This is a genomic window from Clostridium sp. UBA5712 (assembly GCF_002419845.1).
GTDB lineage: Bacteria > Bacillota > Clostridia > Clostridiales > Clostridiaceae > Clostridium_J > Clostridium_J sulfidigenes.
The window spans coordinates 1-57671 of the sequence record NZ_DIGW01000017.1 but is presented as its reverse complement, the minus strand read 5'-3'; the positions used below and the strand labels follow the sequence as shown (position 1 = coordinate 57671).

Here is a 57671-nt window from a genome sequence, read left to right as displayed (position 1 = left end):
TAATAAGTTACTTAAGTTTGATATTCTGTTTTCAGAGCATTTTCCTAAAGCATCTGGAATAATTGAGAAAGTATTAGAAATACCATCTTGAGAATATTCATATGGTAATTTAGCTACAGAGTTTAGAGATGCTAAAGAACCGCTACTATCTCTTCCGTGCATAGGATTAGCACCAGGAGCAAATGGCTCACCAGCTTTTCGTCCGCAAGGTGTTGAACCAGTTTTTTTACCATAAACTACGTTTGAAGTTATAGTAAGCACTGATTGAGTGTGATATGCATTTCTGTATGTTTTGTTCTTTTTAACCTTATTCATCATAGTTTCAACTAAGTATACTGCGATATCATCAACTCTATCATCATCATTTCCGTATTTAGGGAAGTCACCTTGGATTTCGAAGTCTACTGCTATTCCTTGTTCATTTCTAATAGGCTTAACTTTAGCATATTTAATTGCAGATAAAGAGTCTGCACATACTGAAAGTCCAGCTATACCACATGCCATTGTTCTAAATACATCTCTATCATGTAAAGCCATTTGTAAAGATTCATAAGAGTATTTATCATGCATATAGTGAATAACATTCAATGTGTTAACATAAAGTTTAGCTAACCATTCTACCATAACATCGAATTTTTCTATAACTTCATCATAGCTTAAGTATTCAGAAGTGATTTTTTCCATCTTAGGAGCAACTTGTACTCCAGATTTTTCATCTACACCACCATTTATAGTGTATAATAAAGTCTTAGCTAAGTTTACTCTAGCTCCAAAGAATTGCATTTGTTTACCAACTTTCATAGCTGATACACAACAAGCTATAGCGTAGTCATCACCCCAATAAGTTGTCATTAAATCGTCATTTTCATACTGAACAGAGCTTGTATCAATAGATACTTTTGAACAGAAATCTTTAAATCCTTGAGGTAATCTTGTTGACCATAGTACAGTTAAGTTTGGCTCAGGTGATGCTCCTAATGTATATAATGTATTAAGCATTCTGAAAGAGTTTTTAGTTACTAATGTTCTTCCATCTAATCCCATACCACCTATTACTTCAGTAACCCAAGTTGGATCTCCGGAGAATAGGTTGTTATAATCAGAAGTTCTTAAAAACTTTACTAATCTTAACTTCATTACAAAGTGATCTACCATTTCTTGAGCATCTTCTTCAGTAAGAATGCCATTATCGATATCTCTTTGAATATATATATCAATGAAAGTAGAAGTTCTACCAAGAGACATAGCAGCACCATTTTGTTGTTTTATTGCACCAAGATACCCAAAATATAACCATTGAATAGCTTCTTGAGCATTTTTAGCAGGAACTGATATATCAAATCCATAACTAGCTGCCATTGTTTTTAACTCGTTAAGAGCCACTATCTGATCAGATAATTCTTCTCTTAATTGAATAACATCAGCATCTATAGTGCTAACTTCTAAACTTTTCTTTTGTTGAATTTTATCTTCTATTAATCTATCTATACCATATAAAGCAACTCTTCTATAGTCACCTATGATTCTACCTCTTCCATAAGCATCTGGTAAACCTGTTACTATACCATACTTTCTAGCTAATTTCATTTCATCTGTATAAGCATCAAAAACTCCTTGATTATGAGTTTTACGATGTTTTGAGAATATTTCAGAAATCAAAGGGTCAATTTCGTATCCATAAGATTTAGCTGCGGTTTCAGCCATTCTTATTCCACCTTGAGGCATAACAGCTCTTTTAAGTGGAGCGTCAGTTTGAACACCAACAATTTTTTCAAGATTCTTATCTATATACCCTGGGTTATATGCATCTATCTTAGATATGGTTTTAGTATCAACATCTAAAACGCCACCGTTTTCTATTTCTTTTTTAAATAATTCGCTTACTTCATTCCACAATTTGTTTGTAGCTTCTGTAGCATCTGTTAAAAATGATGCATCACCTTCATATGGAGTATAGTTAGTTTGAATGAAGTCTCTTACATTAACTTCCTTTTTCCAAGTTTTGCCCTTAAAGCCATTCCATTGAGTAAACATATATAATCCTCCTAAAAAATAATTTTTAATAAAATTAAAGTATAAAACATTTGTTTTATGTACTAAAATTATTAAATAATAATTTAAATTTAAATTTAATTTTATCTCCATCTGTTATAATTGTACAACTATAACAGATGAAAAACAACAGTTTTTTTAATAGGGATAAAAGATTAAAAATTCAGAAAATTCAAACAAGTAAAGGATTAAATTTGCGAAATTTAGTAAAAAAAATAATTGCAAGAAGACATTTAACAATTTTCATTAAAGGTTAATTTGAAGATGAATATAACAGTTTAAATGAAATTTTGAAACAGAGAGAAGTTAATTTGTTGTAAAATGCAATTTCATATATTAAAGTAATAAAGCAATAATAAATGGAAACATAAAACAAAAAATAAAGTTGGTTAATATAATTAAATAAATTAATTGTAAATTTAAATTGATTTGGTATAAAAAAATGTTAATTTATAATAAGTTGAGTTATAATAAGTTATGAGAATATAATTATTAATCAAAATGTATAGTGAAATAATAAAGTTAACTATGGAGGTAAAAGCTGTGAGGAAAAAGCCAAGTATGTTTAGTAAGGATTATCGCAGACAGTTAAAGCTGAGGCGTATAAAATATATGATTATATTTTTAATTATAATAATGGTTATTGGGATAACTGGATTAGTTTTTACTAATAGAGAAGGAATAGTGACTATAAAAAATTTTTTTATTAAAGAAAGTACAGAGGAAAATAACTATAAATCAGAAGAAAATAAGAATAAAACTGAAGAAAATTTTGAAGAGGAAAGTGTTGTAGAGGAAAAGTCTACTAAAACCTATTCAGATGTAGTTCTTAAATCAGGAAAAAAAGTTACTATTAATTATGAAGAAAAAGATCAAGTTAAGAAAATCAACACAATTGATTCAGATTCACAAGTTAAATGTAGTATAGCCCCATCACAAGAAATGATTTTAATTTTAGACAAAGAAGCTCAAGATATGTATATTTTAAATAGTAACGAGAAACTAATAAATATTACCAATGAACAGTACGTATCAACTACTAATGAAGTATTTAACAAGGAAAACGTATTAAAATATAATCCTTCTTATAAATGGGTTGAAAGTGCACAATTTATTGACAATACACATATTGCATATTCTAGTAGCTTGCCTTGGATAAATAACAGTGATGATAAGTATTTGTGGATATATAATATGGAGAGTAATACCCATAGAGGATTTTATAATGTAAAAGGAAAAACTTTTGAAGTGGGACAAATAACAGATAAGGGTCTTACTATATCTTTAGACAATAAGGAAATAGTTGTGGATAAAGATGGTAAAATAGTTGAATAAATATATCATGGGAAAAAGTATTGTACATAATAATAGTATTATTGTATAATTTATTAGGTAATATTTAATTTATTATCATAAATTTAGAGAATGATGATGTATCTGACTAACAGTTAAATAATTAAATGTACTATTTACTTTACTAAATTTATGTTATAATTTTAAGAAATACAGAGTTGGGAATATTAGGAGGAAGAAATAATGAACGTTAAAATGGAGAAGCTAGAAAAAAACGTTGTTAAATTTGAAGTAACAATAGGAGCAGATAAATTTGCAGAAGCTGTTAAAAAATCTTATGCAAAAAATGCGAAAAAATTCAATGTGCCTGGATTTAGAAAAGGTAAGGCTCCAATGAATATAATTAAACAATACTATGGTGAAGGTGCATTATATGAGGATGCTATAAACTACATATATGAAACTACTTATCCAGAAGTATTAGCAGAAAATAATATAAATCCAGTAGATTATCCATCAATTGATATTGTTCAAATTGGTGAAGGTAAGGAATTTATATATACTGCATCAGTACCAGTAGTACCAGAAGTTGAATTAGGTGCTTATAAAGGAATAGAAGCAAAGAAAGAAGTAGTAGAAGTTACAGATGAGGATGTAGAAAATAAATTAAAAGAATTACAAGCTCAAAATACAAGAGTAGAAGTTAAAGAGGGAGCTGTTGAAAAAGGTGATATAGCTGTTATAGACTTCAAAGGTTATGTAGATGAAGTTGCTTTTGAAGGCGGAGAAGCTAAAGATTACGAATTAGAAATTGGTTCAGGTAGCTTTATTGATAACTTTGAAGATCAATTAGTTGGATTAACAGCTGGAGAGTCTAAAGACGTAAAGGTTAATTTCCCAGAACAATATGGAAAAGAAGATTTAAATGGAAAACCAGCTAAATTTGAGGTAACAGTTAAATCAGTTAAGAAAAAAGAATTACCAGAAATAACTGATGAATTTGCTAGTGAGGTTTCAGAATTTGAAACTTTAGAGGAACTTAGAAATAATATAAGAGAAGAATTAGTAAAAGCTAACGAGTTGAAAGCAATAAATGAATATGAAATGGCTGTTATAGAAACTGTAGTAGCTAATGCTAATGTGGAAATTCCAGATGCTATGGTAAATAGAGAATTAGATGGAATGCTACAAGATTTAGAAAATAGATTAAAGTATCAAGGTTTAGATATAGAAAGTTACTTCAAGTTTACAAATACTTCAGAAGCTGACTTTAGAGAACAAATGAAAGATATAGCAACTAAAAATGTTAAAAATGAATTAGTATTAGGTGAAATTGCTAAAGCTGAGAAAATTGAAGCATCAGAAGATGAGATAAGAGAAAAAGCTACAGAGATTGCTAGTAAGTATGGTGAAGCTGAGAAAATGGAAGAAACTGTTGATAGATTAGTTCAAGTTCAAAGAGAATACCTTGGAACTCAAATAGTAAATGAAAAAATTAAGAACATGATAATGGAAAATAGCAAAACTATTTAAGTTAATTAATAATTGCCAGTATATACTGGCAATTATTTTAAATAAAATAGGTTAAAATAATTTTAATGAGGATATAATAGTAAATATTCTAATATATTTACAATAGTAAGGAGGTTGTAATTATGAGTTATATACCAATGGTTGTAGAGCAAACTGGTAAGGGCGAGCGATCTTATGATATATATTCTAGATTATTAAAAGAAAGAATTATTTTTTTATCTGATGAAGTAAATGATGTTACTGCTAGTTTAATTGTAGCACAACTTTTATTTTTAGAGTCAGAGGATCCAGATAAGGATATATATCTATATATAAATAGCCCTGGTGGTTCAATAACTTCTGGAATGGCAATTTATGATACGATGAACTATATAAAGCCAGAGGTTTCTACAATTTGTGTAGGAATGGCTGCATCTATGGGAGCTTTTCTACTTGCAGCAGGACAAAAGGGAAAAAGATATGCGCTTCCTAACAGTGAGATAATGATACATCAGCCGTTAGGTGGATTTAAAGGTCAAGCAACTGACATTGATATTCATGCTAAAAGAATATTAAAGATAAAAGAAACTCTTAATGAAATATTAAGTGAAAGAACAGGCAAGCCTTTAGATAAAATAAAACAAGATGTTGAAAGAGATTATTTTATGTCCGCGGATGAAGCTAAGGAATATGGATTAGTAGATGAAGTAATTGTTAAAAAGAAATAGCTTTAAAGGGGTGTCAACATGCCAAGAAATGAAGAAAAGAAAAAATTTAAATGTTCTTTTTGTGGAAAAAGTGAAGAGCAAGTAAGAAGACTTATTGCAGGTCCAGGTGTATATATTTGTGATGAATGCATCGAGCTTTGTTCTGAAATCATAGTAGACGAAAGAGAAGAGGATGTCCAAATTGACATGGGCACATTACCTAAACCTAAAGAAATTAGAAAGTATTTAGATCAATATGTGGTAGGGCAAGATGATGCTAAAAAGGCTTTGTCTGTAGCAGTGTATAATCATTATAAAAGAATAAATTCTAATGTTATGGATAATGATATAGAACTACAAAAAAGTAATATACTTCTTTTAGGACCAACTGGTTCAGGTAAAACTTTATTAGCTCAAACACTAGCAAAAATGTTAAATGTACCTTTTGCAATAGCAGATGCTACAACACTTACAGAAGCTGGATATGTAGGTGAGGACGTAGAAAATATATTATTAAAATTAATTCAAAACTCTGATTATGATATAGAAAGAGCTGAAAGAGGCATTATATATATCGACGAAATTGATAAGATTGCACGTAAGTCCGAAAATCCATCTATAACTAGAGATGTTTCTGGTGAAGGGGTTCAGCAAGCTTTACTTAAAATTCTTGAGGGAACTGTATCTTCAGTACCACCACAAGGAGGAAGAAAACATCCACATCAAGAGTTTATCCAAATAAATACATCTAATATATTATTTATTTGTGGTGGAGCTTTTGATGGGTTAGAAAAAATTATAACAAAGAGAACTCAAAAATCAGCCATGGGATTTGGTGCAGAAGTGGTTTCTAAGGAAAAACAAGACTTAGGAGAATTATTTAAGCAAATAATGCCTGGTGATTTACTGAAGTTTGGATTAATTCCAGAGTTTGTAGGAAGAATTCCTGTAATAGTAACTTTAGATAATTTAGATGAAGATGCTCTTGTAAAAATATTAAGTGAACCTAAAAATGCATTAGTGAAGCAGTATCAAAAGTTATTAGAAATTGATGATGTTAGACTTGAATTCGATGAAAATGCTCTTATAGCTATAGCTAAAGAAGCAATAAAGAGAAGCACAGGAGCAAGGGGATTAAGAGCAATAATAGAAGATATAATGCAGGAAATAATGTATGAGATTCCTTCACGTGAAGAAATAGAAAAAGTTATAATTCATGAAGAAACTTTAAATACAAAGATTCCTGAATATATCATTGCAGACAATGGAAAGAGAGAACCTTTAAAAATAGATAGTAAAAAGGGTGTAAAGAGAACACCTGAACTTGCATAATATAAAAACTGCTGAAATTCAGCAGTTTTTTCTTGTTATAGAATATTAATCCAATATATTGTGAATAATACTATTGTGACTTAAATAATTAGTAAAGGGAGGGAAGATTAGTTTGCTTATAAAGTAGGCTAATATTGATATGGAACCAGTAGCGATTTTGATTATGCTAATACAACTATTAGTTACAATAGTAATGGGAATTTACTTCTTTAATGCATTAAAGGGACAAAAATCATCTAAGATTACAATTAATAAAGAGAACACTAAAGAAATTGAAAAGCTGAGAAAGTTAAAAAGTATATGTTTGACTGAGCCTTTAACAGAAAAGAGTAGACCTAGAAATTTTGAAAATATAATTGGTCAAGAAAAGGGTATTAAGGCTTTAAAAGCAGCCATATGTGGTCCAAATCCTCAACATGTTATAATATATGGACCTCCAGGAATAGGAAAAACAGCAGCAGCAAGACTTGTATTAGAAGAGGCAAAACTAATTCCAGCTTCACCATTTAAGGCAGCTTCTTCTTTTGTAGAAATTGATGCTACAACTATAAGATTTGATGAAAGAGGAATAGCGGATCCATTAATAGGATCAGTTCATGATCCAATATATCAGGGGGCGGGTCCATTAGGTGTTATAGGAGTACCACAACCAAAACCTGGAGCAGTTACAAAAGCACATGGAGGAGTCCTATTTATTGATGAGATAGGTGAATTACATCCTATAGAAATGAATAAGTTATTGAAAGTTTTAGAAGATAGAAAAGTATTTTTAGATAGTGCATATTATAATAGTGAAGATCCTAATATGCCATCTTATATTAAAGAGATATTTGAAGAAGGATTGCCTGCTGACTTTAGATTAATAGGTGCAACAACTAGAAGTCCAGAAGAAATTGTTCCAGCTATTAGGTCTAGATGTGTAGAAATATTTTTTAGAGCTCTAGATGGAGATGAAATAGAAATAATTGCAAAGAATGCAGCAGAAAAAATTGGAATATCAATAGACGAAGAAGCAGCAAAACTGGTTGGGATATTTGCTAATAATGGCCGTGATGCTGTAAATTTGGTTCAATTAGCTTGTGGAATTGTAATTAATGAAAATAGAAATACTGTTAGTATAAATGAAATACAATGGGTTATTGAGAACGGACAATACTCACCAAAGCCTAATAAAAAGATATGTGCGAAACCAAAGGTTGGTTATGTAAATGGCCTTGCGGTATATGGTTCAAATGTTGGATCTGTAATGGAAATAGAGGCGACAGCAACAAAGGCAAGAGATAGAGAAGGAATAGTAAAAATAACAGGTATTGTTGAGGAAGAGGAATTAGGAGATAAGGGTAGAAAATTAAAACGAAAAAGCACAGCAAGAAATTCTATTGATAATGTAATTACAGTGTTGGAGAGAATGTACAACATAGATACAAAAAAATACGATATACATGTTAATTTTCCTGGGGGAATACCTGTAGATGGTCCTTCTGCTGGAATAAGTATGACTACTGCAATTTATAGTGCAATAACAGGTAGGAGTGTAGATAATAATATAGCTATGACAGGAGAAATATCTATTCATGGTGAAGTAAAGCCAGTTGGTGGTGTTACAGCTAAGATTACTGGTGCTATAAAAGCTGGTGCAAAAAAGGTTTTAATTCCAAAAGAAAATTGGCAAGAGGTATATAAAGATTATAAAGATATAAAAGTAATACCGGTAAATACTATAAAGGAAGTAATAGATGAAGCAATAATAAAAGAACAAATTCTTCATATAAGCGTAGAAAAAAAAGATCAAGGGTTTGAATTGAATATGTTACCACAATTAGATGCTTAAAGCTAATCCCTATAGAAGTTCAATGGATAAAACTTTTATAGGGATTATTTAATTGAAAAATTATATTTTTATAGGTATAATATACTAGTCTAATTATAATTAATACAATAAACACATATCATTTAGATGTTTTATTAAAGTAGGATTTTCTTTTAAATGTTATACTTTACAATAAAAAAGAAAATACTGCTCTGCCCTGAAAGATTCCTGTATAAATACTTTAGGTTGAATTATTAGTTTGAGTAAACTAGATAAGATTTTATAATATGAAATTAAGTAAGATTAAATAATAGATTAGATAGAAATGAGGAGATGTTATGGAGAATCAAATAATGAAACTTCCATTAATTCCCCTTAGGGGATTAAGTATCTTTCCACATATGGCTTTAAACTTTGATATAGGTAGAAAGAAATCTATAGAAGCAATTAATAGAGCCATGGATGAAGATCAGAAGATATTTATAATAAGTCAAAGAGAAGCAACTACTGAAAATCCAACTGAAAAAGATATATATAATGTTGGATGTGTATGTACAATAAAGCAATTTATGAAGTTGCCGGGGAATCACTTGCGAGTATTAGTAGAGGGAGAATATAGGGCTAAGCTTGTAAAATATTTAGATGAAGATGATTGTATAAGTGCAGAGGTTGAAGCTGTTGAAGAGTTGGATATAGAAGATAAAACAGAATCTGAAGGATATAAAAACTCACTAAATGATATGTTTATTAATTACTTAGAATTAGCAGGTGAAGAATTTAAAGATTTAATAGTGGAATTAGAAGCAGAAGAAGATAATAGTGTATACTGCGATGTAATAAGTGCATTTCTACCGGTAAAGGCTGATGTAAAGCAGGAGTTATTAGAAATTATTTCAATAAAAGAAAGAATGGAAAAATTATTAGTTATTCTTAAAAAAGAGATTGAAGTTGTAAAAGTAGAGAAGCTTATAAGTAATAAGGTTAAAGCTAGAGTAAGTGCATCTCAAAAGGAGTATTATCTTAGAGAACAACTTAAGGTAATTCAAGAAGAGCTAGGAGAAGAAGATGAGTTTGGAAGAGAAATAGCTAATTATGAAAAAAAATTAGGGCAAATTAAATTACCTAAAGATGTTAAAACTAAGATAGAATTTGAAATTAATAGACTTAAAAATATTGGGCCTTCATCCCAAGAGGGATCAGTTATAAAAACTTATTTAGACACTATTTTAGGTATGCCATGGAATAAGCTAACAAAAGATAATTTAGACTTAACTAATGCTAGAAAAGTTTTAGATGAGGAACATTACGGACTAGAAGACGTAAAAGAAAGAATTATAGAATATTTAGCAGTTAGAAAAATGAGTAAATCATTAAAGTCACCTATAGTATGCTTAGTTGGACCTCCAGGGGTTGGTAAAACATCTATTGCAAAATCAGTGGCTAATTCACTAGGACGAAAATTTGTAAGAATGAGTTTAGGTGGAGTAAAAGATGAGGCTGAAATTCGAGGCCACAGAAAAACGTATGTAGGAGCAATTCCAGGACGAATTGTATCTGCATTAAAGGAAGTTGGTTACAAAAATCCAGTATGCCTTTTAGATGAAATAGATAAAGTATCAAAGGATTATAAAGGAAATGTAGAAGATGCTCTTCTTGAGGTGCTAGATTCAGAACAGAATAAGACCTTTAGGGATCATTATATAGATGTAGAGTTTGATTTGTCAAAGGTATTATTTATAACTACAGCAAATACTTTAGATACTATATCTAGACCACTATTAGATAGAATGGAAGTAATAGAGGTTTCAGGCTATACTACAGAGGAAAAATATGAAATAGCAAAGAAATATTTAGTACCTAAAGTTATGAAGGAATATTCTGTGGAAGATGGTCAGATTATAGTTAATGAAAGTGCTTTAAGAACTATAATAGATAGATATACAAGAGAATCAGGAGTTAGAAATCTAGAAAGAAAGATAGCTTCAGTAATAAGAAAATCTATAACAGAAATAATGGAAAGTAATAAGAAAAAAATAACTATAAATTCTTTAACTGTTAAGAAGTATCTAGGTTCTGAATTATATAGCTATGATGATTTAGATAAAGAAGATAAAATTGGAGTAGTCACAGGTCTTGCATGGACTGGATATGGTGGTGATACGCTTCCCGTTGAAGTAGCAGTAATGGATGGTGATGGTAAGCTTCAACTTACAGGTCAACTAGGAGATGTAATGAAGGAATCAGCTAAGGCAGGGTACAGTTATGTAAGGGCTCATTGTGACATGCATGTTATAGATAAAGAATTTTATAAAAATAAAGATATACACATTCATATACCAGAAGGAGCTATTCCAAAGGATGGTCCATCAGCTGGAGTTACTATGGTTACAGCTATGGTTTCTGCTTTAAGTAACAGAAAAATAAAATATTCAGTAGCTATGACAGGAGAAGTTACTTTAACTGGTAGAGTATTACCTATAGGGGGACTAAAAGAAAAAAGTCTAGCTGCTTACAGAATGGGAATAAAAACTATAATTATTCCTAAAGCTAATGAAAAAGACTTAAAGGATATACCAAAAGTTATAAAAAATAAAATAAAGTTTATACCAGTAGAAAAAATTGAAGATGTATTGAAGAATGCACTAGTTGGAGAAGATAAAAATGGAAATTAAACAAGCGGAATTTAAAACTTCGGCTGTAAAGCCCACCCAATATCCAGAAGATGGAATGTGTGAAATTGCCTTTGTTGGTAGATCTAATGTAGGAAAGTCTTCACTTATTAATACTTTAACAAACAGAAGAAAGTTAGTAAAGGTAAGTGGTACACCTGGCAAAACAAGACTTATAAATTTCTTTACTATAAATAATAAGCTATACTTTGTGGATTTACCTGGATATGGATATGCTAAAGTGTCAAAAAGCGAGAAGGCTACTTGGGGAAAAATGATGGAACAATATTTAATAAATAGGCCAGAATTGAAAAAAGTAGTTATTTTAGTGGACTGTAGGCATAAACCAACTGGTGATGATATAATGATGTATGAGTGGATTAAGCATTATGGTTATGAAGTTATAGTTGTAGCAACTAAAAAAGATAAGTTAACTAAAAGTGAATTACAGAGGAGTGCTAAGGTAATAAAAGAAACCTTAAAGCTTGGAAAAGAAGATAAATTATTGTTCTTCTCTTCTTTAAAAAAGGAAGGAAAAGAAGAATTACTTGAGGAAATATTTAAAGACTTAGGACTTGAATAAAATAAAGGGTTATTGATTAGAGAAATCAATGACCCTTTATTTATGATATAATAATATTGATTTACTTTTAAACATATAAGTATATATGTGATTAAAGAGGGGTGTTTATTTGAAGATATTAGGAAATTTATTTATTATATTTATGCTTTATATTTTACCACTAATATTTTATCTAAGAATAGTGGTAATAAAAAGAAATTCTAAGTTAATTAAAACTATGGTGAGTATAGGATATATATCATTGTATTTCTTATTACCGGAACTTTATAATAATATATTACCTTTTGTTTTAATAATTTTTATTTTAGTTAATTGGGTTAGTTCAAAATGTAAGAATGATGATTATATAAAATACAGGTTTTCTTTAGGTGATTTTAAAATAGGTAAAGCATTGATATATGTGTTATTAGTTTATGGATTTATAATAATGTGTGGTTTGTTTTGGCTTTTATTACTATTATTGTTTAAAATACCTATTGAACGACAACAAGTTATAACTATGCTAAGTAATTATGATTTAGTTTCTTTTATAATAACTATTCCGTTTACAGTTATTTTTGCACCAGTGGTTGAAGAATTCGTTTTTAGGTACTTATTTTATGGTAAGTTTTTAAGAAGTAGACTTAAGGGTGAGTTTGGATTTATAATATCTGCATCTATTGTTAGTATATTATTTGCATCTATTCACTTTAGTATTAGTGCTTTTGCTTCGTTATTTGTAGTAAGTTTTTTCAACTGTTATCTAATTGAAAAGGAAGGATTTTGGTATTCAGTATTTACCCACTTATTTGTTAATGGAGTTTCTACTGTTATATTACTTCTAAGCAAGATAATTTTATAGTAATAACATAATAAGAAGTCATCTTATAATTTTCTTTATTGAAAATTATGAGATGACTTTTTTATCACCGATTTTATGGAAAAACATATATTGTAGTAAAGAGGCTTAGGAAAAACACACTAAAAATACTATAGATTAAATATATAAAAAAACTTCAAAAATATAATTATCAGTGTCAAAACTTAAGCAAAATCATATAGTGTATTATACAAATGATGATATAAAAATGTAAATATAATAGGAGGATAAAAACTATGAGTGACTATTCAAATCTATATCAGATGTTTGGCGGAGCATGTACAGATGGAAACCCTTCTCAAAACTTTGGATTTGGAAGTGGAAAAATACTAATTTGGATAATAATAATACTAATTTTCTGTAGAGGTGGATTCGGCGGAAACCGTGGATGCGGCGGATTCGGAGAAAACTGTGGATGTGGTGGATTCGGAGGAAACTGTGGATGCGGTGGATTCGGCGGAAACTGTGGATGCGGTGGAAATAATTGCTGTTGCGATCCATGTGATTGCTCATGCTGTTGCTGTGAGCCGTGCTGTTGCAAATGCAAAGAATATTGCTGCTGCTGTGGTGGAGTAAGAAAAGATCGTAAAAAACAAAAGCATTATATTATAGAAACTGCTTCATGCAACCCATGCCAATGTTGTAACCCATGTTGTGACCCATGTTGCAATCAAAATCAATGTAGTGGCAATACTGGTTGTTTTGGAAATAGTGGTTTTGGTGGCTTTGGCGGATGTAATATATGCCAAATAATTCTTATAATAGCAATTTTTCTTATAAGAAGAACACCTCAACAAGTATGTAAACCATGCTAAAGAATAAAGAGTAGATAAGCCTATAGATAAGAAAACGATAAATAAAGATTGGAGGAATGAATAAATGTGTGGAAATTCAAATAATAGATGTAACTCACAAGCATGTACAATTCTTTTAATAATAGTTATTCTTGCAAATCAAGGATTACTAGATGGCTCATCAAAGTCTAAAAATGCATTAACATTACTTTTCTTATATTGGTTATGTGGATTCAATGGTGGATGTGGAAGTAATAATATGTTAGGAAACTGCAACTTTGGATCAATGTGTGGAAACCAATGTTCATGTAGATGTGGATGTCAATGCAAGTGTAAATGCTGTAAATGTAAATGCAAAGAAAGAAAATGTAAATGTAAAAGAATAAAAGTTTGTTGTGCATAATACAATAAATATCAAACTAACTAATGGATTATTAATTATCAAGAGAAAAAGTTAATAAGTATCAACAAATGGTTTTAAGTGATTAATCTATGATAATTAGAAAGTACACTTCACAAGAAGGAGGAATTTATGATGTGTGGATGCGGAAATATAGGAAATTCAGGTTGTGGCTTTCAACCATGTACAATTCTACTATTAATCGTAATTCTAAAAAATCAGTGCTTGCTAGACACAGAATGTAATTCAAGTGCTAGAAATGCATTAACTTTAATATTCTTATATTGGTTATGTTGCTCTGGTGGATTTGGTGGATTTGGATTTAATAGAGGAAATGCTGGATTTGGCCATAATAATTTTAATAATGGATGTTGCTGCAGAAAACAATGCTGCTGTAAATGTTGCTAAACTATAAGATGTTTAAACAAAAGTAAGGACTGCTTATAAAAGTAGAAATAACAATGGATAAAGAATGATGTAAACCATGGCCCAGTATAGGGGGGTTTCTAGAAAAGTAAGAAAATTAGCAGTCCATGTTATTCATGGATTGCTTTTTTAAAATTTTATAATAAGTAAAGAGGTGAGTAGATGGGAAAGCATAAGCATAGAAAAAGAGATAGAGAAGAAAACTATGTGCAAGAGCAAAATAATAATGGATACTTTGGAGGATATAATGGTAATAATCCAATGAATAATAATATGGGCATGAATGCAATGAATATGGCTGCTAACTTAGGTGCAATGGGAATGAATAATCCAGCTGGAATGAACAATCCAATGGGAATGAATAATCCTATGGAAATGAATCCTATGGGCATGATGAATCCAATGGGAATGAATAATCCTATGAATAATATGGGAGGAAATAATCCGTTGGCTAGCATGTTAGGAGGTATGGGCGGAAACTTTAATGGTATTCTGGACTTGCTTAGCAATTTAGGCATAGGCGGGGGAGGTAACACAGGAGATAGTGGTGATTTAATTAGCATGATATCTTCTTTATTAGGGGGAGGAAATACACAAGCACCTTCTAATAATGTAAACAATGGTAATAGTTCAGTAAATAATCATAGTTCTATAGAACAAATTTTATCTCAGATTAAACCAGAGGATATAGAACAATTAAAAACATTGCTACAGAATATGAATTCTAATAATTATAGTGATGGTAATAATGTCAATAATGAAAATGTTGAAGAGTATACAGAGATAAAAAAAAAAGATAAAGAATCAGTAGATGAAATATTAGCTAATCTTGACTTTAATGCCATATTGAATAACATGAATAACTTGGAGTTTTCACGAATAGATTTTTCCAATGTAGATTTAAATAATTTAGACATAAATGACATTATAAAAAGTGATGAGTTTTCAGAAGAAAATATTACTACAGTAGATGAAGCAGATATAATTGAAGAGAACATATTTAGAGATGAAAAAGGGTTAACGGAGGAAGAGTATAATAAGATTATAAATATATTGATTAGACTCATTGATCCAAATAAGATTAAATTATTACAAAAAATTTTTGAATATAATAATTTAGAAAAAGATTAAAATATTTAAAAAAGATGTATATAAAATATAATTTAGTCAATAATAAAAATGTAATGGAAGTTAAAATCTCCATAAACCTCTAGAAGTAATTTTAGAGGCCCCCCCCATCCCCCTGGGACCATTAGGTCCCATTTTTATTTTTTGAATATAATAATTCTAATAATGGGAGGCGAAGATTAAAAAGGTAAAATAACTTAATATATATTAACAGAGGTAATTTTAAATGGAAAATCATTATCATTATATTTATTTATCATTAAATTTATAGTTAAATTACTTACTTTTTTACTATCAGATGCGCTTATTACTCTAAAGTTTAATATCCAATTTTCACAGGTTATATTTCCTGTATTATCCCAAGCTAAATCTGTAAAATAACCATCTTGAAATTTATAATAATTTGATCCATTAGCAAGTCTAAAAATACTCTCTAAATCTGAACCGCTTATTTGAGAGTAAAAATAGTTGGGAACAGACAAGTAAGGGTCAGGCAAACTTTCTATTAGGCATATAAAGTTAGTTATAGTATCCTTGCCTGGTAAAGATGTAGTCAGATTATCATTAAATTCTTTAAGGGAGCCTTTATTATATAAATATCCCTTTAAATTAATATTATTATCTTGAAAATTACCTGATATAATTTTAGGAGTTCTACTATTAGCACTATCTATAAATCCTAATAAATTATTAGTAGAACAAAATATGTCATCATATCCATTTCCATTCCAAGAAAAAATATGTTGAACAGCTTTATTATGAAAAGAGCTTTGAATAAATATTTCTTTAGAATTATCTCTAGAAATATCTAAGGTAGAAACCCTTACAGGCCAATATGTGCAATATTCTCCAAGGGTCTGCAAGTTTTTATCATAGTTTAAACTATAGGTTTCATTACTATTTAAATTTACCTGAGCTAATAAGTCAGAGTCAGATTTTTTAATAAATATGGAGTCTTTTTTATTATCATTATTTAAATCTTCATTAATTACAATGTTTTCTTCAGATAAGTTGAAAACATTTTTTCCTTTTAAGTTATTTTCTTCAAAAAATAGTTTAAAAAAACATAAAGTAGCTAATACAAATAAGAATATATTAAATAATTTAGTATGCAAATTATTTTTCTTATACACTATAATCACCCCTCCATAAATTATATGTGTAAAGAGAGATAATAATTATTAAAAATTAGACAAATAAAAAAGAGATTAGATGATCTAATCTCTTATTTTGATTTCTTGCACATAGGGCATAGTCCATAAAAATATACTTTATTAGAAATAATCTCATAATCTGTATTATCTTTTACACTAGAATTTAGAAAATCAAAGTTAACACCTTCTAAATCATCTACCCTAGAGCATTTTATACAATGTATATGAGGATGTGGATCAGCAAAACCATCATATCTAAAGTTGCCTTCTCCAACATTAATCTCTTGAATTAAATTAACGTCTACTAAAACCTTTAGCGTTTTATAAACTGTTGCTAAACTCATAGTTGGATACGCTTCTTTTAAAGCTTTATGAATTGTTTCAGCTGATGGATGTTCTTTTGTTGATTTCAAGTAATTGTATACGGCTATACGCTGAGGTGTAAGTTTCAGTTTTTTTTCTTTGAAAACTTGGGTAAAATTAATATCCATTGAATCACCTCTATAGTTATTTATTATAGATATTATATAATAAATATTATCCATTGTCAAAGGGAAAGAATGGATAATGATTATTATATAATATAGTTATATTATATAATATATTATAGCAATTACAATAAAATATTTATATAAATTTAAAAAATTAATTCAATTAATAAGAAGTCACTCATATATTATAGTATAAGAGAGGAGGAGAATGACTTGAAAAAAACATATGTGTTAGATACTAACGTTATATTATATTCATCAGGAGCATTATTATCTTTTGGTAATAATGATGTAGTAATACCAGAGGTGGTATTAGAGGAGCTGGATGATTTTAAAAAAAATAAAACTGACCTTGGATTAAATGCTAGACAGGCATCGAGAATTATAGATGGATTAAGAAAGTTAGGAAATTTGAATGAAGGAGTACCTCTTCCTGGTGGTGGTAAATTAAGAATAGAGACTAATTGCTTAAATGCAGAAGTTCCAAAGTTTTGGGATAGAAATAAAGCTGATAACAGGATACTCCAAGTATGTAAAGCGTTAAAAGATGCTGGGGAAGATGTTATATTAATTACAAAGGATACCTTTGAAAGAATAAAAGCAGATATTGTCAATGTAAAAAGTGAAGATTTTTATGAGAAGGTAGTTCCAGCTGGAGATGAGCAGTATACTGGTAGAATGGAAGTCTATGTTTCACAAGATAAGCTTTCAGAATTCTATTCTAAAAAGGTTATATCTAAAAATGACGTAGTATGTTATCAAGAAGAAAATGATGAGTATTATACTCCTACCCTTTATACAAATCAATTTTTAGTTATGCATTCCTTAGAAAATAAAAAACAAAGTGCATTAGGCAGATTTGATGGAGAAAATATAGTACATTTGCATTATAAGGATAGCAAACCCCTTGGATTAAGTGCTAGAAATGTAGGACAAAGATTCATGTTAGAGTGTCTATTTACGTCATCTAATATGGCTCCTTTAAGTATAGTAAAAGGTCCAGCAGGAACAGCCAAAACATTATTTTCTTTAGCAGTAGGATTACAGAAAATTATAGAAGAAGAAACTGGTGAATATAGAAAGATATTAGTATGTAGACCTAATGTAACTATGGATGAAGAAATAGGTTTTTTACCAGGTACTGAAGAACAAAAAATATCTCCATTTATGAGACCTATTTTTGATAATTTAGAAGTTCTAGTAGATTCAGATGAAAAAGAAAGATATAAAAATGAAAAAGAGTTACAAGATAAGGTAAATGAATTATTTGATAGAAGGATTATAACCACTGAAGCCATAGCATATTTAAGAGGTAGATCAATAATAAGACAGTGGGTAATTATTGATGAGGCTCAAAATCTCTCTCCAAAGCAAGTAAAGGCAATTACCACTAGGGTAGGTATTGGAACAAAACTTATACTTATTGGAGATCCAGACCAAATAGATCACCCATTTATGGATTCTAGGTCTAATGGGTTATGTTATGCATCTGAAAGAATGAAAGGTAGTAAATTGTGTTACCAAGTAACTTTGAAATATGATGAATGTGAAAGATCACCACTATCCTTTGAAGCTGCTCAACGTTTGTAGTATAAATCATAAATTTATTAGGATATAATAATTTTTATAGTATTTATATAATAGTAAAGAATCGATAAGTATTTTATAATATTTATTGGTTCTTTTTTGGCTCTGTAGTTAATTAAAGTGATAAATGTTACAAATACTCCAATATTATATTTAAGAAAAGTTATTAATACATGGAGTGAGTATAGCTAAAATTGCATCTATTTAAAATGTTACATATGGAACCAGTTAAATATATAAATAGTTAACTAGTTGTTTTATCCGTGCGGGTTTCAGTTGCTTTTGTATTTTAATAGTGTAATTAACTCTATAGTAAAGACATAATATAAGTACTATTTATTAAATTAAGTAGTTGAAAAAATAATAAAAATTTTATATTAATAAAAGAATTAAAAAGAGTGATAAAAATATGATATACTAGGAGTATTGCAGAAGGAGTGAAAAGGATGAACAATAATTATTTATTGGGAAGAATCTTAGTGATACCAGCAATTTTAGTTGCATTTACATTTAAGGGATATATTCAATCTAAAATTGCTATAAAACTTGGTGATGATACCCCAAAAGAGTATGGAAGAAATACTTTAAATCCTTTGAAGCACATCAGTGTATTTGGGTTTATATTTATGCTTATAATAGGTTTTGGATGGATAAAACCTGTAGAAATTAATAAATCAAATTTTAAAAATCTTTATAAAGATGATTTTAAAATAAGACTTGGAGGACTTCTAACTACTTTGACTATAGGATTTATAGCTACAATAGCTCTAGCTTTATATGTCAAGTTTATACCAGGAAATAGTGATATTAAATATATAATATATTTAATTATCCAACAAACAGCTATCGTAAATTGTTCTTGGTTTATATTAAATTTATTACCTATACCAGGTTTTGATGGATTTAGCATAATAGTAGATATATTAGGAGATAAATCTGAAAGATTTCAAACTATAATGTATAAAAATAATATGTTAATATTTATTATATTAGTTCTACCTATTATAGGTGGATTTTCAATTTTAGATTTTGTAGTTGGAGTACCAGGACAGTATATATATAATATTTTTGCAGCTATGGCTACATATTTATTTTTATAAAATTTATATAGACAAAATAAATATATGATATAATTTAACAAACTAATATCGAGGAGAGTAATATATGAGACTTAGAAAAAAGCATTGGGCAAGACCAGAATTAGAAGCTAGTGATATTGTAATATATGATAAATATGGTCATTGCGGAAAATGGAGAGAAGAATTTGAAAATAATAATCCTATTCATTTAGAGTTAGGTTGTGGTATGGGAGGACATATTAGTCAACGTGCAATTAAAGATAGAAATGTAAACTTTATAGGAATAGATTTAAAAGATGAAGTTGTAGTATATGCATTAAGGAAAGTTATGGCATCATTTGAAGTAATAGAAAGAGCAAAGGATATAAATGCAAGACTTATAGTCCTTAATATAATGCTTATAGACAATGTATTTGGGAAAGATGAGATAGATAGAATATATATAAACTTCTGTAATCCTTGGCCGAAAAAAAGTCATAACAAGAGAAGACTTACATATACGAAATTTTTACAATCATATAAAAAGTTTTTAAAATCAAATGGAGAGATATGGTTTAAAACCGATGATGTAGATTTATTCAATGATTCTCAAGAATACTTTAAAGAAGCAGGATTTTCTTTAGAATTTATAACCTATGATTTACATAATAGTGGATTTGAAGATAATGTAGTTACAGAGTATGAAAGCAAGTTTACAGCTATGGGAATGAAAACTATGTTCTTGGTGGCAAGAATAAAATAAAAGTAAGAGACAAGATTTAGCTTTATATTGATGTTGAATCTTGTTTTTTTATTTTTATAATGTATTTAATCTATAGATATTTCAAATAGAAAATAAGAAAACTATAAGTATATTTAATAAGTTTTGACTATAAATAGTGCCTTTGCTATATTTATGTAGGTATATAAAATAGTAAAACCATATGGGGGGAATTAATATGAGAAAAAAGGCATTATTATTAGCTATGAGCTTAATGTTAACTACTACTATTTCCTTGGTCGGTTGTGGTAAAAAAGAAGAAGTAAAACCAGAAGCAAATTCTTCAAAAGGAGCTCAAGTTGAAGAAAAGGTTAGTTTTAAAGGTAAGTACATAGTAGATGTTTCATATGTAAAAGAAAGTTTAGAAAAAGAAAATCTACTTCTCATTGATGCAAGGGGTGAAGAAACTGCAAAAAAAGGAACTATTCAAGGAGCAATGGCTATGGCATGGCAGTCTATTGCTAAAGTTGAAGATAGCAAAGCTGGAGATGAGATGTGGGGTACTATTCTAGAACCAGAAGAGTTAAGTAAAAAGCTAAGTAACCTTGGTATTGATAAAGATAAAGAGATTATTATTTTTGCAGCGGCTAAAAATGGATGGGGCGATGACGGAAGAATTTTATGGGAGCTTGTAGCAGCAGGCTATGATAATGTTAAAATGGTTGATGGTGGATACGATGCTATGGTATCAGCAGGGTTACCAGTAGTAAAGGAGATTGCTACACCAGAGCTAGCAGATGTAAAAATTGAGGCTATTGATGATACTCATTTAATTAACACTGATGCTTTAAAAAAAGAATATGAAAATGTAAAGGTAGTAGATGTTCGTGCTGATGAAGAGTATGAAGGAAAGACCTTGTATGGTGAGGCAAAAGGTGGTCATTTACCAGGGGCAATACACATTAAATACACAGATTTATTTAATGAAGAAGGAAATTTAAAGTCAAATGATGATTTAACAAAAATATTTGAAACATCAGGATTATCAAAAAGTGATAAGATAGTAACCTATTGCACAGCAGGTATTCGTTCTGCATATATGCAGTTAATTCTTGAAATGTGTGGATTTGAAAATTCTCTAAATTATGATGAATCATACTATAGATGGTGTGCGGTAGAGGAAGTTGAAAAATAATATCATAAAGTTAATATTATAAAATAAAGTATTCTTTGATATCAAAGAATACTTTATTACAATAGAAAAACATTATATCTAATACAAGAAATAATACAAATTACTGAATAGCTTGGATATTATATATGATACAAAAAAGATAATAAGTAAATATGATTTTCTATGGATAAATATACATAGTTAAAGTAAGGAGTATGTTATGGAAAAGAAATTGACACACAAAAAAAGAAATTTAGGAAAAATCTTAATATTAATTATTATAGTATCACTAAGTTTAGCATATTTTTTCATACCAACTTTCAATTCAAAAGTAAATGGCATCTTTATGTTATTCAGCTCTATGAGTATTGAGTCTGTGGCTGGATATATAAGATCCTTTGGAATATATGCAGTATTAGTTTCATTTTTACTAATGGTGTTTCAATCAGTGGCAGCACCCTTGCCAGCATTTCTAATAACCTTTGCCAATGCTGCTATTTTTGGATGGTGGAAGGGTGCTCTATTATCATGGATTAGTTCTATGACAGGAGCAGCTTTGTGTTTTTATATTGGAAGAATTCTTGGACGAGATGCTGTTGAAAAACTTACTAGTAAATATGCAATGGCAAGTGTGGATGGGTTCTTTGAAAAGTATGGTAAACATACAATTTTAGTATGTAGATTATTGCCTTTTGTATCCTTTGACTTTATATCCTATGCAGCAGGATTAACATCTATGGGATTTTTAGAATTTATAGTGGCTACAGGGATTGGACAATTACCAGCAACTGTTGTTTATTCCTATATAGGTGGTATGTTAACTGGTGGAGCTCAAATGATTGTTACGGCGTTATTAATACTTTTTGCAATAACTGTATTAGTATTTATGTTTAAACAGATATATAATGAGAGACAAAAGAAAAGTAAAAAATAAAATGCAGAGTTAAAATTCATTCTGCATTTTATAATAAAAATTATTTTTCTAATAATTCATCATATGGCCAACCTTTTTGGCCTTTTTCTAATATAAACATTCTCTTTGCATCCACACCTTTAGTTGTTAAGTAATCAATAGTGTTTTTAGCACCACCGCCACCACCTGGGCAAACAACTATTATTGGTTTATCTGTTTTATTAATTTCATCTAAGGTAACATCTATTTTAGATCTTAAATCATCAGTATCTGCTGGATAAGCATAAGTTGGAACAGTACCAACAATATGATGTGCATCGTAATCTTCTTTTGGCTGTATATCTATTAAATAAGTATCATCTTTATTTTCAATAGCAGTTTTTAATTGTTCAGCTGTATAATATTGATATTGTTTTTCTTCGCCTTCTTTTGAAGTATCCTTTGATTTACTACATCCCATAAGCATAGTTGAGATAATTAAGCAAAGAGCAAGTAGAAGAGTAAGTTTCTTTTTCATTTTATATCCCTCCGTAAGTAAATTAATATATTTATTATATTGGTTTCTATTACCAAAGTTATTATATATAAAGGATACATTAAAATCAAATAGAGAAATTAAATTGAAAGTAATAGGTGTATTAGAGATAGCTATACTTATTGACAATAATTATTATTAAAGCTATACTTTTTTTGTTGAAATAAAAGGATATGAAATAGGGGTCAATAGTACCTCTTATTTTTATGCATAGAAAGGTAGTGTTATAAGAGGATGGTTAAGGGGAAAATAAGCATAAAAACTCATCAACTTCTTAGTTTTAGTTCACTATTTATTGAGCTTTCACCAGGAGAAAATGTATTTTGGCCAGGGTGTGCTATTTTATCTATGGGAGAAGAAATAGTGATGAAAACCTATGAACTTTTAAAAACACAGCTACCTGATTTAAAATTAAGTACTATGTGCTGTGGAAAACCATCACTTCATATAGATGGGGGACAACCTTATGAGAAAAGAAAACAGTTTTTAAATAAGGCTTTTGAGAAAAATGGAGTAAAGAAAATTTATACTTTATGTCCTAATTGCCAAAATACTTTGGTTGAAAATAGCAATTGTGAAATAATATCAGCATGGACAGTTTTAGATGAGATAATCCCAAAAAATAAATATAATATATATAAAGGAAGAAAATTATCCTTACATGATCCTTGTCCAATAAGAGGTTATTTAGAGAATGCTGTTGCTGCAAGAAATATATTAAATAAACTAGGAGTAGATATATTAGAGTTCCCTAATAATAGGGATAGAACAATTTGTTGTGGGAAAAAAGATATGATTATGACTTTATATCCAGAAAAGGGTCAAAAGCTATTTGAAATTCGTGCAAAACAAGCACCATCTAAAGAAATAGTGACATACTGCAGTTCTTGTGTAGATACTTTTAGAAAAAATAGTTTTGAAGCATATCATATTTTAGAATTATTATGGGAAACAAAGGCTAATGGGTCTTGGAAGAATAGGTATAATTCTGTAAGGAAGAGTAAGAGGTAAGATTGATAATGTTAGATACAAGGGGAAGAAAATATTTTGATAGAATATTTGATAAAATCGGAAGAAGTTTTCTTAAAATCGGTTTCATGCCAACACATATAACTATTATTGCTGCTATTGTTGGAATTGTAGGAGCTGTTTCATTTTCCTTTGGTAAGTTTATTTTATCAATAATTTTATTATGGATTTCTGGATTTTTAGATGCTGTAGATGGTTCTATGGCAAGACAAAGCGGTAAGGTTTCAGAGATAGGTACATTATTAGATATATGGCTTGATAGATTAGTTGAAATTTCATATATAATATCCTTTGCTATAGTATGTAATGAGGCAACCTTTACCTTAATGATATTAGCTTGCACTATAATTTTATCTATGACGGTATTTTTGACTAGTGGAATGCTCTTAGAAAATACAGGTATTAAAAGTTTTCATTATCAAGCTGGATTAATGGAAAGAACTGAAGGGTTTATAATGTTTACCTTTATGATAATCTTTTATTCTTATATGAAAATATTAGCATTTATTTATGCCGTGTTAATTTTATATACAGCAGTACAAAGACTATATATGGCAATTAAAGTATTAGGAGGTAACAATGAAAAATAAGAAATTAAAATCAAAACTTTTGATAATTCTTTCCATAATACTTGTTTTTGGACTTGTAGCCTGTGGTAAGAAAAATGATAAAGCTGAAGTGGTAAACTTATATGGATGGGGTGGAGATGAAAGAGTTAACACTTGGATTGATAAGGAATTGGCAGTTTATGTAAAAGAGAACTACAATATTATTTTAAATCGTATTCCTATGAATATTGATGAAATTTTACTGAAACTTACTAATGAAAAAAGTTCTACAGAAAAAGGGGTTATTGATATTATATGGATAAACGGTGAAAATTTTCATTATGCTAAGGAAAATGAGCTTTTGTATGGACCTTTTTTAGATAAATTAGAAAATACACAAAGGTATATAGACTTAGAAGGTGATGCTGCAAATAAGGATTTTGGGTATCCTACAGAAGGATATGAAGTGCCTTGGGGAACAGCTCAATTTGTATTAAATTATGATAGCGATAAGATAAATATACCACCAACTAATATAGAAAAGTTAAAAGAGTATGTAACAAAGAATCCTGGTAGATTTACATATCCTCAGGCTAGTGATTTTACTGGCTCAGCCTTTGTTAGAACAGTACTTTATGATATTATTGGATATGATAAATTAAAGGACTTACCAGCAGATTATGATGAAGTTAAAGAAGCTATGGCACCTGCATTAGAATACCTTAAAGGGATTGAGCCTTATCTATGGAAAAAAGGGGAGGTTTACCCTACAGATTCTGCTCAACTAGATGGTTTATATCAAGATGGTGAAGTTGATATTGCCATGGATTACAATGCTAATAAAGCTTTAAGTAAAGTAATGGATAAAAGTTGGCCTGTGTCTACTAAATCCTTTGTATGGGATAAGGGAACTCCATTTAATACACATTATTTAGCCATTGCAGCTAATGCATCTAATGTAGATGGAGCATTAAAGGTAATTAATGCTGCCCTATCAGCTGAAATGCAGATGTCTAAAGCAGACTTAAGAGGATGGGCGGATTTACCATCTATTGAATACAATAAGTTAAGTGAGGAACAACAGAAGGAACTTGATGAGAAGCTTACTCCAGATAAAGAGTATGAGCATACAATTCTAAGCTATGAAGAACTTTCAAAGCATCAACAAGCAGAATTAAGATCAGACTTAGTAGTAATTATAGAAAAGGTATGGGAGGATGTGATTCTTTTTGATAAATAATAAGCAGAGACAAAAGGTTATTGGTGGATTAATGATTATTCCATCTTTATCTGTGATAGTTGTAATTACTATGTTTGTTATTATCAATACCTTTATGGAAAGCTTAGGATATATTCCTGAGCTTTCCTTTAATAATTTTACATTTAAATATTATAAAGAGTTATTTTCAGATCCTGTTTTTTTAAATAGTTTATACTATAGTTTTAAAATATCCTTAGTATCTTCAGTAATTGCTACAGTTTTAGGTAGTTATCTAGGATATTACATATCAAAATCAAGGAATAAATTTATAAATGTTTTATATAGATTGCCAATTCTACTCTCCTATGTGGCAGCGGCAGTTCTTATATATACAACTTATAGTGATAAGGGCTTACTATTTCACATAATATCATTATTAGGATTTTCTAATATAAATATAAATTTAATTTTTAACTCCAAGGGAATAGCAGTAATACTTTTAAATATTTTTAAAGGTATGCCTTTCATAGCATTTAGTGTTGCTCCTATTTTTATGAAAGCAAATAAAAATTATAGGTTTATAGCACAGAACTTAGGATGTACAAGATTTCAGTATATAATAAAAATTCTTTTACCTTTAGCTAAGAGAGCTATATTTACTTCATTTTTAGTAATATTTAATTTTAATATGTTTACTTATGAAGGTTTTTACTATCTAGGACCATCAAACCCAATTTCTATAGGGGTTTATGCTTATAAAACCTACCTAAATGCAGATTTATCCAATAGAATATATGGAATGGCTATAAATATGATAATGATCATAATATCTTTAATATTATGTGTGCTTTATTATAAAATGATAAAGGATAATGGACAAGAGGAGGTAAGAGAGTGAGAAGGTGGATTAAAAGTGTATTGATATTTTCTATACTTATATTTTTAGTACTTCCTATAATATCTATGATGGTTTGGGCCTTTTTTAAAAATTGGAAAGCAACGGATATTTTACCTAATACTTTTACACTAGATGGTTTTAAATACTTTTTTACATCAGGAGATTGGTTTATTGGAATAAAGTCTATTTTCTTTTCTATAGAAGTAGCATTAATATCTTTAGTTTTAAGTATCATGGCTGCAAGATTTTTTATAACTACCCATATAAAGTATAAAGTCACATTCGAAAGCATTTTTTATTTACCTATGTTATTACCAGTAATAAGTATATGTTTAGGAAGTCATAAATTATTTCTAAACTATTTTACTTCTTGTAGTATTGCTGTTTTAGTGTTACATATTTATTTTTCCTTACCCTATGCATTTAAATTAATATATTCCTATTATACTGTTTGGGGTATAGGAGATGAGCTTACAGCTCGAGGATTGGGTGCATCTTTTTGGCAAGCGTTTAAATATGTGAATATACCACTATATGCTCAAGGGTATGCATCAAGTTTTTTTATGGCATTTATTATATCTTACTCTCAGTATTTCATAAACATGTTTATTGGAGATAATAGCCATGTTAACTTTTCTATGATTATGACACCGTATATAGGAAATTCTAACAGAAATATAGCTTCGGTATATACATTAATGTATATACTACATGGAGTAATAGTAATGATAATGAGTTCATATATAACAAAGAAGTGCAGTAAGGCATCTGAAAATAAATAACAAGTCAAAGATGGGAAGTATATTTTGAGTTAGACAAGGAAACAGGTTCCGCAGATAGTAGCACTATCTAAGGGTTCTGTTGACGCAGTATAACACAAAATAAACGAGCATTCTGACTTATTTATTTTTTGAAGATGCCTAATGATAAATATAGGGAGATGGGTTAAATATGAGTAAGATAGAGCTTAAAAACATATATTTTTCTATTGGTAATAAGGAAATTCTAAAAAATATTAATTTAACTATTGAAGATGGAGAGTTTTTCTCTATATTAGGTCCTAGTGGGGCAGGAAAGTCTACAATTTTTAAGACTATTACAGGGGCTATATTACCTAATGAGGGAGAGCTTAGATTAGATGGTGAGATTATTAACTATTTACCTATGGAAAAAAGAAATGTAGTAATGGTACACCAAGGAAATCAACTTTTTCCACATATGACGGTAAGAGAAAATGTAGAGTTTGGATTAAAAATGAGAAAGTTTCCAAGGAAATATATTGATGATAAGGTCAAATTTCTTGTTGAGTTTTTTAACATGAGTGAACATATGAAAAAGTACCCCCATCAACTTTCTGGGGGACAACAACAGTTAATATCATTAATGAGAGCTTTAGCTATAGAGCCTAAGGTGCTTTTGCTTGATGAGCCCTTTACAGGGTTAGATAATAATTTAAAGCATTATATAAAAGACTATATAATGAAGATACAAAGACAGTTTAGAATTACTACCATTATGATCACTCATGAAAAGGAAGATGCTTTTTCTATGAGTAGTAGTATAGCTTTTTTATTTAAAGGAAGTATAGCTTTAGTAGATAAAACAGAAAACCTAAATAGATTAACTAATATACCTTGTATTGATGAATACTTAGGTGAAATTACTACTTTAGGGGATGGAAGGATTATTTTTTCTGATAGAATTATAAAGATAAAAAATAAGGAGTCAATTATTTAATTGATATCCTTATTTTTTATATTATATAGTTAAATGTTATGGGGAATTTCATATGAGGTTTATTTTAAGAATTGGTTTTTCCTATCCTTTTTCCAAGGATTAAAGAGAAAATCGTCAGCAATATTAGAAGTATAATTGATACCATAAATGCTGGGTTATGGATATTCAAAGCTTGATTTCCAATGTTCAAAAATACTAAGGTACCTGGAAGAATTCCAAGGATAGTAGCTAACATATAGGAACTGAACTTTATTGATGTTAATCCAGCACCATAATTAATTAAATTGTACGGCATGGCTGGTATTAATCTTAGAATAAATATAATTCCAAAGCCTTTTTTTTCATCTAAATTAAATAAGAAGCTGCTCCAGTTTTCAGGAAGCTTTCTTTGGAGTAAATTAGTAACAGCATCCTTTGCTAGGACTTTAGCCATTAAAAACATTATGGCACTATTTAAAACTGCTCCAATTAAGGTATATATGGTGCCAGGAAGAAATCCAAATAGAAGTCCTGCAGCAAGGGCTAAGATAGGTACAGGGAAAAAAGCGATTGGAAGTATAGTAAAACATAATATATAAATAAATGGTGCTAAGTAGCCAAAACCACCTATGTAATTTCTTAAAATCTCTGGAGTTAATCCTCTGAAAAATGCAAGATAGGTGATAACAAGTATTAAAAGGGTTATCATTGAAATTGTAAGTTTTTTATTTTTTTTCACAGTGTTGCCTCCTTATAGTGACTATATCTCCATAACATATAGTATATAAATTAACAGTGTAAGTCAATATATTGAAATTAGTATAGAGAATTTCTATAAGTAAAATGTAATGATTACTAAATGTAGTAATTTAACTTTAATTTTAGTATAATTTAACTAACTGGTTGATATTTAAAGAAGAATATGATAATATACAACAAAATAGAAAGGGGTATGAGTTATGGACTTTAAAGCATTGCCAAAAATAGAATTACATTGTCACTTAGATGGAAGTGTTAGACCCAAAACTATATTAGATATAGCTACAAAAGAAAATATAGAAATACCAACTTATGATTTAGAACAATTGAGAGAATTATTAGAAGCTCCATTAGAATGTAAATCACTAGTGGAATATTTAGATAGATTTAATATTCCAATAAAGATAATGCAAAGTAAGGAAAGTTTAAGAAGGATTACCTATGAACTTTTAGAAGATGCAGCTGAAGAAAATGTAAAGTATTTAGAAATTAGGTATGCACCGACTTTACATACAGAAAAGGGATTAACATTAGAAGAAGTTATTGAAAGTGTATTAGAGGGAATTAGACAAGGTGAAAAAGACTTTAATATAAAGGCTAATTTAATCTTATCTTGCTTAAGACATAATGGTGCAAATAGTGCATCTACAGTGGTGGAAGCTGGAAAGAAATTCTTAGGTGAAGGGGTAGTTGCTGTAGATCTTGCCGGAGCTGAAAATGAAGGTTTTGCTAAGGAATTTGTAGATGTAATAAAGGTAGCTAGAGAATATGGCTACAGAGTTACTATACATGCAGGAGAAACCGGTATAGGAGTAAATGTGGTAGATGCAATCAAATTACTTCATGCAGAGAGAATAGGTCATGGAGTAGCAATAAGAGATCTTAAGGAAGCTTATGACTTAGTTAAAGAAAATAATGTAACCTTAGAAATGTGTCCAACTAGTAATATGCAGACAAAAGCTGTAAAAAGTTATGAAGAGCACCCATTGTTTAAATTTTATAAAGAGGGCATAAGAGTTTCTTTTAATACTGACAATAGAACTGTTTCTGCTACTAATGTAACTGGTGAGTGTGAAAGTATAGGTAAGGTTGTAAATATGAGCTATGAAGACTATAAAAAGATATACATGGATTCTGTAGATGCTGCATTTACTACAGAAGAAATTAAAGGATATTTAAAAACATTAATATAAAATGGTTAGATATATAATTATTATATTAAATAGCTATAATCTTAATTTTTTTAAGATTATAGCTATTTATATTTTAATTTCTAGATTTAAAAGTAGATTTAAATATAATAATTACTATTAATATAACAACAGAGGTTAGGGCTATAGTACCTCCAGGAGCACAATTTAGTATATATGAAAAAATAAGACCTAATATTATATCTATAAACCCAAAAAGGATAGACAGTAATAAAGTGGGTTTAAAGCCTTTATCTAGTTGAAGAGCTGTAGCTACAGGTAGTGCAATCATTGATGACATTACAAGGATACCCATTATACGTATAGATACAGAAATGGTAGCTCCAACAAGTAAAGAAAATATATAGTTTACTGCTTTTACATTTATACCAGAAATTTTAGCGCCTTCTTCATCGAAGGTAGTATAAAGAAGCTTATCATATAAAAAGTATATAACTACAATAGATATACAACTAAGAATAACCATAATAATTAAGTCTGCTTTAGTAACGGTTAATATGCTTCCAAATAAATAGCTATTGACGTTTCCGGAAGCTTTTCCAGTGCTTATAAGGGTAATTCCTATACCAACACTAAAGGTCAGAACTATAGAAAGAATAAGTTCTGCATATTTTTTGTAGTAGTCTCTAAGAAATTCTATGGATAAACCACATATGGTTGTAAATATAAATGCACATATTATTGGATTAAATCCCATTACTAGTCCAATAGCAACACCAGCAAAGGCAGAGTGAGCCAAGGTATCACCCATCATAGAATGTCTTTTAAGCACTAAAAATACTCCAACCATAGGACATAGTATGGATATGAATATGGCTGCTAAAAAGGCATTTTGCATAAATTCATATTGAAACATTAGAAATCCTCCTTATGTACTCTTCAGATGTATATAGAGTTCCAAAGCCATTCTCCATGGTAAGGATATGGGATGAATTTTGAAGAGCTGTTTCTAAGTTATGCTCCACAGATATAACGGTAACTCCATTCTTTTTATTTAAAGAGGCTATAAGCCCATAAATCTCTTTCATGCTTTTACTATCAACTCCGGTGGAAGGTTCATCGAGAATTAATATATCTTCATTTGCTAATATAGCCCTTGCAATAAAAATCTTTTGTTTTTGGCCTCCAGATAAATTTCCAATAAGAGAATTTTTATACTCAAGCATATCGACTTTCTTTAGGGCTTCAGTGATTGAATCTTTATCTTTAATTTTAAGAACATTTCTATGAGCATTAAGCATTTCCCAAACAGTTATAGGAAAAGAACTATTAAAACTTTCGACAATCTGAGGAACATACCCAATTTTTTTAGAGGTTAAATTAATACTTCCCTTTTGAGGAGTAAGTAGATTTAAAATCAACTTTATTAAGGTGCTTTTACAGCTACCATTAGCACCAATTATGGATACATAACTTTCTTTAGCTATGTTTAGTGAAAGATTATCAATAATATAGGGCTTAGAATTATTATATGAAAAACATAGGTCTTTAATTTTGATCATTAGTGTTGCTCCTTTCTACAATTATAAGTCTAGCCATAATTTTACATATTATAGCTATAGTTTAAATAAATTATAATAAAAATTATCTATGAGTGAATGATTTTTCATTAATATGACAATATTTTAAAATGTAATATATGTAAATTATTAACACTGACCTAGTACATAATAGTTGTAGGTCAGTGTTGATAATAAAATCGAATATGATATAATTATACTACTTATGAAAATCATTTTCAATTGAAGGAGAGAAAAATATGAAGAAATTAAAGGTTTTAGGAGCATTAACTTTGATAGTAGTTATGTTAACAGCATGTTCTAATAGAGAGTCAAAGAATAATGAAGAAAAGGACAACACAATAAATATTGTTACTTCCTTTTACGGTATGAAGGCTTTAACTGAGGAGATAGGGGGAGATAAGGTTAGCATAGAAAGTGTTATACCAGAAGGTAGTGAACCCCATGACTTCGACATTAAGGCTAAGGATATGAAGGCCATAGAAGAGGCTGATATATTCATTTATAATGGAGCTGGCATGGAATCGTGGATTGAGGATGTAGAAGCAGCTATCAGTGGGAAAGAACTAATAGTTGTAGAAGCTAGCAAAGGTGTGGAACTTATAAATGCTGATGAAGAAGATGAAGAAGACGGAGAACATGAAGGACATAATCATTCAGGCAAGGATCCTCATACTTGGCTTGGATTAAGTGAAGCAAAGATTCAAGGTGAAAATATTAAAAATGCTTTGGTAGAAAAGGATGCTAAAAATAAAGAGTATTATGAAGAAAACCTTAAGAAGTTTAATGAAAAAATAGATAGCATAATTAAGGAGTATAATCCAAAATTTAAAGAACTAGCTAATAAAAATTTTGTTACAGGTCATGCAACTTTTGGGTATTTATGTAGAGATTTTGGTCTTATACAAAAGAGTATAGAGGGGGTTTTTGCAGAAGGAGAACCATCACCAAAGGAATTACAAAATCTTATGGAATATTGTAAAGGGAATAATATAAAAACTATTTTTGTTGAAGAATTAATTAGTACTCAGCTTTCTGATACTTTAGCTAAAGAAGTGGGAGCGCAGACTAAACAAATATACACTCTACATAGTAACGAGGACGGAAAATCTTTTTCCGATGTTTTAAAATACAATGTAGAAACTATATACAGTGCTATGAATAATAAATAATTATATAATGCAAAATAAGGCGTGTACTTTATAGTATGCGCCTCTAATTTTCCATGAAAATAAACTTTAATGATGGTTGTAAATAAAGAACTATAGTATATAATAATTATATAATTTGCGAATAAAGGTTGAAAGGATTAAAAAACTATGGGAAAGAAGATTAGTACATGTAAATGTAATGAAGGACAGGAAAAATTAGTAGATGAATTAAAAAAAGTTATTAGTGATGAGAATAAGATAACAGAAAATATGTGTATAGGTGCATGTAATTTGTGTAGTCACAAATACATTGCCAGGGTAGATGGAGTACTTGTGGAGAATGAGAGTTTAGAAGAGGTTTTAGATTCTATTAAGGAAGAAGTCCATAGAATTTAATTTTAAAAATAAATTATCAATAAAAAATAATTAAATTTAATAAAATTGCATATAATATTATCACTTCTGATATATCACTATTGATAATATACTCATTACTGATATATAATAATAATAGAACAGATATAGGAGTGATAAATATGGAAAAAATAGCTTTAATTACTGACAGTGCTAGTGACATTACTAAGGATATAGTTGATAAGTATAATGTAAAGGTATTACCTTTTAAAATAATATATAGGGATAAGGAGTATAGTGATGGAGTAGATATTACATCAAAATATGTATATGATACTTTAGAAACTAATGCACCAACCACTTCATTACCATCCATGAGAGATATGGAGGAAATGTATGATGAATTAAAAAAAGAAGGATATACTCACGCAATAGTAGTAACAATTTCTTCAAAACTATCAGGGTTTAATAATGCCATTAAACTAATATCAGAGGATCATCCTGAAATTAAGACCTATGTTCATGATTCTAAGTCTATATCTAAGGGTGAAACTATACTTATTGAAGAGTCAGCCGAAATGATTAAACAAGGAAAAAGTTTTGATGAAATAGTATCAGAACTTCCTAAAATTACTGATAGAATAAATATATACTTTGTTATAGGAACCTTAGAATATCTTATAAGAGGGGGAAGAATTGGAAAGGTAGCTGGAACTATAGCTCAATTTTTAAATCTTAAACCAATTGTAAGTGTAGATAAGGAAGGTGAGTATTATACTTATGCAAAGGTTAGAGGAAGAAAACAATCTTTAAATAAAATTTATGATATTGTAGTATCAAAATTAAATGATAAAAAATATGATATTCATATAATGCATGGTGAAGCAGAGGCAGAGGCTATGACATTGCTAGATAAATTTAAAGTTCATAAAAATGCTAACTTCGTAAATTTCGGAGGTTATCTAAGTCCAGTATCAGGTGTTCATTCAGGACCAGGATTCATAGGAGTACTTATCTATGAAAAGGAGTAGGTTGATATGGTGGAGGATGAATTAGGGAGAGATATAAATGATATAAAAGCTGAAGAAAAGAAACTTTATGAAGAATATAAAAGAAAACTACAAGAGCTTAGAAAGGTAAAAACAGAAAATGAAGCAGTAGGTCAAGTGTTTACTAAAGGATTATTGCCAATATACACATTATATATATTGGTTCAGGGGCCTACTAATGGAAATGATATATCTCATCAAATAGGAAAGCGTACTAATGGATTTTGGATACCTAGTACAGGTGGAATATATCCATTGCTTAAAAAACTGGAGAAACAAGGATTTATTGAAGGTAGTTGGGATGAAGAAAAGAAGTCCCAGAAGATATATAGGATTACCAATAAAGGAATTGAAGAGTTTGAACATAAAAAAGAGTTATTAAAATCAAAGATAGAAGAGGCATTAGAAGTATTTAAGATAATAAAAAAAGATTTATATGATTAAAAAGTTCCATAAGCTTATTAGCTTATGGGACTTTTTCATTAGTATCACAGTGAAGCTATTTCAACATACAAAAGTTTCGTATTTCGAATTAAATATATTGAAATAAAAGGTAATTTCTTGTATTATATATGTGTAGTAGAAAATTAATTATTTCTAAAATTATAGGGGAGATTTATAATTTAGGGGGGGAAATATGGATAAAATTAAAGAACTATTAAAGTATGCAAAGAAATATAAGAAACGATATTTTATAGGGATATTTTTTCTTATACTAGTAGACTTTTTACAACTTGTTCCACCAAAAATTCTAGGTTTTTTAACAGATAGTTTTGCCTTAGGAAGTGCTAATAAAATTACTTTAGTTAAATCTATAGTATATATATTAGTTATAGCATCTGTTATAGCTATTGGAAGATTTATGTGGAGAATATATGTAAATGGTACTTCACGAAAAATAGAGTACGATATAAGAAGTAAATTTTTTAAGCATCTACAAGGGTTATCTTCTAATTTTTACAATGAAAGAAAAACTGGAGATTTAATGGCTTTAGCAACAAATGACTTGAATGCTGTAAGAATGGCACTAGGTCCCGGCGTTATTATGTTTTTTGATGCAGTAGTGTTGACTATTGCCACTATTGTTATTATGCTAACTATTAATGTACCACTTACCTTGTTATCATTAATCCCACTTCCTTTTGTAGCATTTGTATCTCAGAAATTTGGAAAAAGAATACACAGAAAATTCACAAAAGTACAAAGATGCTTTTCAAAACTTACAGATATAGTTCAAGAAAATTTTTCAGGGATTAGAATAGTTAAATCTTTTGTTCAAGAGGAAAGGGAATATGAAAAGTTCATAGAAGAGAATGATAAAAATTTTCAAGTAAATATGGAATTTATAAGAATTTGGGGAGTATTCTTTCCTTTGATAGAATTTATTTCATCCTTAAGCTTTGCATTACTAATAGTAGTGGGGGGAACTTTTGTAGTTTTGGGAAAAATATCTCTTGGGGACTTTGTGACCTTTAACATGTATCTTGGAAACTTAGTTTGGCCAATGATGGCTATAGGACAAGTAATTAATAATTTACAAAGAGGATTTGCATCCCTTGAAAGAATAGAAGAAGTCTTAAATACAAAACCTGATATAGTAGATTGTTGTACATCATATGTGGATAAATTACAAGGTGATATAGTTATAAAGGATTTAACTTTTAGCTATAATAATACAACAACACCAGCTCTTAAGAATATAAATTTAAGAGTAAAGCAAGGAGAAACTCTTGGGATTGTGGGTAAGACTGGAAGCAGTAAAAGTACTCTTATAAGTTTATTGCTTAAACTCTATAATGTGGAAGACGGAAAGATTTTTATAGGGGATAAAGATATAAATAGAATATCTTTAAATAGTCTTAGAACTAATATTGGGTTTGTATCACAGGATCCTTTTTTGTTTTCCACTAGCTTAGCTGAAAATATAGGACTTGCATTTCATGAAGTAGGCATTGAAAAAATACATGATGCAACTAAAAAGGCAGATATTTATGATAATATAATAGACTTTCCAAAGCAGTTTGAAACTATGGTAGGAGAAAGAGGAACAACTCTTTCAGGAGGTCAAAAACAAAGATGTTCTATAGCTAGAGCTCTTATTAAAGATCCTGATATCCTAATTTTAGATGATTGTTTATCAGCAGTAGATGCAAAAACTGAGGCTATAATTCTTGAAAATTTAAAAGATGTAATGAAGAAGAAAACTTCTATTATAGTATCTCATAGAATTTCAGCAATTAAAGATGCTCATAATATCATAGTTCTAGAACAAGGAGAAATTGTTCAAGAAGGAACACATGAAGAGCTTAAAAATATGCCAGGAATTTATAAAGATATATATGAAAAACAACAGATTGAGCAAGAAATTATGGAAGAGGAGGAGATATAATTATGGAAAACTTTAATCAGGAAGATGAAGTATTAGATAAGCAATATGACTCCCTTTTGATGAAAAGGCTCTTAAAATTTGCATTGCCATACAAAGGCTTAATGGGAATAGTAGTAATTATAATGTTTTTAGTGGTGTGCTTAGATTTGTCTGTTCCCTTCATAATAAAAAATGTTATAGATAATAATATTAATCCTTTAAGTGGAAAATATTCTATTATAGAAGAAGCTGAAAATAGTTCCATAGCCATAGGAGATAAATATGTAGTAAGGGGAGAAAGAGACGGAGCAATAAGCGCTTCAATAGTATATGATGAGAATAATGAACCCTATGTTATAGAGGGTGAACCAAGGAAAAACACAGCCTATGAAATATCAGGTGAAAAATTTTTTCAAGATAACAATGAATTTAAAGCTCATGAAATAACTATAAAAGATATAAAAGTATTAAGAACTAATGATTTAGATTTGATAAAGTGGAGTGCTATTATAATATTGCTAATTTATATAGTAATATTTATACTAAACTATATTCAAATTTATTTGTTACAGTATACTGGTCAAAAGATTATATATAATATAAGAGCTGCGATATTTAAGCATGTAGAGAGTTTATCATTATCTTTCTTTGATAAAAGTCCAGTTGGAAGATTAGTAACTAGAATTACAAATGATGTAGAAACCTTAAATGAAATGTACACATCTGTTTTAGTATATTTAATCAAAGATTTATTTCTTGTTAGTGGCATTGTAATTGCTATGTTTCTATTAGATATAAAATTAGGAATAGTATCAATTATAACCCTTCCATTAGTAGTTGCTTTAACCTTTATATTTAGAAAATATGATAGAGAAGCTTATAGGAAAGTAAGAACTAGATTATCTAGAATTAACTCTAATTTATCTGAAAATATAAGTGGTATGAAGACTGTGCAGATATTTGGAGTTGAAAGTAAGAAGTATAGTGAATTTGATGAAATTAATACATCATATTCCATAGCTGCAATGGAACAAATTAAAGTATTTGCTATATTTAGACCACTTATGGATATGACTTATCAATTAGCTCTATGCATATTAATTTGGGTTGGTGGTACAGCAGTTCTAAATTTAACAATAGAATTTGGAGTGTTATATGCATTTGTAATATATATACAAAAACTATTTCAACCAATATTTGATTTATCTGAGAAATTTGATATACTTCAGTCTTCTATGGCTTCCTCAGAGCGTATATTTATGTTATTAGATAATGATTCTATAATTAAAAACCCAAAGGAGCCTAAACATATAGGACGTGCTCAAGGAGATATTGAATTTAAAAATGTTTGGTTTGCCTACAATGATGAAGATTGGGTATTAAAAGATGTAAGCTTTAGAATTAGAAAAGGTGAAACGGTAGCCTTTGTTGGAGCAACGGGAGCAGGAAAAACCTCAATAATAAGTCTCATAACTAGACTTTATGATATTCAAAAGGGCGAAATCCTGATAGATGGAGTTAGTATTAAAGAAATGTCTAAGGACGAACTTAGAAAAAATGTAGCTACAGTGCTTCAAGATGTATTTTTATTTGCTGGTGATATAAAAGGAAATGTAAGATTAAATAATGAGAATATAACAGATGAAGAGATTGTAAAAGCATGTAAATATGTAAATGCAAATATATTTATTGAAAAGTTACCAGATAAATATAATGCTGAGGTTAATGAGAGAGGAACAACCTTTTCTCAAGGTGAGAGACAACTGATTGCATTTGCTAGAGCATTAGCTTTTAATCCGCCAATTTTAGTTTTAGATGAAGCTACAGCTAACATAGATACTGAAACAGAAAGTTTAATTCAAGATGCTCTAAATAAATTAACTAAAGGACGAACTACTATAGTAGTAGCACATAGATTGTCAACTATTAAAAATGCAGATAAAATTATTGTAATGCACAGGGGTAGGATACGTGAAATTGGAAGTCATTCAGAACTATTAGAGAAAAAAGGGCTTTATAACAATTTGTATAAATTACAATATGCAGGACAATAATTAAAGTAGGTAAATAAAAATTAAACGTAAAGGCTAGCTTGTGTGGGCTAGCTTTTACGTTAATGTGTAAAGATTAATTAATAAAGATTTAGGGACTAAAGAAACAAAATTTATATATTTAAATAACTTATTCCATCTAAAGGAATTAACATCTGTGGTGTTGGGAAATTAGTAACTAAACCAATCAAATAAAGAGTATAGTATTTATCTGATTTTAGATTTATATTGGGAACATATAACATATCAATATCTGTATTAGCTAATTTTAATAGCATAGTATATCTACCAATAGGTAGTTCAATATAATTTCTTATGTCCTTAAAGTTTACATTTTTATAAAGTACAGTACCATTAGAAAGAACTACATCTACAGGTGGAATGTTTTCAATAAACTGAGCAATTCTAATTTTAGCTTTACCATCAGTTGTAGAGGTTAACGGAGTTTCATCCACAGGGTATAAGCTTAACATTCTTCTTTGCATGTAAGCTACAATAGTAGTTACACTTTTGGGTGCTATAAAAATATCAACATCTGCCAAGGGAAAATCAGTATTATTAGCTCTATACACCTTTATGTTATAAGTTCCAGAAGGGAGTTTAATATAGGTTGTAAAATCTCTATACTCAAGATCAGGTATTGTTAGTTTATCATTTACATAAATATCTATATCAGGGGCTCTAGCTGCAATGTGAGCAACCCTAACATAGGCTGACATATTATCTTCAGAATTCATCATGTCATCTACTCTTGTAGGAATATTAAAGGGAACATTAATATATTGCATTATATACCTCATATAAAAATATTATCAAATATAGTATATGAAATATAATTAGGGAATGTTACAAAAGGGGATTCAATATAAAATCTAGTATATAATTATCCATAAATACCTTCATAATTACATACTAGATTTCTATTGGTTTTTATTATTTAAAACATATCTTTTTTTCTAAGATAGTAGGTAACGGCTAAAGTTATTAATCCTACAATTATACACATATACAGAAATCCATCAGAGGCGTTGAAAAAAGGTATTCCACCTACATTCATACCTAAAAGACCTGATATTAAAGTTGGAATAGAAATAACTATAGTTACAGATGTTAAGTATTTCATAACTTGGTTTTGATTATTAGAAATTATAGAAGCAAATACATCCATAGTACCAGTGAGGACATCACTATATATACTACACATTTCTATAGCTTGACGATTTTCTATCATAACATCATCTAAAATATCTCTATCCTCATCATATTTTGTAAGGATTTCCTGCTTTAAAAGTTTTTCTAAGGTTAAATCATTAGATTTCAAAGATGTAGAGAAATATACTAAGGACTTTTGAAGAGCAAATAATTGAATTAATTCTCTGTTTTTTAAAGATTTATAAAGGGTTTTTTCAACCAAAAGACTCTTTCTATTTATTTGTCTTAGGTATAATAAATAGTAATTTGATGCTCTATATAATATTTGAAGCATAAATCTGACCTTCTTAAAAGTATAAAATGAAGAGATTTTTTCAATGGTAAAATCTGATAATACAGGACTATTTTTAAGACATACAGTTATAATTACGCTTTCGGTATATATTATTGCTAGTGGATATGTATCGTAAGTTAATGAATTATCATCCATTTCAGTGAATGGAATATCTATAATTACAAGAGTAGCATTATTCTCAAATTCTATTCTTGAACCTTCTTCTTCATCTAATGCAGCTCTTATAAAATCTTGAGGAATATTAAGTTTTTGTGTAATTAAAAGAACTTCTTCATCGGATGGATTAATCATACTAATCCAAGAGCCATGTTCTATAGAATCGATTTCTGTGAGACGGCCCGAGGTATCACTTTTAAATATTGTAATCAATGTTATCACCTCATATAATAAAACTCATGAATATATTTTAACACTATATTTCTAATTGACAACTGTATATTTAAAAGTAATAATTATTATAGTACAAATAATTTAATTTATAATCATAATTTTGAAAAGTTAGAATTATAATATTAATATTAATGTTGTTATTGAAAATATAAATTTATGATAATATTAAATTATTGTATTTGTAGGAGGTCTTTTATGGCAATAGAAGAATTGCTATTCATAGCCTTAGCAGTTTCATTAGATGCTTTTGGTATTGCAATAGCTATTGGCTTAAATAGAGGGGCTAAGGCAAGACAAAAGTTTTCTTTTGCAATTTCTTTTGGATTTTTCCAATTTTTGTTTTCTATTTTAGGAGGATTTGGTGGTAAAATATTTACAGAGAATATTGCTTCCGTCCCTGCAGTTATGGGGGGAATAGTTATTGCAATAGTTGGTATACTTATGATAAAGGAAGGTATGATAGAAAAAGAAGAAAGTATTGTCATAACCTTTAAAATGTACTTCATTTTAGGGATATCTGTGAGCATTGATGCAATAGTAATTGGATTTATTGCTTTCTCAAGGATAGAAAGTATGGTAACCTTAACACTCTTTACTGCTATTGTTGGTATGATAACATTTTTTATGAGCATATTAGCATTTATAATAGCAAAGTATCTAAGAAAAATCCATATATTAAGAAAATATGCTGATTATATAGGAGGCATAATTTTGATATTATTTGGATTAAAGATGATTTTCTTTTAAGGAAAGGATGATTAAAATGATAGAAACATTAAAAAACTTAAAAAGCTTTGAGGCAATCAAATTTTTTAAAGAGATGAATGAAATACCAAGAGGTTCAGGAAATGAAAAGGCTGTTAGCGATTGGTTAGTTAAGTTTGCCAAGGACAGAAATTTAGAAGTTATACAAGATGAAGCACTAAATGTTATTATTAAGAAGCCAGCTACTAGTGGTTATGAAAATGCTCCAACAGTGATTTTACAAGGGCATATGGATATGGTTTGTGAAAAAAATCAAGGAACTGAACATGACTTTGAAAAAGATCCAATAGAATTTATTATAGACGGTGATTTTATAAAGGCTAATGGAACTACATTAGGAGCGGATAATGGTATTGCAGTAGCTTATGCTCTTGCAATTCTTGATAATAAAACAACAGCTCACCCTCCTATAGAAGTATTGATTACTACTGAAGAAGAAACAGGAATGGGTGGAGCTACAAATTTAAATCCAGAACATTTAAATGGAAGAATACTAATAAATATAGACTCTGAAGAAGAAGGAGTACTATTAGTAAGTTGTGCAGGAGGAGTTAGACTTAAGTTCTCTGTGCCAACAAATTATGAAAATATAGAAGGAAACTATAGTTCATTAGCTATTAAAATAAGAGGACTTAAAGGCGGACACTCTGGTATGGAAATTAAGAAAGAAAGAGGAAATGCCAATAAAATGATGGGTAGATTCTTAATGGATCTTAATTCAGTTGTAGACTTTAAACTAGCATCTTTAAATGGAGGAGCTAAAATGAATGCTATTCCAAGAGAAGCAGATGCTATTATAGCTGTAAGACCAGAAGATATAGTTAAAGTTGAAGGAAAAGTAAAAGAATGGTCATCTATATTTATAAATGAATTACAAGGTATAGATGATGATTTGAAATTAACCTATGAAATTACTAAGTCTGTAGATAAAGTATTCTGCGATGATACTAGACAGAAAGTAATAAGAACATTATTCTTATTACCAAATGGAGTTCAAACTATGAGTATGGCAATACCAGGGTTAGTACAGAGTTCTACCAATGTAGGTGTGGTAACTACTACTAGTGAAGCTGTAGAATTTGACAATGCAGTTAGAAGTTCAGTAGCTTCTTTAAAAAAATCAATTGTAGATCGAATGACAGTACTTGCAGAAATAATGAATTGTGTTATAGAACTTGAATCAGATTATCCTGAGTGGCAGTATAATCCAGATTCTAAAGTTAGAACTGTATTTGAACAAGTTTACGAAAATAAATTTGGTAATAAAGCAGAGATATCTGCAATTCATGCAGGACTTGAATGTGGATTAATTGGAGATAAATTTAATGGGAATATAGATCAGATTTCCTTTGGGCCAAATATTTTTGATGTTCACACACCGGATGAGCATGTAAGTATTTCTTCACTAGATAGAATGTATGATTACTTATTAAGTGTATTAGCAGAAATAAGATAGGAAGAACAAATGCTCCCCTTAAGGTAACGATAAATATTATCTTAAGGGGAGTTGTTTATTGTTGTATATTTATGGTTACTAAGGTATACTAAAATAGTTGTGTTTATGGGAAAAATCAATTGTTATTAGGAGAAATTTCAGATAGTTTCCATTTGCCAGACTTATGTTTTACCAAGTGAAGATTATAAGTCGTGGTTTTATATGGGCTTTTTCCTTCTATACCATTTACTTCTGCAATACATATATTACCATCTGAAAACTTAATGTTAAAGTCTTCTAAGGAATATAATTTATATTTATTAAAAATACCAGAAGTGGAATATTTTTTTATAGCATAATCTAAATTTTTACATTTAAAGTTAGTGTAACTAAAAATAATTATATAAATAGTAATTATAATAATTAAAGATATGAGGGAAAGAGTTTTGAATTTTTTAAGATTTTTTACAAGATTCATAATTCACACTCCTTTAAGGATATAATCAATTATAGCATTTAAAGTAATTTATGTAAATAAATTACAGAATATTAGGAGGGTATGATAATGGAATTTTCTGCTATTGTATTAATGGAAAAGGATAAAGAGACAAAATTTTTTACAAGAGAGCTTGGAAGCTATGAGGTTAATGAAGGTGCAGAATATATTACTAAACTATTTTATGATGGCGAAAAGGTAAATTTATATTTTGATACCAATAAAGATGTAGAGGAGTGGGAATTTTCAGCCATATATGATTTGTTCGATGATGAAAGTTTAACTGATTTGGTTGACTCTATAGAAATTTATGATGAGGAATTTAATCCCACATGGATTGTTACCTTTGATTATGATGAAGATCATAATGTGCTAAATAATAGATTAAACAATGTATGTACAAGAATTAAGGAAGCTTTAGAAAAAGTTTTTATTGATATAGAAGGAAAATGTGAGGAATATCAATAGTACATAATTGGGGGAGAATCATGAGATTAGAACATATATGTAGAGTTAATGAATCAGATATACTTGGTAAACATGTATATGGTGATGATGGAAGAATATTGTTAAAAGCTGGTATGAGTCTTAACAGTGTATACATAAAAAGACTTGAAGAGCTAGGAGTATATTATGTTTATCTTGAGGATGAACGATTAGAAGATATCGACGTAGTAGATGAGAAGCTAATAATACTAAAACAAGCCACTATTAAAAGTTTAAAGAACATATCAAGGGGTATAGGAAGTATAGTCGGTTCATGTGGAGATGAATATTTAGAAAATATGGATCAGTTATTGAATTATATAATGGAAATTGAAGATGTGAATAAGTGTTTAAATGATGTAAAAACTCATGATAACTACACATTTTTGCATAGTATAAATACTGGAATCATGTCAGTGTTTTTAGGAATGAGCCTTGGAATGAAAAAGTGGGCAGTGCGAGATTTGGGTATATGTGGAATGTTGCATGATGTAGGAAAAATAAAAGTGCCTGCAGGTATAATTAATAAAAATGGGAAGCTTTCTGATGAGGAGTTTGAAATCATGAAGAAACACCCAATTTATGGTGGAGAAATATTGAGTAAAAATTATAAAATTCCAGCTAGTGCAATTGAAGGAGTGGAGCAGCATCATGAAAAAATTAATGGAAAAGGATATCCCTATGGATTGCAAGGGGATCAAATTTCAAGATTTGGTAAGATCGTAGGAATATGCGATGTATATGATGCGGTAACTAGTAATAGAAGCTATAGAAAAAAATTTGAGCCTAATCAAGCTTATGAGCTTATACTTTCTGGATCAGGAAGTCAGTTTGATGAAAAATTAGTACGCACATTTAAAGAAACATTTTCAGTATATCCATTAGGATGTTGTGTTAAACTTTCTAATGGAGTAGAAGGGTATGTTATAAGTCAGAACAAAGGGTTCCCCGATAGGCCTATAATAAGAGTACTATATGATCATGAAACTAGAAAACCAGTAAAATTTTATGAAATTAATTTGTTGGAAAAAATTAATTTAATTATCCAATGTGTAATTTAATAAATATATGGATTGAGGGATGTACTGTTTTTAATTATGCTGTATAATTGAGGTATGTCCTTTTGGTTTTGATATAGAAATTTGGCGTATATATATTTTACCCGATGACTACCAGCTCTAATACTTTCATCTTCTTCAAGGTGGGGGCAAGGAGTTGCTACGTCCTTGGATAAGGATGTCTATTCAGAGGGAGTAAAAACCCCATCTGAAACAAGAAACTCTGTTTCTATTATGATTAAAGTACAGTTGGAGGTAAAGTAAAATGAAGATATCTAATATAAAGATTTCAATAACAGAAAAAGATTTATACAGTATTGTTGTAGATGTATTAAGAGACTATGTACCCGTTGAAGGACTTAAAATTGACAAAATATTAGTAGATAAAAATATTAATGTAGTTGGAAGTTATAAGCATAAAGTATCTATTCCTTTTTCTGTTGATATATCTATAAACAAAGTTGAGAATAATAAACTATATTTAAGTATAGATAAAATTAATGTAAAAAGTCTTAAAATATTTAAAGGCATTGTAAATGTGGCATTAAAAGTAATTAGCTCAAAAGTAGCTAATTTTGGCATAGAGTTTACTGATGATACGATAATTATAGATTTATACAAGTTATGTAAAGTTATACCGATGGTTGATTTTAAATTAGAAGATTTATCTATAATCCCATATGGTCTTGAAGCAGAGGTTAGTAATTTTAATTTTAAAAATGAAAATGATAAATCTAATGATAAAAATGAAGAAAAAAAAGAAGAAGTGCCAATTTCCAGTGTAGAATCTAATAAAAAAAATTTAGATAATCATAAAGAGTATACTTATAGAAGGTTTAGAAAAGAATTTAAAGAAAGATTTTCTGCAAAATATGAAAAGATGTATCCCTATGTAGTGATGATACCAGATATAATTGCTTTATTTATGAGGTTATATAAGGACAAAAGAGTAGTAAAAGAGGTAAAGTTTAATATATCTATTGCTTTAGGATATCTTTTGTTTCCTTTAGATATATTACCAGATACATTACCTATTATAGGTAAGATTGATGATTTAGCAGTTACATTCTTTATACTTCAAAAGGTGCTTTGTGATATTCCAGAAGAAATAATTCTTGATAATTGGGAAGGCCAGAGCAATATTATAGAGGTTTCTAGAGAAGCTATGACTTTACTAAATGACAAGTTTGGAGCAAAAGAAATAAGAAAGATGGTAGATGTAGTAAGAATATCTATAAAAAAGTCTATAGTATTTTTTACTAAATAAATCTACGTTTAAGGTAGGGGTTATTATGGCAACTAAATATTATGCGATAAAAAAAGGAAGAGATTTTAATAATAATGTAGACGTTAATAATATTATTGTTAAAAGTTGGAGTGAGTGTCTTTCCTATGTAAAAGGAGCGAAAGGTGCTATATATAAGAGTTTTTTAACAGAAAAAGAGGCAAAAGATTATTTAGATAATAGTTCAGAATTAAAGAAAGGTGTGGACAACTATCCTTTAGATGTGCCTCATATATATGTTGATGGAAGCTATAACATATCTACAGAAGAGTTTGGATATGGGGTACTTGTAGTTGAAAAGGATATAATTACATATGTCAACTATGGTGGAGGCAAGAATAATCAGTGCAATCAAAGGCAAGTAAATGGAGAGCTGAAGGCTGCTATAAATGGTGTAAAATATGCATTAGATAATAACTATAGAGAAATAGTATTATTTTATGATTATGCTGGAGTCTGTCAACATGCAACAGGCGCATGGGAGAGAAATACAGTTTTATCAAAGGAATACTATGAAGTTATTAACAAGTTAAAAAAAGAAGGTAATATAAACATTATATTTGTTAAGGTAGATAGTCATACTAATGATTTATATAATGATATTGCAGATGAGTTGGCAAAAAGTGGTGCTGGGGTAGAATTTGATTCTGTAGTAGATAAAGCTGTTGAAAATAATACTTTAAGGGTTGCTACTAGTGACGTTAAAAATAAACTTTCTAAAATTATTAAGAAAAATATTAGTAACGTTATGTCTCTAGATGTTCATAGTAATATAGGAATTGAAGATAAATATCACATTACCAGAATAATAGAACACTTAAATAGTATAGATATAAATGAGAGAGAAAAATATTTAAAATGTGTACCTATAGAGGTTAAGGATAAAATTATATTAGAATTAATTCAAAACTTAAAATAAATTAATTATAGGCATATAAATTAGAAATATGTGCATCCTATAAACATACTTAAGATCTACTAATTATGAATAAGTAAATATTATTGTAACCTAAAATATTTATTTATATGGAAAATTCTATGGAATTCCAGGTGGATAAGTATACAATGAGAAGGGATGTGTATTTTATGAAAATGTTATTAAAGATTATGGTGTTGATAGCAAGTTTAGCCTTAGCTGTTAATTACGTAATGCCTTCAATGGATGGAAGAACTAAAAGAAAATTAAGGAAAAAGGCTAAGAGATTTCAACATAGAGCTGAAGATATGTTTAATAAAGCAATGGTTCCTTTAAGATAACTAGAGCAGATTTTCTGCTCTAGTTATCTTTATTTTAAATAAAGTTTAATATAATACAATAAAACTGATTAAATTAACGCACATTTAATAAAAATTTAAGACATTTATTTTTGTGTATTTTGTTTGTTTATGATACAATATAGGGGTATAATTATCTGAAGTAATTAGGAAGCATTTGCTAAGAGAAGAGGATGAATTTATGGAAATTTTATCTTTAGGAGAAAAAATAAAAAAAAGGAGAAAGGAGCTTGATTTAACTCTAAAAAATCTGGCTGGAGATAGAATAACTGCTGGTCAAATAAGTTTAATTGAATCAGGTAAATCTAATCCTAGCATGGACTTGTTAGAATATTTAGCAGGTGCATTAAAAGTTTCGGTAGAACACCTTATGGAGACTGAAGAAACACAAGCAGGCAAGATTTGTATATACTATCAAAATATCGCGGAATCTAATATATTAAATAATAATTTGGAGATAGCTTGGAAGGCATTAGAAGATTCATTTTTATATATTGAAAAATATGATCTTGAATTAAATATGGCAACTAATTTGTATTTAAAAGCCTTAATACATGAAAAGAAAAAAGAATATGATGAAGCTCAGGAGTTACTACTTTCAGCTAATAATATATATATTAAATATAATTGTAGTGACGAAATTATTAAAGTATTTATGCTTCTAGGCAAAATTACTCTTGAACTTGATGCATATCATTCTGCATATAGCTATTTTCAACAAGCAGAGAAGGTGTTTGAAGAAAGTGATGTATATAATGAAGTTGCTATGGGTAAGGTTTATTATTACATAAGCAAAACTCTTAATAAAATGGGAATTGATAAAGAAGCAATAGAGTATATGAAATATGCTGAAGAAAAACTTTTAAAACTAAAGGATTCGAGGAACTATGGAGAATCATTTATGAAGATTGGACAAGTAAGGTTTAAAGAGGGTAACTTAAACCAGGCTATTGCATACACTGAAAAAAGTTTGAATCTCTTTAGAACTAGACAACAAAGTATTTTAATTACAGATTTAATGTCAGGGTTAGGAGAAATGTTTTCAGAATATGGATATGTAGACAGGTCCTTTGAATATCTTTTAGATGCTAAAGCTATTAAAGAAAGGCTTTCTGAGGAATCTACTGTTAATACTTTAATGTTGATTTGTAATAACTATATAAAATTAAAAGATGAAATAAATGCAAAAAAGGTACTAGAACAGATAGTATCTAATATGCAAAATTTAAGTGTAACAGATTGTACTTTAATGTACAAGTACCATATTCTTAAATATAAAATTGAGTTACTAGAGAAGAAGTATGAAGAAGCAGAAAGAACTTTAATAGATGCTTTAAACTATACAGAAAAAATGAATTATCATAAGGAAAGTGCTGAAATTGCTATTGCCTTAGGAAAATTCTACATGGACTTAGGAAGAGAAGAAGAAGCTGGAAAATATTTAGATGAAGGGGTTAAGATTCTTGAAGAAACAAAATGCTTAACGGATTTTTAAAAATGGGGGATAACTATGGAAATATTATCGGCTGGAGAAAAAATAAAGAGGACCAGAATATATAAAGGTCTAACTTTAAAAGATATATGTGAAGATAAAATTTCCGTTTCTAAAATGAGTTGTATAGAAAACAATAAGGTTGATCCAGAAGATTGGATTCTAGAAATTATTGTAGATAAGCTTGGATTAGATATGGAGTATTTAAAACATGGTGTAAGAGAACAGATAGAAGCAAATATTGAAAAATTTAATTCTATGACGCCATTAATTTCTTTAGAAGATGTACTATACAATGTAGATTATGCAGAAAAGTATCACTATTACGATTTGAGTTGTAAACTATTTCAAATACTATTTGAATACTATTTGAATCACGGTATGTCAGCAGAATTAAGTACTACTATACCTAGATATTATAATTCTTGTCAAAAGTCTAAAGATGAAATTTTACATATTAATTATTATATGTATATAGCAAAATATTTATATACTAATGGTGAATGCTCTCAAGCGGGTAGTTATATATCAACAGTAAGGAAGAAACTTATTGAATTAGATAAAAAAGACTCAGTAGAATATATAAAGGCAACTTATAATCAAGTAGTAATTTATATAATGTGTAATAATATAATTAAAGCAAAAAAAGTTAGTGAAGATTTAAAGGAAATACTTTCATTTAATAAAAATGAGTATGTAAATGCAGAAATATATAAAGTGCTAGCTATTATAGAAATTTATTTAGGTGGCGATGAAGTTAAATACTATGAAGAGCAAGCTTTAAAAAGATATGATAACTTGCTAGATAAAAAAGCAAGAGCGTATTATGATCTTGCAAAAGCTATGTTTGAAAATGGAATTAAAGACGAGGCTTTAGACTATGTAGAAAGGGCATTGAGTGAATATCCAAGAAGTGATAAAGAGCAGCTATGTGAATTTTTAATTGATGGGGTTAAAAGTTTGATAGAGTATGGTTACTACGATTTAGTGTTAAACTATATAGAAGAAGTCCTAGATTTATCTATTGAACTAGAGCTTGTTCCCATAATGGAAAAAGCATACTACTATAAAGCCATGATATTCGAAAGGAAGAAGAATTATATAATGGCTGAAACGTATATGATGCTTTCTTTAGATGCTCTGATGAAATATGGAACTAAGAGTGAAATATGTAAAAGGTATATGAAGATAGGTACCATGTATCATGATATGGGAAATGTTAATGATTCAATAAAATATTTTAGTTTGGCCTTTAAGATGGATAAAAGTTTTTATTAGTTAGTAATTTTATTTATCAGGATTTAATATGAAAATAGGTTGTTGCAAAATGATTTTTAATCACTTTGAAACAACCTATTTTTATTTTATAAATCTTTTTATAATATGATCTTTAGCTTTAATTTCGAAGGAATCATTTAAAGGGGAAAGTTCAACTTCATCATACTTATTTTTTATGGCTAAAGATAAAAGTCTATCTGTAAGCTCGGGGTTTTTAGATAGTAGGCTTCCATGAAAATAAGTGCAGAAGGTATTTTTATAAACACAACCTTCTTTTTTATCTTCACCATTGTTACCGAATCCGTATTTCACTATACCAAGAGGTTTTAAATCACCAATGTAAGTTTTACCTGAATGATTTTCAAATCCTACGTAGGTTTCATTAAAGAATTCATTATATATAATTGAATTGCCTATTAATCTTTCATTAGAAGCTTTGGTATAAATATCTAATATACCCAATCCTTCTAAAATCTCACCTGTAGAAGTTTCGTAGGTTTTTCCTAAAAGTTGATATCCTCCACATATGCATATAAATACTTTTCCAGATTCTATATAATCGGTAATCCCTTGTTTCTTAGTTTCTACTAAGTCTTTAGAAACTATGGACTGTTCATAATCTTGACCACCTCCGAAGAACACTATATCAAAATCTTCAGGGTTAAATGCATCACCTATTGATACGTTTCTTATTATAACATTTATTCCTCTTTTCTCAGCCCTATGTTTAAGAATTAGAATATTTCCAATATCACCATAAACATTCAATAAATCAGGATATAAATGACATATATTAATTTCCATAAACTCACCTTAACCTTACCAAATTTTATTTATATAGCCTTTACTGTGCAATAACTTTCTAAGATGTAACATAGCAGTATATGTAACAAGTACATATGTGGTTTCTGCTTCAGCACTTATTATATTATTTATAAGCTCATCATCGGATTCGCAGATTTTAAAGTTTTCTTCTTTAAGATTAGCAATCTTTAGTCTTACAGCCATATCATAAAGACGTATACCAGAGATTATAATATCATTTATTTCTAGTGAATTTAATTTTTCAAAATCTACATCCCATATCCATGAAACATCTGTACCATCGGCATAATTATCATTTAACATCAATACTAAATTTATAGGTTTATTATTAAGAAGCAAAGTGTTTATAGCTTGGTTATAACCAGCAGGATTTTTTACAAGAATTATTTTTACTTCTTTTCCATTTATATTTAGACTCTCTTGCCTTCCAAAAGTGCTCTTTTGGTTTTGTAAAGATGCTTTAATTGAAGTTGATTCTATACCCAATTCTAGTGTTACAGATAATGCGCAAATAGCATTATATATGTTATATTCTCCAGATTGATTTATAAAGTAACTTTCTTCATTAACAACAACTTCTGAGCCTTCGGTAGTTAAAGCTGCTACTTCATCAATATGATATTTAAGTTCAGGTCTTTCATACCCACAATTTGCACAAAAGTATTTTCCTAGATGATTGTAAGTAATAAATTCGTAACTATAAGGAGTCTTACAGAATTTACAGAACTTGCTGTCTGCATTTACATTTAAAACTGTATTTTCTTTAATAGGAACATTAAAGCCATAGTAAACTACAGGATTATTGGCATCAATTTTACCTAGTAGAGATTCATCGCCATTTAGAACAAGTAGAGATTGAGGAGATTTATGTATTCCTTCTAAAATTTTATTATAAGTAGTATGTACCTCTCCATATCTATCTAACTGATCTCTAAATAGATTAGTTACAGTAATTATTTCAGGTTTTATATATTCTGTTATGAATTTAAGGTAAGCCTCATCTACTTCGATAACTGCGTACATATCTTTATTCTTATTAGAAAGTTTGAAATTAGAAATGAAAGACGCAACTATTCCAGTATTCATATTAGCTCCAGTATTATTTGTTATAGCATTTTTACCGGCTTTATTAAGAATATTATAAATCATGCTAGTGGTTGTAGTTTTACCGTTAGTACCTGTGATTAAAATTACTTTATAACCTTTAGCAACTGTTGATAATATACTTCTGTCTAAGGCTAAAGCGACTTTGCCAGGAAAGTTTGAACCCCCTTTGAATAATTTGGTACTTAATTTTAATATAATTTTTGAAGTGACTATAGCTATAAATGAATTTATCTTAATTTTTCACACATCCTTTAAATATTTCTCAGAGTTATTTTAATAAATTAATTTAAGTATTTATAAGTATATCAATTTTATATTATAACATATATCTACATTAATGACATCATTCTAAATTGAAAATGAAAGGATGATTTTAAATATTAATTTAGATTTAAAAAAATATTAAAAGTTAGCAAAATTCGATAAAAGTGATGTACTATATACCGTTACAATATTTAAAATGCAGTATAATGAAGTTCGACTTGCAATAATTCTGAATAAAATATGATTTAATAAAGAAAAATAAAATATTTGTTGCATTTTTATAAAAAAGTAGTATTATAATATTAGGAAATTAAAAAATGTGTTACATTAATTCCTAGAAGATATTTGGGGGTAGTAAAATGGATTTTAACTTAAATAATTTAAAAATTAATACTAATAAGGAAATTTATAGAAATTTAAGCTATGCTGAGTTAGTTTCTCATGCTATTAAAAATGAAGAAGGAATTCTTGCTAATAGTGGAGCTTTTGTTGTAAAAACAGGAAAGTATACAGGAAGATCTCCTAAAGATAGATTTATCGTAAGACAAGAAAGTGTAAATGATTTAATTAACTGGGGAGAGGTTAACTTACCTATAGAAGAAGAAATTTTCAATAATTTATATTCACAAGTTATAGATTATTTATCTACTAAGAATTTATATGTATTTGATGGTTATGTTGGAGCAATGAAAGAGTATAGCATGAATATAAGAGTTGTCAATGAATTGGCATCACAAGCTCTAATGTCTAATCAATTATTTAGAAGATATGAAAAAGAACAATTAGAAAGTTTTAAACCTGAGTTTAATGTAATTGTAGCACCAGGTTTTAAAGCTAAAGGAAAAGAGGATGGAGTAAACTCTGAAGCCTTTATAATAATTAATTTTGAAAAGAAGATTGTTTTAATAGGTGGAAGTCAATATTCTGGAGAGATTAAGAAATCAATATTCTCTATAATGAACTTCTTATTACCTAAAAAGGGTGTATTCCCTATGCACTGTTCAGCTAATATCGGAGAAGATGGCGATACTGCTGTATTCTTTGGACTTTCTGGAACTGGAAAGACGACTTTATCTGCAGATCCGGATAGAAAATTAATTGGTGATGATGAACATGGTTGGTGTAATGAAGGTGTATTTAACTTTGAGGGTGGGTGCTATGCAAAAACTATCAAGTTAGATAAAGAAAAGGAAAGAGAAATTTATAACGCTTTAAAATTTGGTGCATTACTAGAAAATGTAGTTTTAGATGAGAGTAATAGACCAATGTTTGATGATGATTCATTAACTGAAAATACAAGAGGAGCATATCCTATAGATTTTATCGAAAATGTTGAAATAAGTGGAGTTGGTGGAAATCCTAATACAGTAGTATTCTTAACTGCAGATGCTTTTGGTGTAATACCACCAATATCTAAATTATCTAAAGAAGCTGCTATGTATCACTTTATGTCTGGATATACTAGTAAGCTAGCTGGTACAGAAAGAGGAATAACTAAACCAAAAGCTACATTCTCTGCTTGTTTTGGTGAACCTTTTATGCTTATGAAACCAGAAGTATATGCTAAACTATTAGGAGAAAGAATTATAAAAAATAATACAGAAGTATATCTTGTTAACACTGGATGGTCTGGTGGAGAATATGGTGTAGGTAAAAGAATGAATTTATCTTATACTAGAGCTATGGTTAAGGCTGCTATAGAAGGCAATTTAAGAAATGCTGAATTCGAAAAGGATGAAAACTTTAATGTTCTTATACCTAAAGAGGTTCCAAATGTACCATCTGAAATATTAAAACCTAAAAATACTTGGGAAGACAAAAAAGAGTATGATAAGAAAGTGTACGAGCTTGTTAAACAATTCCGTGAAAACTTTAAAAAATTTGATAGCGTAAGTGAAGATATATTGAAGGCAGCACCTGGATGTAATAAATAGTGATTATAAAGAAGAGAAACTCAGATTAAAATGAGTTTCTTTTCTTTATATAGAGATAGAATAATTTAAAGAATGAAAATTTGTCATGAAGTATAGAAAACTTTTATTTTATTGGAAAAAAGTTTATAATAGAATATAAATATAACAATATGCAGATGTAAAGGGGAGTAATGGGTTGAAAGCTAGAAAAAGAAAAAATATAGGATTAGGTGTTTTAGTTATAATATTAAGTGTTGTAGGATTTTGGATGTTTAGTCAAAGAGACAAAGAACATGATTATACTGCTAAAGTAGAAAAATGGGATAATTTATATTCAGGAAATAATATAAAGTTTTATTACATTGATAGTACTGTAGCGGAAATAGCTACCCTAAAAAGTAAATATAAAGTAGAGACTTTAGTTAGTGAAAATACTAGTGAAATTATGAAATGTGTAGATATAAACAAATGGTTAGATGAAAAAGGAGAAATAACCCTTTCAGATATGGATACTAACAAAGATGGAGAAGAGCTTTTAAAAATTCTAATGTCGGGTAAAAAAGTTTCACAAAAGGATTATAATACAGTGCTTCAAGAATTGTTATCTTCAATAGGTATAAAGGTTAGAGTTGGAGAATATAGATTAAATGGAAACTACTCTGTATTAGAAGTATGGGATTCTAATTTTAATAAGTGGATAATGTTTGATGTGGTTACAGGTGGATATTTTAAAGAGGGTAATGAACCTTTAAGTGCCATTGAGGTTTTAAAGAAAGATTTATCGCAGCTTAAGGTTAGCGGTAGTGAAGATGGAGTTTTAGATAAAAAGTCTATAAAGCTATTAAATAACCATCTAGGTACTTACAGTATAAGAATTGATAACAGTAAATATGAGGGATCTATAATAAACTCATATATAACATATGTAAAAGATGTTATGGATGCTCAATTAGAAACTTCTAAAGGTTATATTCCACCAACTATATTTGTAGATAATGAATCTTTATTTAATATTAATCCTTATGAAGAAAAAGTGAATAATGAGTTAGATAAAATTCCTACTATTATATTTGCGAAAACTAATGTAAAGGAAGATGATGATAACTATATAAAATTTACCTTAGGAGCATTTATGAATAGTTTAATGGTTGAGGAGTTTTATGTTAGAGTAAATAATGGAGATTTTATTAAGGTTGACACCTATTATAATTTATCTATAGAAAAAGGTGTTACAACTATAGAAATTTCATTAGACGGTACTAATCCCTTACGACAGGTGGTTATAAAGAAATAGAAGAAAGGGGAAAAGAGAAAACTAGGGACGTAGATTACATTACCTTTCCACAAGCTTTGTGTGCAGGAATATAATTGTTGATTTTTACAATTTTGAGGTAATAGTTACTTAACTTATATATAATATAAAAATAAAATAAATAAGTTAAGTATTTGTAAATATAAGACGTTTAAATGAATAATATAGGGATTATATAAATGTGTAATAAGCATTTATGTATTACAATTAAAATACTATACCATAAAAGTGCTGTATATTAACTTATTTGGTATGAATAATAAAGTGATATAATCTAAAAAGTATATCACTTTATTGATTTTTTACAATAGTCAGAAATTTGACATAATATATAAAGAAAATTATAATATAGCTAGTTATAAATTGATATTACCATTTGGCATGTGGAGGGTATGTATGAAAGAAATCAAACGTTATTTAGAGACAAGAGAAGGGGAATATAGTTTTTATTTTGCAGATTTAAAAAGCGATTATACTTATGGGTTTAATGAAGATCTTAAAATGGTAGCTGCTGGTTGTATTAAACTTCCTATTGCTATGGCAGTAATGAAAGAAGTGGAATCTACTAATATATTTTTAGATCAATTAGTAACAATAACAAATGATGATAAGGTTTCGGGATCTTTTGGTATTATACATGAATTAGAAGGTAGACAATATAGTATTAAAGAGTTAATAGTTGCAATGCTTATCCAAAGTGATAATACAGCAGCGTGTAAACTTATAAACACTATAGGCAAAGATAGGATAAACAGTATCATTCATGATATGGGGTTAACATCTACATTTATAAAAAAATATCCATCAGGTGAAAAAGAAGACTTCGATAATGAAAATATAACTACAAGCTATGATCTATGTAAAGGTTTAGCACTATTAAGCAAGGGGAAAGTGTTAAATGGAGAACATAGTAAATTTATCTTAGAAGTTATTAGGAGGAATCAATTAACCACAGGGATATCATTTTATTGGCCTAAAGATTTTAAAGTTAAAACGGCACATAAAGCAGGAAGTTTAGAAAAAATAGAAAATGATATTGTGTTATTAAATTTAGAAAAAGGTGATTTTGTATTTGTTGTTATGTCAAGAAATTTACCATCTAATGTTTATGGAGTTAGTTCTTTAGCAAGAGTTGGGAAAATGATGTTTGATATTATTGATAAGGATTGGAATTAATATAATATCTCTAAGTTGAAGAGCGTGGATTTTGTCCACGCTCTTCAACTTGATATTAAATTATTAAAATTTCGCAATGTAATTTTAAAGAAAAAGGCAAAGTTAAGTTTGATTTTTAAACTTATAATCATTAGAAATCAAGGAACACTGAAATCGTTGGTAACAATATTGCCTGGTGTATCAGTAATAGAATTATATAGCTATTATAAGGAAATAAAAGAAATATGTATTTCTTTTAACATAATGCGGTTATTATAAAAAAACAAGCTATCATATCATGATAAGATAAGTCTTGTCGCTGAGAGATGCGGCAGAAAACAACAAGAAATTAAGAGGAAAACTTCTTAAAAAAATGTTGACAGATAAGAGATTATCTAGTAAAATGGTAAGAGTCGTCGGAAGTAATCGANNACAAGTCAGCGAAAAAAGAGCAATTCAAGCTCGATTTAAAAGTTAGAATGAGAGTAATGCAAAGGAAACTCAACTAAGGTTGAGTAAGATATTGCACGAAATTAAAATTTCTAGCACTATCTTAAATTGAGAGTTTGATCCTG

Annotated in this window: 54 protein-coding genes (1 of these 54 running past the window's edge); 42 read left to right on the top strand and 12 right to left on the bottom strand. The window is 28.9% G+C overall.

All coding sequences use genetic code 11. From position 1 onward, the window contains the following. Positions 1 to 2034, bottom strand: partial view of a formate C-acetyltransferase gene (pflB, locus tag B3B03_RS16200; RefSeq protein ID WP_346877827.1) — the 5' portion only. The gene continues 198 nt to the left of window position 1, outside the view; 2034 of the gene's 2232 nt are visible here — the first part of the coding sequence; its start codon is at positions 2032 to 2034; its stop codon lies beyond the left edge, outside the window. 561 nt (positions 2035 to 2595) lie between these two features. Here pflB and B3B03_RS16195 point away from each other — a divergent pair. The 12 genes from B3B03_RS16195 (at position 2596) to B3B03_RS16140 (ending at position 15568) form a co-directional block, all read left to right on the top strand. Further along, entirely contained in the window at positions 2596 to 3387 is a 792-nt protein-coding gene (locus tag B3B03_RS16195; protein ID WP_346877826.1) for a hypothetical protein, read from the top strand. Positions 3388 to 3588: 201 nt separating this feature from the next. Further along, complete coding sequence (gene tig, locus B3B03_RS16190) at positions 3589 to 4878, top strand: trigger factor (protein WP_346877825.1); 1290 nt, start codon at positions 3589 to 3591, stop codon at positions 4876 to 4878. A 122-nt stretch (positions 4879 to 5000) separates the two neighbouring features. Then, positions 5001 to 5585 (top strand): ATP-dependent Clp endopeptidase proteolytic subunit ClpP, encoded by a 585-nt coding sequence (gene clpP / locus B3B03_RS16185; RefSeq protein ID WP_035135664.1) that lies wholly within the window; start codon positions 5001 to 5003, stop codon positions 5583 to 5585. Between the two features lie 18 nt (positions 5586 to 5603). After that, positions 5604 to 6896: an ATP-dependent Clp protease ATP-binding subunit ClpX gene (clpX, locus tag B3B03_RS16180; protein ID WP_346869358.1), complete on the top strand. Its 1293-nt coding sequence runs from the start codon at positions 5604 to 5606 to the stop codon at positions 6894 to 6896. 139 nt (positions 6897 to 7035) lie between these two features. Beyond that, positions 7036 to 8727 (top strand): ATP-dependent protease LonB, encoded by a 1692-nt coding sequence (gene lonB, locus B3B03_RS16175; protein ID WP_346877824.1) that lies wholly within the window; start codon positions 7036 to 7038, stop codon positions 8725 to 8727. Between the two features lie 317 nt (positions 8728 to 9044). Then, complete coding sequence (gene lon / locus B3B03_RS16170; RefSeq protein ID WP_346849247.1) at positions 9045 to 11378, top strand: endopeptidase La; 2334 nt, start codon at positions 9045 to 9047, stop codon at positions 11376 to 11378. After that, a complete protein-coding gene (gene yihA / locus B3B03_RS16165; protein ID WP_150844424.1) occupies positions 11368 to 11958 on the top strand; it encodes a ribosome biogenesis GTP-binding protein YihA/YsxC in 591 nt (196 codons plus the stop codon). The genes lon and yihA overlap by 11 nt, the downstream gene beginning before the upstream one ends. A gap of 109 nt (positions 11959 to 12067) precedes the next feature. Next, a complete protein-coding gene (locus tag B3B03_RS16160; RefSeq protein ID WP_346877823.1) occupies positions 12068 to 12799 on the top strand; it encodes a CPBP family intramembrane glutamic endopeptidase in 732 nt (243 codons plus the stop codon). A gap of 254 nt (positions 12800 to 13053) precedes the next feature. Then, positions 13054 to 13632, top strand: a complete 579-nt coding sequence (locus B3B03_RS16155; RefSeq protein WP_346877822.1) for a hypothetical protein — start codon at positions 13054 to 13056, stop codon at positions 13630 to 13632. Positions 13633 to 13696: 64 nt separating this feature from the next. Further along, positions 13697 to 14014 carry a hypothetical protein gene (locus B3B03_RS16150; protein ID WP_346849244.1) on the top strand — a complete coding sequence of 106 codons (318 nt, stop codon included), beginning with the start codon at positions 13697 to 13699 and terminating at the stop codon, positions 14012 to 14014. Between the two features lie 129 nt (positions 14015 to 14143). Then, positions 14144 to 14419 carry a hypothetical protein gene (locus B3B03_RS16145; RefSeq protein WP_242844149.1) on the top strand — a complete coding sequence of 92 codons (276 nt, stop codon included), beginning with the start codon at positions 14144 to 14146 and terminating at the stop codon, positions 14417 to 14419. A gap of 180 nt (positions 14420 to 14599) precedes the next feature. Continuing rightward, positions 14600 to 15568: a hypothetical protein gene (locus B3B03_RS16140; protein ID WP_346877821.1), complete on the top strand. Its 969-nt coding sequence runs from the start codon at positions 14600 to 14602 to the stop codon at positions 15566 to 15568. Positions 15569 to 15762: 194 nt separating this feature from the next. Here the strand turns inward: B3B03_RS16140 and B3B03_RS16135 are convergent, their stop codons facing one another. Together B3B03_RS16135 and B3B03_RS16130 are read right to left on the bottom strand one after the other, a co-directional pair. Next, a complete protein-coding gene (locus B3B03_RS16135) occupies positions 15763 to 16698 on the bottom strand; it encodes a hypothetical protein (RefSeq protein WP_346877820.1) in 936 nt (311 codons plus the stop codon). A gap of 92 nt (positions 16699 to 16790) precedes the next feature. After that, a complete protein-coding gene (locus B3B03_RS16130; protein ID WP_035135687.1) occupies positions 16791 to 17210 on the bottom strand; it encodes a Fur family transcriptional regulator in 420 nt (139 codons plus the stop codon). Between the two features lie 213 nt (positions 17211 to 17423). Here B3B03_RS16130 and B3B03_RS16125 point away from each other — a divergent pair, with 213 nt between their 5' ends. From B3B03_RS16125 to B3B03_RS16105, 5 genes are all read left to right on the top strand, one after another. Beyond that, positions 17424 to 18800, top strand: a complete 1377-nt coding sequence (locus B3B03_RS16125; RefSeq protein WP_035135555.1) for a PhoH family protein — start codon at positions 17424 to 17426, stop codon at positions 18798 to 18800. A gap of 443 nt (positions 18801 to 19243) precedes the next feature. Then, the gene (locus tag B3B03_RS16120; RefSeq protein WP_346849241.1) at positions 19244 to 19897 is read left to right on the top strand and encodes a site-2 protease family protein; all 654 of its coding nucleotides are present in this window, start codon (positions 19244 to 19246) and stop codon (positions 19895 to 19897) included. Between the two features lie 64 nt (positions 19898 to 19961). Further along, complete coding sequence (gene trmB, locus B3B03_RS16115; protein WP_346849240.1) at positions 19962 to 20618, top strand: tRNA (guanosine(46)-N7)-methyltransferase TrmB; 657 nt, start codon at positions 19962 to 19964, stop codon at positions 20616 to 20618. A 196-nt stretch (positions 20619 to 20814) separates the two neighbouring features. Beyond that, a complete protein-coding gene (locus B3B03_RS16110) occupies positions 20815 to 21771 on the top strand; it encodes a sulfurtransferase (protein ID WP_346849239.1) in 957 nt (318 codons plus the stop codon). Positions 21772 to 21970: 199 nt separating this feature from the next. Beyond that, complete coding sequence (locus B3B03_RS16105) at positions 21971 to 22684, top strand: TVP38/TMEM64 family protein (RefSeq protein ID WP_346849238.1); 714 nt, start codon at positions 21971 to 21973, stop codon at positions 22682 to 22684. Positions 22685 to 22724: 40 nt separating this feature from the next. Here B3B03_RS16105 and B3B03_RS16100 read toward each other — a convergent pair whose 3' ends face one another. Then, the gene (locus B3B03_RS16100; protein ID WP_346849237.1) at positions 22725 to 23180 is read right to left on the bottom strand and encodes a rhodanese-like domain-containing protein; all 456 of its coding nucleotides are present in this window, start codon (positions 23178 to 23180) and stop codon (positions 22725 to 22727) included. A gap of 252 nt (positions 23181 to 23432) precedes the next feature. Between B3B03_RS16100 and B3B03_RS16095 the strand changes: the two genes are divergently transcribed. From B3B03_RS16095 to B3B03_RS16070, 6 genes are all read left to right on the top strand, one after another. Further along, a complete protein-coding gene (locus B3B03_RS16095) occupies positions 23433 to 24209 on the top strand; it encodes a (Fe-S)-binding protein (RefSeq protein ID WP_346849236.1) in 777 nt (258 codons plus the stop codon). Between the two features lie 8 nt (positions 24210 to 24217). Next, complete coding sequence (locus tag B3B03_RS16090; protein ID WP_346849235.1) at positions 24218 to 24817, top strand: CDP-alcohol phosphatidyltransferase family protein; 600 nt, start codon at positions 24218 to 24220, stop codon at positions 24815 to 24817. Further along, a complete protein-coding gene (locus tag B3B03_RS16085; protein WP_346849234.1) occupies positions 24807 to 26015 on the top strand; it encodes an ABC transporter substrate-binding protein in 1209 nt (402 codons plus the stop codon). Before B3B03_RS16090 ends, B3B03_RS16085 begins: the two co-directional genes overlap by 11 nt. After that, complete coding sequence (locus B3B03_RS16080) at positions 26005 to 26874, top strand: ABC transporter permease subunit (protein WP_346849233.1); 870 nt, start codon at positions 26005 to 26007, stop codon at positions 26872 to 26874. Before B3B03_RS16085 ends, B3B03_RS16080 begins: the two co-directional genes overlap by 11 nt. Then, a complete protein-coding gene (locus tag B3B03_RS16075; protein WP_346849232.1) occupies positions 26871 to 27656 on the top strand; it encodes an ABC transporter permease in 786 nt (261 codons plus the stop codon). Before B3B03_RS16080 ends, B3B03_RS16075 begins: the two co-directional genes overlap by 4 nt. A 169-nt stretch (positions 27657 to 27825) precedes the next feature. Next, positions 27826 to 28611: an ABC transporter ATP-binding protein gene (locus B3B03_RS16070; RefSeq protein ID WP_346849231.1), complete on the top strand. Its 786-nt coding sequence runs from the start codon at positions 27826 to 27828 to the stop codon at positions 28609 to 28611. Between the two features lie 64 nt (positions 28612 to 28675). Here the strand turns inward: B3B03_RS16070 and B3B03_RS16065 are convergent, their stop codons facing one another. Then, on the bottom strand, positions 28676 to 29329 hold the full coding sequence (locus B3B03_RS16065) for a TVP38/TMEM64 family protein (protein ID WP_346849230.1): 654 nt from the start codon (positions 29327 to 29329) through the stop codon (positions 28676 to 28678). A 220-nt stretch (positions 29330 to 29549) separates the two neighbouring features. Between B3B03_RS16065 and add the strand changes: the two genes are divergently transcribed. Beyond that, a complete protein-coding gene (add, locus tag B3B03_RS16060; RefSeq protein WP_346849229.1) occupies positions 29550 to 30542 on the top strand; it encodes an adenosine deaminase in 993 nt (330 codons plus the stop codon). 73 nt (positions 30543 to 30615) lie between these two features. Here add and B3B03_RS16055 read toward each other — a convergent pair whose 3' ends face one another. Next, on the bottom strand, positions 30616 to 31416 hold the full coding sequence (locus tag B3B03_RS16055) for a metal ABC transporter permease (protein ID WP_035135574.1): 801 nt from the start codon (positions 31414 to 31416) through the stop codon (positions 30616 to 30618). Further along, entirely contained in the window at positions 31403 to 32062 is a 660-nt protein-coding gene (locus B3B03_RS16050) for a metal ABC transporter ATP-binding protein (RefSeq protein ID WP_346877819.1), read from the bottom strand. Before B3B03_RS16050 ends, B3B03_RS16055 begins: the two co-directional genes overlap by 14 nt. A 257-nt stretch (positions 32063 to 32319) precedes the next feature. Here B3B03_RS16050 and B3B03_RS16045 point away from each other — a divergent pair, with 257 nt between their 5' ends. The 6 genes from B3B03_RS16045 to B3B03_RS16020 all read left to right on the top strand — a co-directional run bounded on the left by B3B03_RS16045 (position 32320) and on the right by B3B03_RS16020 (position 39056). Then, on the top strand, positions 32320 to 33252 hold the full coding sequence (locus B3B03_RS16045) for a metal ABC transporter solute-binding protein, Zn/Mn family (protein ID WP_346877818.1): 933 nt from the start codon (positions 32320 to 32322) through the stop codon (positions 33250 to 33252). 147 nt (positions 33253 to 33399) lie between these two features. Continuing rightward, on the top strand, positions 33400 to 33627 hold the full coding sequence (locus tag B3B03_RS16040; protein WP_346877817.1) for a DUF1450 domain-containing protein: 228 nt from the start codon (positions 33400 to 33402) through the stop codon (positions 33625 to 33627). Between the two features lie 140 nt (positions 33628 to 33767). Next, a complete protein-coding gene (locus B3B03_RS16035) occupies positions 33768 to 34616 on the top strand; it encodes a DegV family protein (RefSeq protein ID WP_346877816.1) in 849 nt (282 codons plus the stop codon). A 6-nt stretch (positions 34617 to 34622) separates the two neighbouring features. Next, entirely contained in the window at positions 34623 to 35078 is a 456-nt protein-coding gene (locus tag B3B03_RS16030; protein ID WP_346849224.1) for a PadR family transcriptional regulator, read from the top strand. Positions 35079 to 35271: 193 nt separating this feature from the next. Beyond that, positions 35272 to 37023: an ABC transporter ATP-binding protein gene (locus B3B03_RS16025; protein WP_346877815.1), complete on the top strand. Its 1752-nt coding sequence runs from the start codon at positions 35272 to 35274 to the stop codon at positions 37021 to 37023. Between the two features lie 2 nt (positions 37024 to 37025). After that, on the top strand, positions 37026 to 39056 hold the full coding sequence (locus B3B03_RS16020; RefSeq protein WP_346877814.1) for an ABC transporter ATP-binding protein: 2031 nt from the start codon (positions 37026 to 37028) through the stop codon (positions 39054 to 39056). A gap of 110 nt (positions 39057 to 39166) precedes the next feature. On the opposite strand, the gene B3B03_RS16015 is transcribed toward B3B03_RS16020, so the two are convergent. Both B3B03_RS16015 and B3B03_RS16010 read right to left on the bottom strand, forming a co-directional pair. Next, the gene (locus B3B03_RS16015; protein WP_346849221.1) at positions 39167 to 39841 is read right to left on the bottom strand and encodes a DUF4397 domain-containing protein; all 675 of its coding nucleotides are present in this window, start codon (positions 39839 to 39841) and stop codon (positions 39167 to 39169) included. Positions 39842 to 39990: 149 nt separating this feature from the next. After that, complete coding sequence (locus B3B03_RS16010) at positions 39991 to 40929, bottom strand: magnesium transporter CorA family protein (protein WP_035135590.1); 939 nt, start codon at positions 40927 to 40929, stop codon at positions 39991 to 39993. A 216-nt stretch (positions 40930 to 41145) separates the two neighbouring features. Here B3B03_RS16010 and B3B03_RS16005 point away from each other — a divergent pair, with 216 nt between their 5' ends. Next, positions 41146 to 41697, top strand: a complete 552-nt coding sequence (locus B3B03_RS16005; RefSeq protein WP_035135592.1) for a manganese efflux pump MntP family protein — start codon at positions 41146 to 41148, stop codon at positions 41695 to 41697. A 19-nt stretch (positions 41698 to 41716) separates the two neighbouring features. Then, complete coding sequence (locus B3B03_RS16000; protein WP_414632270.1) at positions 41717 to 43171, top strand: aminoacyl-histidine dipeptidase; 1455 nt, start codon at positions 41717 to 41719, stop codon at positions 43169 to 43171. Positions 43172 to 43286: 115 nt separating this feature from the next. Here the strand turns inward: B3B03_RS16000 and B3B03_RS15995 are convergent, their stop codons facing one another. Further along, positions 43287 to 43628, bottom strand: coding sequence for a hypothetical protein (locus B3B03_RS15995; RefSeq protein WP_346849219.1), 342 nt, complete (start codon positions 43626 to 43628; stop codon positions 43287 to 43289). An 87-nt stretch (positions 43629 to 43715) separates the two neighbouring features. Here B3B03_RS15995 and B3B03_RS15990 point away from each other — a divergent pair, with 87 nt between their 5' ends. From B3B03_RS15990 to B3B03_RS15960, 7 genes are all read left to right on the top strand, one after another. Then, positions 43716 to 44114 carry a DUF6762 family protein gene (locus B3B03_RS15990; protein WP_346849218.1) on the top strand — a complete coding sequence of 133 codons (399 nt, stop codon included), beginning with the start codon at positions 43716 to 43718 and terminating at the stop codon, positions 44112 to 44114. Positions 44115 to 44134: 20 nt separating this feature from the next. Then, the gene (locus tag B3B03_RS15985) at positions 44135 to 45193 is read left to right on the top strand and encodes an HD-GYP domain-containing protein (protein WP_346849217.1); all 1059 of its coding nucleotides are present in this window, start codon (positions 44135 to 44137) and stop codon (positions 45191 to 45193) included. Between the two features lie 262 nt (positions 45194 to 45455). Continuing rightward, positions 45456 to 46457 carry a YkvA family protein gene (locus tag B3B03_RS15980; RefSeq protein WP_346849216.1) on the top strand — a complete coding sequence of 334 codons (1002 nt, stop codon included), beginning with the start codon at positions 45456 to 45458 and terminating at the stop codon, positions 46455 to 46457. 25 nt (positions 46458 to 46482) lie between these two features. Beyond that, a complete protein-coding gene (locus tag B3B03_RS15975; RefSeq protein WP_346849215.1) occupies positions 46483 to 47394 on the top strand; it encodes a viroplasmin family protein in 912 nt (303 codons plus the stop codon). Positions 47395 to 47561: 167 nt separating this feature from the next. Beyond that, positions 47562 to 47732, top strand: a complete 171-nt coding sequence (locus tag B3B03_RS15970) for a hypothetical protein (protein WP_156964390.1) — start codon at positions 47562 to 47564, stop codon at positions 47730 to 47732. 199 nt (positions 47733 to 47931) lie between these two features. After that, positions 47932 to 49245, top strand: coding sequence for a helix-turn-helix transcriptional regulator (locus tag B3B03_RS15965; RefSeq protein ID WP_346849214.1), 1314 nt, complete (start codon positions 47932 to 47934; stop codon positions 49243 to 49245). Positions 49246 to 49260: 15 nt separating this feature from the next. Further along, positions 49261 to 50520: an XRE family transcriptional regulator gene (locus B3B03_RS15960; protein WP_346849213.1), complete on the top strand. Its 1260-nt coding sequence runs from the start codon at positions 49261 to 49263 to the stop codon at positions 50518 to 50520. An 81-nt stretch (positions 50521 to 50601) separates the two neighbouring features. On the opposite strand, the gene B3B03_RS15955 is transcribed toward B3B03_RS15960, so the two are convergent. Both B3B03_RS15955 and B3B03_RS15950 read right to left on the bottom strand, forming a co-directional pair. Next, entirely contained in the window at positions 50602 to 51324 is a 723-nt protein-coding gene (locus B3B03_RS15955) for a type 1 glutamine amidotransferase (RefSeq protein WP_346849212.1), read from the bottom strand. A 15-nt stretch (positions 51325 to 51339) separates the two neighbouring features. Next, on the bottom strand, positions 51340 to 52689 hold the full coding sequence (locus B3B03_RS15950) for a Mur ligase family protein (RefSeq protein ID WP_346878005.1): 1350 nt from the start codon (positions 52687 to 52689) through the stop codon (positions 51340 to 51342). Between the two features lie 386 nt (positions 52690 to 53075). On the opposite strand from B3B03_RS15950, the gene pckA reads away from it, so the two are divergent. The 3 genes from pckA to B3B03_RS15935 all read left to right on the top strand — a co-directional run bounded on the left by pckA (position 53076) and on the right by B3B03_RS15935 (position 57117). After that, complete coding sequence (gene pckA / locus B3B03_RS15945) at positions 53076 to 54650, top strand: phosphoenolpyruvate carboxykinase (ATP) (RefSeq protein WP_346877813.1); 1575 nt, start codon at positions 53076 to 53078, stop codon at positions 54648 to 54650. Positions 54651 to 54825: 175 nt separating this feature from the next. Continuing rightward, the gene (locus B3B03_RS15940; protein ID WP_346877812.1) at positions 54826 to 55923 is read left to right on the top strand and encodes a hypothetical protein; all 1098 of its coding nucleotides are present in this window, start codon (positions 54826 to 54828) and stop codon (positions 55921 to 55923) included. A 414-nt stretch (positions 55924 to 56337) separates the two neighbouring features. Further along, positions 56338 to 57117, top strand: coding sequence for a serine hydrolase (locus tag B3B03_RS15935; protein WP_346849209.1), 780 nt, complete (start codon positions 56338 to 56340; stop codon positions 57115 to 57117). Positions 57118 to 57671: the final 554 nt, after the last annotated feature.

Bases quoted from the DNA above. Each gene is read 5' to 3' on its own strand.
- B3B03_RS16155 (WP_346877822.1), top strand. From the start codon at position 13,054: ATGAGTGACTATTCAAATCTATATCAGATGTTTGGCGGAGCATGTACA.
- lonB (WP_346877824.1), top strand. From the start codon at position 7,036: ATGGAACCAGTAGCGATTTTGATTATGCTAATACAACTATTAGTTACA.
- B3B03_RS16035 (WP_346877816.1), top strand. From the start codon at position 33,768: ATGGAAAAAATAGCTTTAATTACTGACAGTGCTAGTGACATTACTAAG.
- B3B03_RS16140 (WP_346877821.1), top strand. From the start codon at position 14,600: ATGGGAAAGCATAAGCATAGAAAAAGAGATAGAGAAGAAAACTATGTG.
- B3B03_RS15980 (WP_346849216.1), top strand. From the start codon at position 45,456: ATGAAGATATCTAATATAAAGATTTCAATAACAGAAAAAGATTTATAC.
- B3B03_RS16005 (WP_035135592.1), top strand. From the start codon at position 41,146: ATGGCAATAGAAGAATTGCTATTCATAGCCTTAGCAGTTTCATTAGAT.
- B3B03_RS15990 (WP_346849218.1), top strand. From the start codon at position 43,716: ATGGAATTTTCTGCTATTGTATTAATGGAAAAGGATAAAGAGACAAAA.
- add (WP_346849229.1), top strand. From the start codon at position 29,550: ATGGACTTTAAAGCATTGCCAAAAATAGAATTACATTGTCACTTAGAT.
- B3B03_RS16105 (WP_346849238.1), top strand. From the start codon at position 21,971: ATGGAAAAGAAATTGACACACAAAAAAAGAAATTTAGGAAAAATCTTA.
- B3B03_RS15955 (WP_346849212.1), bottom strand. From the start codon at position 51,324: ATGGAAATTAATATATGTCATTTATATCCTGATTTATTGAATGTTTAT.
- pckA (WP_346877813.1), top strand. From the start codon at position 53,076: ATGGATTTTAACTTAAATAATTTAAAAATTAATACTAATAAGGAAATT.
- B3B03_RS16130 (WP_035135687.1), bottom strand. From the start codon at position 17,210: ATGGATATTAATTTTACCCAAGTTTTCAAAGAAAAAAAACTGAAACTT.
- B3B03_RS15965 (WP_346849214.1), top strand. From the start codon at position 47,932: ATGGAAATTTTATCTTTAGGAGAAAAAATAAAAAAAAGGAGAAAGGAG.
- B3B03_RS16045 (WP_346877818.1), top strand. From the start codon at position 32,320: ATGAAGAAATTAAAGGTTTTAGGAGCATTAACTTTGATAGTAGTTATG.
- B3B03_RS16055 (WP_035135574.1), bottom strand. From the start codon at position 31,416: ATGTTTCAATATGAATTTATGCAAAATGCCTTTTTAGCAGCCATATTC.
- B3B03_RS16025 (WP_346877815.1), top strand. From the start codon at position 35,272: ATGGATAAAATTAAAGAACTATTAAAGTATGCAAAGAAATATAAGAAA.
- B3B03_RS16095 (WP_346849236.1), top strand. From the start codon at position 23,433: ATGGTTAAGGGGAAAATAAGCATAAAAACTCATCAACTTCTTAGTTTT.
- B3B03_RS16120 (WP_346849241.1), top strand. From the start codon at position 19,244: ATGAACAATAATTATTTATTGGGAAGAATCTTAGTGATACCAGCAATT.
- B3B03_RS16070 (WP_346849231.1), top strand. From the start codon at position 27,826: ATGAGTAAGATAGAGCTTAAAAACATATATTTTTCTATTGGTAATAAG.
- yihA (WP_150844424.1), top strand. From the start codon at position 11,368: ATGGAAATTAAACAAGCGGAATTTAAAACTTCGGCTGTAAAGCCCACC.
- B3B03_RS15975 (WP_346849215.1), top strand. From the start codon at position 46,483: ATGGCAACTAAATATTATGCGATAAAAAAAGGAAGAGATTTTAATAAT.
- B3B03_RS16150 (WP_346849244.1), top strand. From the start codon at position 13,697: ATGTGTGGAAATTCAAATAATAGATGTAACTCACAAGCATGTACAATT.
- B3B03_RS16050 (WP_346877819.1), bottom strand. From the start codon at position 32,062: ATGATCAAAATTAAAGACCTATGTTTTTCATATAATAATTCTAAGCCC.
- B3B03_RS16145 (WP_242844149.1), top strand. From the start codon at position 14,144: ATGATGTGTGGATGCGGAAATATAGGAAATTCAGGTTGTGGCTTTCAA.
- clpX (WP_346869358.1), top strand. From the start codon at position 5,604: ATGCCAAGAAATGAAGAAAAGAAAAAATTTAAATGTTCTTTTTGTGGA.
- B3B03_RS16100 (WP_346849237.1), bottom strand. From the start codon at position 23,180: ATGAAAAAGAAACTTACTCTTCTACTTGCTCTTTGCTTAATTATCTCA.
- B3B03_RS16020 (WP_346877814.1), top strand. From the start codon at position 37,026: ATGGAAAACTTTAATCAGGAAGATGAAGTATTAGATAAGCAATATGAC.
- tig (WP_346877825.1), top strand. From the start codon at position 3,589: ATGAACGTTAAAATGGAGAAGCTAGAAAAAAACGTTGTTAAATTTGAA.
- clpP (WP_035135664.1), top strand. From the start codon at position 5,001: ATGAGTTATATACCAATGGTTGTAGAGCAAACTGGTAAGGGCGAGCGA.
- B3B03_RS15970 (WP_156964390.1), top strand. From the start codon at position 47,562: ATGAAAATGTTATTAAAGATTATGGTGTTGATAGCAAGTTTAGCCTTA.
- B3B03_RS16085 (WP_346849234.1), top strand. From the start codon at position 24,807: ATGAAAAATAAGAAATTAAAATCAAAACTTTTGATAATTCTTTCCATA.
- B3B03_RS15985 (WP_346849217.1), top strand. From the start codon at position 44,135: ATGAGATTAGAACATATATGTAGAGTTAATGAATCAGATATACTTGGT.
- B3B03_RS16040 (WP_346877817.1), top strand. From the start codon at position 33,400: ATGGGAAAGAAGATTAGTACATGTAAATGTAATGAAGGACAGGAAAAA.
- B3B03_RS15960 (WP_346849213.1), top strand. From the start codon at position 49,261: ATGGAAATATTATCGGCTGGAGAAAAAATAAAGAGGACCAGAATATAT.
- trmB (WP_346849240.1), top strand. From the start codon at position 19,962: ATGAGACTTAGAAAAAAGCATTGGGCAAGACCAGAATTAGAAGCTAGT.
- B3B03_RS16090 (WP_346849235.1), top strand. From the start codon at position 24,218: ATGTTAGATACAAGGGGAAGAAAATATTTTGATAGAATATTTGATAAA.
- lon (WP_346849247.1), top strand. From the start codon at position 9,045: ATGGAGAATCAAATAATGAAACTTCCATTAATTCCCCTTAGGGGATTA.
- B3B03_RS16030 (WP_346849224.1), top strand. From the start codon at position 34,623: ATGGTGGAGGATGAATTAGGGAGAGATATAAATGATATAAAAGCTGAA.
- B3B03_RS16015 (WP_346849221.1), bottom strand. From the start codon at position 39,841: ATGCAATATATTAATGTTCCCTTTAATATTCCTACAAGAGTAGATGAC.
- B3B03_RS15935 (WP_346849209.1), top strand. From the start codon at position 56,338: ATGAAAGAAATCAAACGTTATTTAGAGACAAGAGAAGGGGAATATAGT.
- B3B03_RS15995 (WP_346849219.1), bottom strand. From the start codon at position 43,628: ATGAATCTTGTAAAAAATCTTAAAAAATTCAAAACTCTTTCCCTCATA.
- B3B03_RS16110 (WP_346849239.1), top strand. From the start codon at position 20,815: ATGAGAAAAAAGGCATTATTATTAGCTATGAGCTTAATGTTAACTACT.